Origin of the sequence: Maridesulfovibrio ferrireducens, assembly GCF_016342405.1 — a bacterium.
GTDB classification, from domain to species: domain Bacteria; phylum Desulfobacterota; class Desulfovibrionia; order Desulfovibrionales; family Desulfovibrionaceae; genus Maridesulfovibrio; species Maridesulfovibrio ferrireducens_A.
This window is the reverse complement of record NZ_JAEINN010000019.1, coordinates 1-54,782: the sequence shown is the minus strand read 5'-3', so window position 1 is coordinate 54,782 and position 54,782 is coordinate 1. Positions and strand designations below refer to the sequence as shown.

48 protein-coding genes and 1 tRNA gene are annotated in these 54,782 nt (G+C 43.7%); 18 read left to right on the top strand and 31 right to left on the bottom strand.

Annotated features, from left to right (window positions below; genetic code table 11):
• Positions 1–79 precede the first annotated feature (79 nt).
• On the bottom strand, positions 80–850 hold the full coding sequence (locus tag JEY82_RS17270; RefSeq protein WP_304087904.1) for an RNA methyltransferase: 771 nt from the start codon (positions 848–850) through the stop codon (positions 80–82).
• Positions 851–1,108: 258 nt separating this feature from the next.
• Between JEY82_RS17270 and JEY82_RS17265 the strand changes: the two genes are divergently transcribed.
• The gene (locus tag JEY82_RS17265; protein ID WP_304087902.1) at positions 1,109–2,428 is read left to right on the top strand and encodes a malic enzyme-like NAD(P)-binding protein; all 1,320 of its coding nucleotides are present in this window, start codon (positions 1,109–1,111) and stop codon (positions 2,426–2,428) included.
• A 171-nt stretch (positions 2,429–2,599) separates the two neighbouring features.
• Complete coding sequence (locus JEY82_RS17260; protein ID WP_304087900.1) at positions 2,600–2,776, top strand: hypothetical protein; 177 nt, start codon at positions 2,600–2,602, stop codon at positions 2,774–2,776.
• Positions 2,777–2,802: 26 nt separating this feature from the next.
• Here the strand turns inward: JEY82_RS17260 and JEY82_RS17255 are convergent, their stop codons facing one another.
• From JEY82_RS17255 to JEY82_RS17230, 6 genes are all read right to left on the bottom strand, one after another.
• Positions 2,803–3,000 carry a hypothetical protein gene (locus tag JEY82_RS17255; RefSeq protein ID WP_304087898.1) on the bottom strand — a complete coding sequence of 66 codons (198 nt, stop codon included), beginning with the start codon at positions 2,998–3,000 and terminating at the stop codon, positions 2,803–2,805.
• Between the two features lie 48 nt (positions 3,001–3,048).
• Positions 3,049–3,216, bottom strand: coding sequence for a hypothetical protein (locus JEY82_RS17250; protein ID WP_304087897.1), 168 nt, complete (start codon positions 3,214–3,216; stop codon positions 3,049–3,051).
• A gap of 216 nt (positions 3,217–3,432) precedes the next feature.
• The gene (locus JEY82_RS17245) at positions 3,433–5,589 is read right to left on the bottom strand and encodes a methyl-accepting chemotaxis protein (protein WP_304087895.1); all 2,157 of its coding nucleotides are present in this window, start codon (positions 5,587–5,589) and stop codon (positions 3,433–3,435) included.
• 175 nt (positions 5,590–5,764) lie between these two features.
• On the bottom strand, positions 5,765–6,532 hold the full coding sequence (locus JEY82_RS17240; RefSeq protein ID WP_304087893.1) for an exodeoxyribonuclease III: 768 nt from the start codon (positions 6,530–6,532) through the stop codon (positions 5,765–5,767).
• 3 nt (positions 6,533–6,535) lie between these two features.
• Positions 6,536–7,957 carry an FkbM family methyltransferase gene (locus tag JEY82_RS17235; RefSeq protein WP_304087891.1) on the bottom strand — a complete coding sequence of 474 codons (1,422 nt, stop codon included), beginning with the start codon at positions 7,955–7,957 and terminating at the stop codon, positions 6,536–6,538.
• Between the two features lie 423 nt (positions 7,958–8,380).
• The gene (locus JEY82_RS17230) at positions 8,381–9,211 is read right to left on the bottom strand and encodes a hypothetical protein (protein WP_304087889.1); all 831 of its coding nucleotides are present in this window, start codon (positions 9,209–9,211) and stop codon (positions 8,381–8,383) included.
• A 127-nt stretch (positions 9,212–9,338) separates the two neighbouring features.
• On the opposite strand from JEY82_RS17230, the gene JEY82_RS17225 reads away from it, so the two are divergent.
• Positions 9,339–10,250 carry a hypothetical protein gene (locus JEY82_RS17225; protein WP_304087887.1) on the top strand — a complete coding sequence of 304 codons (912 nt, stop codon included), beginning with the start codon at positions 9,339–9,341 and terminating at the stop codon, positions 10,248–10,250.
• 108 nt (positions 10,251–10,358) lie between these two features.
• On the opposite strand, the gene JEY82_RS17220 is transcribed toward JEY82_RS17225, so the two are convergent.
• The gene (locus tag JEY82_RS17220; protein WP_304087886.1) at positions 10,359–10,652 is read right to left on the bottom strand and encodes a hypothetical protein; all 294 of its coding nucleotides are present in this window, start codon (positions 10,650–10,652) and stop codon (positions 10,359–10,361) included.
• 202 nt (positions 10,653–10,854) lie between these two features.
• On the opposite strand from JEY82_RS17220, the gene JEY82_RS17215 reads away from it, so the two are divergent.
• Positions 10,855–12,534 (top strand): SulP family inorganic anion transporter, encoded by a 1,680-nt coding sequence (locus tag JEY82_RS17215; RefSeq protein ID WP_304087884.1) that lies wholly within the window; start codon positions 10,855–10,857, stop codon positions 12,532–12,534.
• A gap of 70 nt (positions 12,535–12,604) precedes the next feature.
• Here the strand turns inward: JEY82_RS17215 and JEY82_RS17210 are convergent, their stop codons facing one another.
• From JEY82_RS17210 to modA (JEY82_RS17105), 22 genes are all read right to left on the bottom strand, one after another.
• Positions 12,605–13,774, bottom strand: coding sequence for an ATP-grasp domain-containing protein (locus JEY82_RS17210; protein WP_304087882.1), 1,170 nt, complete (start codon positions 13,772–13,774; stop codon positions 12,605–12,607).
• Positions 13,775–14,134: 360 nt separating this feature from the next.
• Positions 14,135–15,316, bottom strand: coding sequence for an iron-containing alcohol dehydrogenase (locus tag JEY82_RS17205; RefSeq protein ID WP_304087881.1), 1,182 nt, complete (start codon positions 15,314–15,316; stop codon positions 14,135–14,137).
• Between the two features lie 301 nt (positions 15,317–15,617).
• Entirely contained in the window at positions 15,618–16,958 is a 1,341-nt protein-coding gene (locus tag JEY82_RS17200) for a sigma-54 dependent transcriptional regulator (RefSeq protein WP_304087879.1), read from the bottom strand.
• 10 nt (positions 16,959–16,968) lie between these two features.
• A complete protein-coding gene (locus JEY82_RS17195) occupies positions 16,969–18,153 on the bottom strand; it encodes a nitrogen regulation protein NR(II) (RefSeq protein ID WP_304087877.1) in 1,185 nt (394 codons plus the stop codon).
• Complete coding sequence (locus JEY82_RS17190; protein WP_304087875.1) at positions 18,153–19,295, bottom strand: iron-containing alcohol dehydrogenase; 1,143 nt, start codon at positions 19,293–19,295, stop codon at positions 18,153–18,155. The genes JEY82_RS17195 and JEY82_RS17190 overlap by 1 nt, the downstream gene beginning before the upstream one ends.
• Before the next feature lie 80 nt (positions 19,296–19,375).
• A complete protein-coding gene (locus JEY82_RS17185; protein ID WP_304087874.1) occupies positions 19,376–19,978 on the bottom strand; it encodes a histidine phosphatase family protein in 603 nt (200 codons plus the stop codon).
• Positions 19,975–21,156, bottom strand: coding sequence for a DVU_1551 family NTP transferase (locus JEY82_RS17180; RefSeq protein ID WP_304087872.1), 1,182 nt, complete (start codon positions 21,154–21,156; stop codon positions 19,975–19,977). Before JEY82_RS17180 ends, JEY82_RS17185 begins: the two co-directional genes overlap by 4 nt.
• A gap of 2 nt (positions 21,157–21,158) precedes the next feature.
• Positions 21,159–22,205 carry an XdhC family aldehyde oxidoreductase maturation factor gene (locus tag JEY82_RS17175; RefSeq protein WP_304087871.1) on the bottom strand — a complete coding sequence of 349 codons (1,047 nt, stop codon included), beginning with the start codon at positions 22,203–22,205 and terminating at the stop codon, positions 21,159–21,161.
• A gap of 24 nt (positions 22,206–22,229) precedes the next feature.
• Entirely contained in the window at positions 22,230–23,543 is a 1,314-nt protein-coding gene (locus JEY82_RS17170) for a DVU_1553 family AMP-dependent CoA ligase (RefSeq protein ID WP_304087869.1), read from the bottom strand.
• Positions 23,536–24,900 (bottom strand): radical SAM (seleno)protein TrsS, encoded by a 1,365-nt coding sequence (gene trsS, locus JEY82_RS17165; RefSeq protein ID WP_304087867.1) that lies wholly within the window; start codon positions 24,898–24,900, stop codon positions 23,536–23,538. Before trsS ends, JEY82_RS17170 begins: the two co-directional genes overlap by 8 nt.
• Positions 24,890–25,354: a DVU_1555 family C-GCAxxG-C-C protein gene (locus JEY82_RS17160; RefSeq protein WP_304087865.1), complete on the bottom strand. Its 465-nt coding sequence runs from the start codon at positions 25,352–25,354 to the stop codon at positions 24,890–24,892. The genes trsS and JEY82_RS17160 overlap by 11 nt, the downstream gene beginning before the upstream one ends.
• Positions 25,355–25,372: 18 nt before the next feature.
• Positions 25,373–26,044, bottom strand: a complete 672-nt coding sequence (trsM, locus tag JEY82_RS17155; protein WP_304087863.1) for a DVU_1556 family methyltransferase — start codon at positions 26,042–26,044, stop codon at positions 25,373–25,375.
• Between the two features lie 2 nt (positions 26,045–26,046).
• Positions 26,047–26,262 (bottom strand): DVU_1557 family redox protein, encoded by a 216-nt coding sequence (locus JEY82_RS17150; RefSeq protein ID WP_092157446.1) that lies wholly within the window; start codon positions 26,260–26,262, stop codon positions 26,047–26,049.
• The gene (locus tag JEY82_RS17145; RefSeq protein WP_304087860.1) at positions 26,259–28,538 is read right to left on the bottom strand and encodes a pyridine nucleotide-disulfide oxidoreductase/dicluster-binding protein; all 2,280 of its coding nucleotides are present in this window, start codon (positions 28,536–28,538) and stop codon (positions 26,259–26,261) included. Before JEY82_RS17145 ends, JEY82_RS17150 begins: the two co-directional genes overlap by 4 nt.
• Before the next feature lie 73 nt (positions 28,539–28,611).
• The gene (locus JEY82_RS17140) at positions 28,612–31,335 is read right to left on the bottom strand and encodes a molybdopterin-dependent aldehyde oxidoreductase (protein ID WP_304087859.1); all 2,724 of its coding nucleotides are present in this window, start codon (positions 31,333–31,335) and stop codon (positions 28,612–28,614) included.
• Between the two features lie 68 nt (positions 31,336–31,403).
• Positions 31,404–32,423 carry a molybdopterin-binding protein gene (locus JEY82_RS17135; RefSeq protein WP_304087857.1) on the bottom strand — a complete coding sequence of 340 codons (1,020 nt, stop codon included), beginning with the start codon at positions 32,421–32,423 and terminating at the stop codon, positions 31,404–31,406.
• 488 nt (positions 32,424–32,911) lie between these two features.
• On the bottom strand, positions 32,912–33,643 hold the full coding sequence (locus JEY82_RS17130) for a DUF364 domain-containing protein (protein WP_304087855.1): 732 nt from the start codon (positions 33,641–33,643) through the stop codon (positions 32,912–32,914).
• 31 nt (positions 33,644–33,674) lie between these two features.
• On the bottom strand, positions 33,675–34,346 hold the full coding sequence (locus tag JEY82_RS17125) for a molybdenum ABC transporter permease (protein ID WP_304087853.1): 672 nt from the start codon (positions 34,344–34,346) through the stop codon (positions 33,675–33,677).
• 8 nt (positions 34,347–34,354) lie between these two features.
• The gene (gene modA / locus JEY82_RS17120; RefSeq protein WP_304087851.1) at positions 34,355–35,077 is read right to left on the bottom strand and encodes a molybdate ABC transporter substrate-binding protein; all 723 of its coding nucleotides are present in this window, start codon (positions 35,075–35,077) and stop codon (positions 34,355–34,357) included.
• On the bottom strand, positions 35,077–35,781 hold the full coding sequence (locus tag JEY82_RS17115) for an ATP-binding cassette domain-containing protein (RefSeq protein WP_304087849.1): 705 nt from the start codon (positions 35,779–35,781) through the stop codon (positions 35,077–35,079). Before JEY82_RS17115 ends, modA (JEY82_RS17120) begins: the two co-directional genes overlap by 1 nt.
• Entirely contained in the window at positions 35,781–36,434 is a 654-nt protein-coding gene (gene modB / locus JEY82_RS17110; RefSeq protein WP_304087847.1) for a molybdate ABC transporter permease subunit, read from the bottom strand. The genes JEY82_RS17115 and modB overlap by 1 nt, the downstream gene beginning before the upstream one ends.
• Position 36,435: 1 nt before the next feature.
• Positions 36,436–37,170 carry a molybdate ABC transporter substrate-binding protein gene (gene modA, locus JEY82_RS17105; protein ID WP_304087846.1) on the bottom strand — a complete coding sequence of 245 codons (735 nt, stop codon included), beginning with the start codon at positions 37,168–37,170 and terminating at the stop codon, positions 36,436–36,438.
• A gap of 134 nt (positions 37,171–37,304) precedes the next feature.
• Here modA (JEY82_RS17105) and JEY82_RS17100 point away from each other — a divergent pair, with 134 nt between their 5' ends.
• The 8 genes from JEY82_RS17100 (at position 37,305) to JEY82_RS17065 (ending at position 46,330) form a co-directional block, all read left to right on the top strand.
• Complete coding sequence (locus JEY82_RS17100) at positions 37,305–38,351, top strand: TOBE domain-containing protein (protein WP_304087844.1); 1,047 nt, start codon at positions 37,305–37,307, stop codon at positions 38,349–38,351.
• 83 nt (positions 38,352–38,434) lie between these two features.
• Complete coding sequence (gene tpx / locus JEY82_RS17095; RefSeq protein ID WP_304087843.1) at positions 38,435–38,950, top strand: thiol peroxidase; 516 nt, start codon at positions 38,435–38,437, stop codon at positions 38,948–38,950.
• Positions 38,951–39,140: 190 nt separating this feature from the next.
• On the top strand, positions 39,141–40,829 hold the full coding sequence (locus tag JEY82_RS17090; protein ID WP_304087842.1) for an FmdE family protein: 1,689 nt from the start codon (positions 39,141–39,143) through the stop codon (positions 40,827–40,829).
• Between the two features lie 10 nt (positions 40,830–40,839).
• Positions 40,840–41,259, top strand: a complete 420-nt coding sequence (locus JEY82_RS17085) for a winged helix-turn-helix domain-containing protein (protein ID WP_170830280.1) — start codon at positions 40,840–40,842, stop codon at positions 41,257–41,259.
• A 141-nt stretch (positions 41,260–41,400) separates the two neighbouring features.
• A complete protein-coding gene (fdnG, locus tag JEY82_RS17080; RefSeq protein WP_304087841.1) occupies positions 41,401–44,439 on the top strand; it encodes a formate dehydrogenase-N subunit alpha in 3,039 nt (1,012 codons plus the stop codon).
• 47 nt (positions 44,440–44,486) lie between these two features.
• Positions 44,487–45,221, top strand: coding sequence for a 4Fe-4S dicluster domain-containing protein (locus JEY82_RS17075; protein ID WP_304087840.1), 735 nt, complete (start codon positions 44,487–44,489; stop codon positions 45,219–45,221).
• 63 nt (positions 45,222–45,284) lie between these two features.
• Entirely contained in the window at positions 45,285–46,208 is a 924-nt protein-coding gene (locus tag JEY82_RS17070; protein WP_304087838.1) for a formate dehydrogenase accessory protein FdhE, read from the top strand.
• 46 nt (positions 46,209–46,254) lie between these two features.
• Positions 46,255–46,330 (top strand) — tRNA-Thr (locus JEY82_RS17065).
• Between the two features lie 146 nt (positions 46,331–46,476).
• Here JEY82_RS17065 and JEY82_RS17060 read toward each other — a convergent pair.
• Positions 46,477–47,670, bottom strand: coding sequence for a hypothetical protein (locus tag JEY82_RS17060; protein WP_304087836.1), 1,194 nt, complete (start codon positions 47,668–47,670; stop codon positions 46,477–46,479).
• Positions 47,671–47,910: 240 nt separating this feature from the next.
• On the opposite strand from JEY82_RS17060, the gene JEY82_RS17055 reads away from it, so the two are divergent.
• The 6 genes from JEY82_RS17055 to JEY82_RS17030 all read left to right on the top strand — a co-directional run bounded on the left by JEY82_RS17055 (position 47,911) and on the right by JEY82_RS17030 (position 54,768).
• Positions 47,911–49,104, top strand: coding sequence for a hypothetical protein (locus JEY82_RS17055; protein ID WP_304087835.1), 1,194 nt, complete (start codon positions 47,911–47,913; stop codon positions 49,102–49,104).
• Positions 49,105–49,173: 69 nt separating this feature from the next.
• Positions 49,174–49,413, top strand: coding sequence for an AlpA family transcriptional regulator (locus JEY82_RS17050; RefSeq protein ID WP_304087833.1), 240 nt, complete (start codon positions 49,174–49,176; stop codon positions 49,411–49,413).
• 12 nt (positions 49,414–49,425) lie between these two features.
• Positions 49,426–51,537 carry a bifunctional DNA primase/polymerase gene (locus JEY82_RS17045; protein WP_304087831.1) on the top strand — a complete coding sequence of 704 codons (2,112 nt, stop codon included), beginning with the start codon at positions 49,426–49,428 and terminating at the stop codon, positions 51,535–51,537.
• Positions 51,538–51,797: 260 nt separating this feature from the next.
• Positions 51,798–52,094, top strand: a complete 297-nt coding sequence (gene mobC, locus JEY82_RS17040; RefSeq protein ID WP_304087829.1) for a MobC family plasmid mobilization relaxosome protein — start codon at positions 51,798–51,800, stop codon at positions 52,092–52,094.
• On the top strand, positions 52,091–53,548 hold the full coding sequence (locus JEY82_RS17035; RefSeq protein ID WP_304087827.1) for a relaxase/mobilization nuclease domain-containing protein: 1,458 nt from the start codon (positions 52,091–52,093) through the stop codon (positions 53,546–53,548). Before mobC ends, JEY82_RS17035 begins: the two co-directional genes overlap by 4 nt.
• 218 nt (positions 53,549–53,766) lie before the next feature.
• On the top strand, positions 53,767–54,768 hold the full coding sequence (locus JEY82_RS17030) for a hypothetical protein (RefSeq protein WP_304087825.1): 1,002 nt from the start codon (positions 53,767–53,769) through the stop codon (positions 54,766–54,768).
• Positions 54,769–54,782: the final 14 nt, after the last annotated feature.

The window sequence follows — 54,782 nt, the reverse complement described above, 5'->3', positions numbered from 1 at the left end:
GGGAGAAGCTGTAAAGTTAACGCAGCTTATCCTTTATGCAAAGTTCATTAGAGTTGCACTTGCGAGTTGAATTCAGGGGTTATTGAGAAGGGCGTTCTGGTTTATTATCAATTATTTTTTTTGATTTTTCAATAATCCATTTGATTTGTCTGCAAATTCCCATCAGTAAGTTAAACTCATTTCGCTTAATATCAATTCTGGCCATAAATCTTTTGACCGGAAGCATCCAGTAGTCAGAATTGTCTTCTTTTAAAAAATCAATCGCTAACAGAGTCTCTTGCAAATTTGCAGCCAAAATTTCTTGTTCTTCAAATGTTGTCGGGCGTTCTTCCGGCGGACCTGAAGGAGTAAACGGCGCGTCAAGGGCTTCTTTGAAACATTCGTAGAGAAGTATAAGAACGGCCTGTGAAAGGTTTAGAGAACTGCTTTCATCGCTTGTAGGGATATTTATAAGCCTTGAGCAAAGCTGCGTTTCTTTATTTGTCAGTCCCTTGTCTTCGGGCCCGAAAACAAGCGCAACCTTTTCCCCGTTCTTAAGTTGCTGAATAATTAAAGGGGCTGCGGTGGCAGGTGTTAAGACTCCTTTTCGCCTGCCGCCTGTTCTTGCGGTGGTTCCATAAACTTTAGTCTGTCCGGCAAGGGCTGTTTTTAAATCCGGGAATATCTGGGCTTTTTCAACTATGACATGAGCTTTAGCTGTGGCTAGAGGCATGGCTCTATCCATGCTCCAGAGTGGCGGAGTAACTAATATAAGGTTAGAGCAATCCATGTTTTTCATGGCGCGGGCTGTTGATCCTACATTTTCGGGATATTTTGTTCTGAAAAGTACGACACTGATATTTTTTAACATAAGATTTCCGAATGGGGCTCACTAAATTATTAATTGTGTATATCGCATTCGTGAGAAGCGAAGCGAGTGGTGGCTTAGTAAATTTATCTTCTCTTCGTGTCTACTGTATAACAATCATATGCGTGGACTTTATGGGCAGAATAGAAAGTATTACAATATTATCAAGAATGCTTGACCATTTTGAATCTCATCAATAGAAAAAGGATAGCTGTAATTGATCAGTCAATCATCAAAAACACTTTCAATGGAGGTTCAGGCATGGCTCTTTTCACAAAAGAGGAAGCTCTAAAGTATCATAGTGATGGCAGAAAAGGTAAGCTGGAAGTAATTTCCATCAAACCTTGTAGTACACAGAAAGACCTTTCAATGGCATATTCTCCCGGCGTAGCTGAAGCTTGCCGTGCGATCCACGCTGATGAAGAGTTATCTTACAAGTATACAGGCAGAGGAAACCTTGTTGCGGTTGTTTCTAACGGAACAGCAGTTCTCGGACTCGGGAACATCGGTCCTGCAGCGGGTAAGCCTGTTATGGAAGGTAAAGGCGTACTCTTTAAAATTTTCGCTGATGTTGATGTTTATGATCTGAACATTGATGCTTCCGATCCTGAAAAAATTATTGAATTTTGTAAAATGATTGAGCCTACCTTCGGTGGTATCAACCTCGAAGATATCAAAGCTCCAGAGTGTTTTGAGATTGAAAGAAGACTTATTGAAGAAATGAATATTCCTGTTTTTCATGATGATCAGCATGGAACTGCGATTATTTCTTCTGCTGGTATTATTAATGCTCTTGAAATTACCGGCAAAAAAATTGACGAAATTAAAATTATTGTTTCCGGTGCCGGAGCTGCGGCAATTGCTTGTTCGACATTATATGTGACTATGGGAGCTCGTCCTGAAAACATTTATATGTTTGATTCTCGCGGACTTCTATATGAAGGCCGCGCTGGCGTAACCGGTTTTAAAGCTGATTTTGCTCAGAAAGAAAACGCAGGTTCACTTGCTGAGTGTATGGTCGGTGCAGATATGTTCCTTGGACTTTCTGTTAAAGACGCAATCAATCAAGATATGGTTAAGACCATGGCTGAAGGTGCAATTATTTTTGCCTGTGCTAATCCTGATCCTGAAATCCCTTATCCTGATGTTAAAGAAGTTCGTCCTGATATCCTCATGGGAACCGGTCGTTCCGACTACCCCAATCAGGTAAATAACGTTCTTTGCTTCCCTTTCATTTTCCGCGGAGCATTGGACTGCCGTGCTACCACTATCAATAAAGAAATGAAGTTCGCAGCAGCGCATGCTCTTGCAGCTCTTGCAAAAGAGCCAGTCGGACAGGAAATTTGTGACGCATTCGGTGTCGATAAACTTGAATTCGGTATGGATTACATCATTCCGAAACCAACCGATCCTCGCGTTCTGACACGTGTTGCTCCTGCTGTCGTCAAGGCCGCAATGGAAACAGGCGTCGCCCGTATCCAGATTGATCTTGACCAGTACAAAATTGAACTTGAAGAACGCCTTAAAGCTTCTCAGGCTCGCGGCAACATGGTTGTCGAATCCTTCAATTACGACTTTTAATTAAAAAGGTTTTAATTGAAACATCAGCCCGTTTGTTTGTAAAAACACAGGCCGGTTGATTTTGATTTAAGTTTATAAAACGGCCCGACCCTCTTTTAAGAGGATCGGGCCGTTTTTTTTGGGCAATCTAATGCTTTGCAAATCAGAGAGTATGAAAGTAATCTAAACATTATGAACCAGATTAAATTAACAGAAAAACAACTTGCCATTGCGAATTCTTCCGGTCTTACAGAAGAAGAACTTATTGAATTGTTGACAGGTAAAAGTCTGATTCCTGCAGAACTTCTGGATATCGTTCAGAAAGTTGCCGAACAGACGGCTCAGGTTTTTGAGAAAGAAGAGTCCTGACAATTCGTACAGTTCAATCTTTTTAGTTAACTACCGAATATAGACTTTTTACGTTTATCAGCCGGAAAAACTGATCCTTCCTCGTTTACTTCACCTATTATCTCAAAGTTAGGGAAAAGAGTCGGGTCAAAAGTATAAGAGTAGTAGTTTCTGAATTTTATCAAATACGTATTCCAGCCATATTCGCGGCGCACTCGTGCGGCTTCTTTTATAGCATCTGCCATTGTCTGCTCCGATATTAAATCAAGTATTAGTTTAGAAATTCGGACTTATTAGTAACCGTTTTTTTGTTCGGTGGTACTATTAAGCTTATTTGATACGGGTAGGTTTGAACTGAGTTCCGATTTTTGGTTGGTTGTATTATCTGACGATAAACCTTTAAAGGCTTTTTTCAAAAAAGATTTTTTATTCATGGATGAAATGCTGGTAGTCTGAGTCATAGTGTTGCTCCTTTCGTTTTTGTTTCCCGCTAGAAACAAGCTTTACTGAATATGAGAATCAATTTCAAGTAAAAAATAGTACTTTTTGATTAAATTATTAAAAAAGGCTTCTTCTGATATTCAGAAGAAGCCTTTTTAAATGTCTTAAGTTTCCAAAATATAAGTGTTATATTTTTGTGAGAGCGGGAAGAGTCCCGCTCTCTTTTTTAATATGAATTAAACGTTTTTAAGGTCTTCAATCAGAGCTTGCAGGTCAGAGGATAAACGAGCCAGATCCGCAACTGCCTGGCTAGACTGATTCATAGCTTCAGCTGTGTCGGCGGCGATACGGTTTACTTCTTCTGTTCCTCTACTGATTTGCTCACTGGCAGCGGACTGTTCTTCACTGGCTGTGGCTATTGCTCGAACCTGATCAGCGGTTGAATCTACAATTTCCACAATGCTGTTTAGGCTGTCTCCGGCCTTACCCGCGAGATCGGTGCTTTTGGTTACCATAGTTGCAGCACTATTCATTTCTTCAATGCTTTTACGGGTTCCAGCTTGAATGGCGTGTACGGCCTGTCCTACTTCATGAGTGGCCTGCATTGTTTTTTCTGCAAGTTTGCGAACTTCGTCGGCAACGACTGCAAATCCGCGACCGGCTTCACCTGCGCGGGCAGCTTCAATTGCAGCATTCAGAGCCAGCAGGTTTGTCTGGTCTGCAATATCGGTGATGACTGTGATGACCTGACTGATTCCTTCTGCCTGAGTACCAAGGTCATTCAGTCCCGCAGCCATGATTTCCGTTGCGGAGTTTACTGCATTAATAGAGGAAACAACGTCCGCGACGATTCTTCCGCCTTCTTCTGCATTTCCTTTAGCATCCATGGCGCTTTCTGCTGCTTGCGAAGCATTTTGAGCAACTTCTAGAACTGAGGCGTTCATTTGCTCCATAGCTGTTGCTGATTCAGAAGTCCGTTCGCGCTGAATTTCTGTTCCTCTGCTGGATTCTTCGATTTGTGATGCAAGCTCTTCGGATGCGGAGGTAACTTGGTCCACAATTCCTTCAAGTTGGTTTGCAGCTTGTAGCATTCCTTCTGCTTTAGCTCTTTCGGCTGCTTCTTTTGCTTCGCTTGCTTCTTTAAGCGCCACTTGCGCGGCTTGTGTCTGGCGTTCCGCTTCTTGTGTCTTTTCTTCAGCAGTGCCTATCAGTTCAACAAGGCTTTTCACCATGCTGGACAATGCGTCGTATAAGGTAAGAAGTTCACCTCCGAAATGACGGCTGTCAGGCTTGGAGTCAAAGTTTCCGTCAGCAATGTCCTGCGCGAATTTGACCATGCTGTTGATAGGTTTTGCTACACTGTTGGCGATGAGAAGTACCACTATTAATACTAAACAGATGGCTACAGCGGATAAGATTAGACTTATATTAAGGAACTGTTGAGCTTCAGCATAAATTTTTTGTGTTGGAATGGCGAGTCCGATTGCCCAGGGAGTGCTTGTTCCTTGAACCATAATAGGTTCAAAAAGGAAAAAATATTCTTTTCCGTCAAGCGGAGAAACAATGTCTTTATGAAATGGCTTTCCGTTAGCAATCGTGGAGGATATTTCGTCACGGATATCTTGTGGAAATGCGTTAGTTATGTTTTTACCGATCAGACTTTTGTCGGGGTGGGCAACACAGTATCCTTTGTTGGAAGCTAGAAAAGCATAACCTGTTTCCATTGGGCGAATAGTGTCGACCATTTTTTGGAAAGCATTAAGGACGAAGTCGATTCCTACTATACCGATAAATCGACCGTTTTTGATCATAGGAACACTGATAGTGGCCATACTAGTTTTAGCTACTTCTGTGTAGTATGGTTCCGTCAGGATCGGGCCACCGGCGTCTCTTGGACCCATGTACCATGCCCGGGTTGTGCCGGGTTTGTATTGAATTAGATCTTCGGCTTTTAATGCTCCGTTTTCGCGCCAGAAGTACGGTCCATATTCACCGTTTGGTCCGTACCATGCTTTTGTTCCTTTATATTCTGCATCGCGACCATCAAGTGCATTCGGTTCCATTACAACCTGAGTTCCGAAAAACATAGGATCAGAAAGAGTAAGCTGCTGTATGAAATGGTCAGCCATTTCGCGGTCAAGGTTATGTCCATAACTGGAAAAAGACATAAACGCGGCAGACCCGGCCAGTGCGGCATCCAAGGCTTTTTCAATATTGTTTTTTACTTGATTGCCATATCTGGCAGCCATTTCCTCAGCCATTTCAGTCGCTTGATCTCTGGAAATTTGTCGGGTTTTGGTTACCGTAATACTGGTGAAAGTTACGAAAATTAAAATCATGAGAACACTCATACTAATGGCAATTTTGGGTCCAATCCGCAAATTTTTCAGCATGTCCATCTCCTTGGAGAGCAATTGTTTCTAACTCAAGTAACCATTAAACAGTAAATTAGTTTAGTAAGTTAGTTTAGTTTTATTTATAATATATTCTCTGAATAGGCCACGTTTTTGTTAAAACAGATTGTATTTTTGAAAAATTAAAGTGAAATTTAGATTTTTGATCAGGTTTTTAAGGGAAAATTAATTCTATTCCAATAGGGCAGTGGTCGGATCCTAGGACATTTGGTTCTATCCAGGCTTTTTTTACATTGTTGTTTAATTCTTCAGATACGAAGAAGTAGTCTATCCGCCAACCCGCATTGTTCTTTCGAGCATTAAAGCGGTAACTCCACCACGAATAATTGCTGCCTTCAGATTCGAACAGTCTAAAGGTATCAATATATCCGTGCTCAATAAATTTATCCAACCATGCCCGCTCAATGGGCAGAAAACCTGATCTTTCAGAGTTGGCTTTAGGGTTTTTAAGATCGATTTCTTTGTGCGCGGTATTAAAATCACCTCCCACCACAATTGGCTTCTTTTTGCGCAGTTTTTCTGCATATTCGAGAAAACAGTCATAAAAACCCATTTTATATTCAAGCCGGCCGTCATTCATCTGGCCGTTAGGGTAATAAATGTTGAACAGGTAGAAGTGTTCATACTCCATGAGAATTACACGTCCTTCACCTTGGTAGAGTTCATCAGGAAGGCCCAAAGAGTAGGAGAGGAAAGGTGTTCGTGAAAAGCAGGCTGTGCCGGAATATCCTTTCTTGCCCTTTGACCAGTTCCAGATTGATTCATACCCTTCGTAGTCGCGATGAGTGTCCGGTATTTGATCCGGGTGGGCTTTAGTTTCCTGCAACATTACCACATCTGCATCGCTTTGCTGGAACCATTCTGTAAAATCTTTTTTAACTATAGCTCGATATCCATTAACATTCCAAGAGTAAATTTTCATTATTTAATCCTTTTTTTTGCAGTGGTAGCAAATTTGACCAGAGGATATACCTATGGCGGTTACAATTTCCCAACCTGATTTTTGAGTCATATTTTGAATATTTGTGTGGTTCAAATCGTTAAAAATACCCGCGATTCTTCGGTTTTTTTCAGAATTAGGCTGGGCCGTAAAGTATGTGAAAATGAGAGTTTCGCAAGATTCGTGTGCCCATTTCATAAATTCAGCGGGCGCGTGGAGAAATTCCAAGGTGAACAGAGCTGTCACAACATCAAATTCCCGGTCAGGGTATTGATGCTGATTCAGGTCTGCCACAATACAGTTTCTGCTTCGTGCGACAATATCAAGCGGGATGTAGATACATTTTTCGGGTATGTAATCCCGTAAAAGCATAAGACCGGCTCCGGCATCAAGAACAGTAGAGTGCTCAGGTACAAACTGTCCGGCTATTCCCGCGCGCAGATCAGGTTCATTATATAAGGAGTTCCAGCGGGACCAGCGTCCGCAATCGGTAGATTTCGCTTTGATAAGCCGTTCAGTATAAGCCGTAAATATTTCAGCTGTAACTGAAGGGCGCATGGATGGAGACATGGTGCAGTGTGCAATCCACGGTTTATGGTAAACGGGTAAAGGAGTGATTGAACGGTCAAGGCTTACGATGTTGCATGATTCGTGGCTTACGACATAAGGGACCAGCGGACCTCCCATATCTTCGTGAGGGAATCTGAAGGAGTCATACCCTAAGTCTCGCAGAATGGTCATTATTTCAACAAAATCGTTCATTCCTTGCCGGGTCATATGGTAATGCCCTTTTTCCCATATAATAACTGCAACTCTCCCTGTCTTGAGCAGGTTTAAAGCTCCTTTAATCGTTTGCAGTTCATGTCCTTCAGTATCAATTTTCAGGAAAATTCTGTTGTCGCAGTCAGTGAATCCGGTTTTGGTTGCAATCTGGTCTATTGAATCAAGCGCAACTTTTATCGGGTCCAGTTTTTCAGTTAAGCCGGGACGATCCATCAGGCTATGTCCCATTGAGGAATTCTGTCGCAAAAGACTGTATCCGGCATGGTCTGAGGCCGCACATTCTGCTATGGTGACATCGGCCGAGCATTCGTTGAAGTCGACCCACAATCGCAACCGTTTAATGTTGGCGGGATGTGGTTCCACAGCAAGAACTTTAATTTTTCCGGGAAATTTAAGCGCCGCGGTCAGGGTATATAATCCGAAATGAGCACCTACATCGATAAAAATGTCATCGGGTTGTAAGTGGGCGTGAACGAAAGCTCGGGAAGCGTATTCAAAGCCTCCTGTTTTTGTTTCGCGGAAATGTAGGGAAGATACTCCGGCATCACCCATTTCCGATTCAGCCAGCAGCATTTTAAATTCAGGCTCACCTGATTCATTTTTGAATACACTTGGAATAGACATCCACGTCTCGGGATGAGATTTCAGTGCCTCTAATATGTCTTGTTGATTCATTATTTTACCAGCTTGTCTAAGAGTCTTAATAAACTACTACATTATAGATCGTCGCAGAAAAAGTATTTTTTAAATGAGGCCGATATTTATAAATGAGAAAGGCCCGCATAAAGCGGGCCTTTCTGGAAAAATAAAACGGGGTTACCCGTAAATGAGAACAAAGACTATTCGTCAGTAGTACTGCTAGCCTTGATGAAACCGATGACTGCAATAGTCATAGTGAGACCGAGAAAAAACCAGAAAAAACTCATCATATCCGTTTCCTCCATGTAATGCTTGTCAATATAGACTTAATCTCATAGCAAAAAAAAAGGAGCTTGAACAGTCTGTATTCAGGGGTGAGTGGGTTTTGTCGTTAAAGCTTTGTATAAATTAAACTGAAAGGTTCAGCACGGCCCCTTTTGCCTGAGGCGCGAGATTTCCTGTATTTTGGATTTTATCCAACAATTCACCCGCCGCAGCCGGGGCTGTTTGAGCGGTTATGCCGGGGTGTAGTTCTTCAGCTTTTTTGAGTGCCTTATCGAGTCCTTTTTTAAAGGAACTTAGAGAGTTGCCTTCTGTCTTTAGAACTTGATCAATCATACTTTTAATGGAATCGGCTGTTTCTTCACCGAATTGTCTGTTCAACTGGGCAAAGGTATTGCTGAGGTTTATCTTCGCGGCAGTTCCGGGCTGAGCAGCAAAAAAATGTTCCTGCAAGCCGTTTTCAAAATGATTGTTCATAGCATTGTTGAGGTTCGAGTTGAAATGTTCCATCACCTGATCTCCGGCAGAAAAACCGAAGTTGCGGTCAATGAACTGGATGGACTTCAACAATCCGTTACTAAGGGAATCCTCAGTAATCTGATCACCTGAATTAGCTATGACAATTCCTTTGAAAGCAGTGGCGGCGTCTTTGCCGAATTTGTTTTCGATAAAGTCGGAAGCGTCTGCAAGGGCTCCGGCAAGCTCAGAAGGGTCTTTGGAAGACGGTTCGTTCTCCAAAGCACCCTTTTGAATGTTATTGCTTGAAGTTTCCGTTGCAACGGTCTTTTGAGCGATCAGATCGGCGAATTGGTTAGCAGTATTTACAGGAGGGGCCGATACATTCAGGCGCGTCGCTCCCACGCCGGAAGATCGGCTCCCGCCTAAAAGCGAAGCCTGACTGTTTTGCCAGCTCGGTGCTCCGTATGTACTTTTTAATGCTGATGCGTCGATATGCATAACCGTATTCCTTCCTTGCTGGATATATCGGTCTATTGCTTAAATCAGTTTAGGTTGATTTGAAAAAAAAGCGTAAAAATTATTCCTTTTATTGACGGACTTAACTGCTGACCGTATCTTCCCGGGTATGAATATTCCCTCAATTAAAGAATTTATTAAGAGTAAAAAGGTAGTGCTTGCTGTAATTGCAGGTGTAATCGCGCTGATTGCAATAATTTTCTGTGTGATAACTGTGCAGAATAATTTTGCCGAGGAAAGAGCTCGTATTGCTGAGCAAAATCGTATTGAACAGGAGCGTATCCTTACAGAACAGCAGAATAAGGCTCGCGAAAAAGTTGTTTTCAGCATGAAACGGCTTATAGAAACGGGGCATGCTGAAACGGCTCTTACGGTCGCGGAAAAAAATAAGGATCTTATGAATGATGAGCTTCAAGCTCTTATTCATTTGGCTACAGAGAAAGATCTGCTATTTAGAATTGAGAATACATCTAAATGGAATTATTCAGAATTAGCCAAGTATTACTCACAACTGGCTTCTCTTGAACCGGAAAACTCAAGATATATCAAAGAGCTTAAAGGATATGACAGGAAGCTCCAGCGAAAGCTGGAAAAAAAGCTTTACGCTAGAGCGCAGACCCTTCCAATGCGTGACTATAAAGCCAATATGGATATTTATGCCGAATTGATGCGGTTGAATCCGGGTGAAGGGCTGTATCAAAGCAAATATGACCGTTATAAAAGTATGTATGACGCGTTCATGAAAGATCTGGAGAAGTTTGGAGAAAAGCCTGAAAGAACAGCCGGAGACGGATATTATGTTGAAGTTGAAAAATATCTGAAAGAAAACTCAGAGTTTCCCGAAACATTGCAGATGGAACGATGTACAGATTGTTATTTCACAGATAGCGGGTGGCTTGTGGGTTGTAACTACAGCGAACAAAATGAAGTAGGTTCACGGATCAGCGAATTTTTATGGTTCACCATTAGTAATTCTACAGTGCAGAAGGTTGAAGCCGGCGGAGCATATACCGTTAATTAATTGTTCCGCTAATTTTTACGCATAAAAAAGCCCCGCTCAGATAAAACTATCTGAGCGGGGCTTTTTCTGTGGACTATGAAAAGTCGTAAGAAATCTAGAAAGGCAAATCTAGTCTTCGACTTCTTTCAGCCATTCGCCCAAAGTATCAATGATTTTGCGGGCCTGAGCAGGACTGGAAATATTGAACTTGGATTGTGGGCGGTATTCGCCGTTCATTTTACGGAAGCGGCGGATTGTGTACATGTCCTTTCCGAACTCTTCAGTTTTGCGGTCAAGCTGCTGGTAGCGGAAAAGAATTGTGGTCCATGCACCCTTGGTTAGAACTTCTTTTGCCAGTTCTTTTACAACTATTTGGCCGTCTTCTTCATATTGTATGGTCAATTCTTCGATTGTGGAACTCATATGATCTCCTTGAAGGGTTGTTTTTATACTCTAGGATTTGCCGTAATTGTTCGGTCTTGTCAAAGGTGATCATTTGGAATTTCTTGACATACGTTACAAACGGATTAAGTTCCGTGTCTTCCCCGCGCGAGCCTCCAGCCTCTGGCCTTTTAGCCTGCCGACTGTGCCCCACGGAGACACCACCAAATCAGGAGGTTTCTCAATGGACTCATCTTTACGGTCCAGGTTTCGTTTTCTCATTCCAGCCAGTGTGAATTATTTTAAGTCTGGATATTCTCTTCAATCATTTCGATGCGATTTTGCAGCAGGAATAACTGTTGGCATCGTGGCTTTGCCATTGGCTATGGCGTTTGCAATTGCTTCAGGAGCTCCTCCAGAGAAAGGACTCATAACAGCTATTGTCGCCGGATTCGTTATTTCTGCATTAGGTGGCACTCGTTTTCAAATCGGTGGCCCTACTGGAGCCTTTGTTGTTATCATTGCGGGGGTTATAGCTCGTCAAGGTTACGAAGGAATGATTGTTGCGACATTAATGGCTGGCTTCTTACTGATATTAATGGGCGTATTCGGTTTAGGTAAATTATTACAATATATTCCATATCCCGTAACAACGGGATTTACCTCAGGGATAGGGCTGCTCATATTTACCTCTCAAATCAAAGATTTTTTGGGACTCAAAATTGAGCAGTTACCTTCGGATTTTATTGAACGTATTCAAGTGTGTGCCCAGAATATTTCAACAACAGACAGCACAACTCTCACCCTTGGGATAGTTACCCTCCTATTAATGCTACTTGTCCGGCGATACATTCCGAAAATTCCGGCACCTTTTGTCGGTATATTTGTAGCTACGGCTGTAACTTGGATTTTTGGACTTGAAATTGAAACAATCGGAACGCGATTTGGCGGAATTCCTTCAAAATTGCCTGCGTTTGTTCCTTTTTGGCATTTTAGTGGAAAGATTCAAAGCCTCCTTCCTGATGCTCTCACTATTGCGATACTTGCGGGTATTGAATCATTGCTCAGTGCGACTGTTGCTGACGGAATGAGTGGAGATCGTCACAATTCTTCCACAGAACTTGTAGCCCAAGGATTGGCGAATATAGGGTCTGCGCTCTTTGGGGGTATTCCTGCTACCGGTGCAATTGCCAGAACTGCTACGAACATTCGGGCCGGTGCTTATTCCCCTATGGCCGGGATTATCCATGCGTTAACATTAATTATATTTATTGCGGCCTGTGCGCCGCTGGCATCGCACATCCCGCTGGCTAGTCTTGCTGGGGTTCTCATGCTTGTAGCATGGGATATGAGTGATCCTCATCGTATGCGCCGTTTGTTCTTTGCTCCAAAGTCTGATTCTGTGGTTATGCTGATAGCCTTCGGACTGACAGTCTTTGTTGACCTGACAGTTGCAGTTGAGGTTGGGGTTGTGCTGGCAGCCTTATTGTTTATGAAGCGGATGAGTGAAATTTCAGACATACACAGTTTGGATACAGGATTGCCGAGAGAGGAGAGGTTTAGCAGGAAGGACGGTCGTGAGAAAGTTGTTGTCTATGAAATATCAGGGCCATTCTTTTTCGGGATGGCTCAACGTTTTATAGACGTTATGCGATTTACTCGAAAGAAACCTGAAGTTATCGTTCTTTGTATGCGCTTAGTTCCGGTTATAGATGCAACAGGCATTGAAGCTTTGGAAACAGTAATTCGTCAGACACAGGCGCAGGGGATTAAGATCTTACTGTCAGGGGTCCATTCCAACATACGTAAAATTATGGAGCGGCTCGGCACTGATAAGCTCGTTGGTCCAGAAAATATCTTCCCTGATTTCCCAACAGCTATAGCTCAGGAAGTATTACATACACCTCCTCCTAAAAAAGCTTAATATACCCTTTTTGTTAATTCATATAAGGCCAAAGCTCGCGCTTTGGCCTTTTTTGTTTTTAATATCTCGCCTACTCAAAAATCAAATATTCACTTAAATCAGCATGGAGTATTTTCTTAAGCTCAGCCATGTTGTCTTTTTTAACTTCTGCGAACATGAACGCGAAAACCGGGAACTCTTTATAATCAATCTTGCGTAATTCAAGTGGTTTAGTGAAGTATGAATTGAATGATTCGTAGTTGATATCTTTGATTTTTGAACGGTCAACATTTGAATCTATTTCGCCTATTGTCATGGCGCAGACTTTGTCTTTATTCTTAGCAAAAATCTCATCCCAATCCGGGGTGAGTCCTTCCATGAAATATTTATACGGGTTGATTCCGTATGCGAAGTAGGCAAGATCCGTTACGCACCAGCCTGCAAAGCGCATGGGGTTAACTTCAATTACGCCTAGATTACCTTTTTCATAGCCTCTGATTTCAATATGGAGCGGGAAATTTTTGAGTCCGGCGCGTTTTCCTATTTCAGTCAGCAGTCCTTCAAATTTGTCATGCCATTTTTTGATGATATCAGTGGAGGTTATATAGACCCGGTCACTTACATCATCACTTGATGCGAAAAGATGTCCCAGAATGTCGAGAATTACTGGTTTTCCTTCCTTGTCGAAATACGCATCAACAGCAAATTCTTCGCCTTCTATACACTGTTCAATGATAAACATATCCAGTTCAAGAACTTTGGCGGGATACATTGTCTTGATGTGTTCAATTTCTTCTTTGATTGCGGTAACTGCGTCATGCCAGCCTTGAATTGATTCTACTATGTGCACACCAAGACTGAAAAAGCCAACGCTCGGTTTGATTACACAGGGGATAGGCAGGTCTTCAGGATTTATTGAATCAAGTTCTTCGAACGGAACTGTTTTATAAAAAAAGTCGGGATATAAATCTTTTACGAGATCGCGAAAGGCGGCCTTGTCTTTGAATAAACGAATCTTTTGTGACAGATCACCGGAAGTTAAATTGTTGTCAATCCAGTTGATAGCGTTTTCAGAATTAGAATAGACAGGCTGGTCAGGGTTTGCCTTATAAAAATTGATAAAATCCTGTTCGTTCACAAGCGAAAGAGGAGAATCCTGCATTGCCGTGCGAGCTGTTTCATTGTCCAGAACATTTGCTTTCAGTTCGGTCAGGGTGTTTTTAAGTAAATCGGAGACATATGGTTTTTCTAAAATAAACATCTGTAATCCTATAGGTTGTGAATAGGGTTTCAACATAAATCATGAAGTGATTTTGGTTTGTCAGATGTCAATAATAAGTGCGGGCGAAATTGTACAGCGGTAGATTATAAAAGCTTTGGGGGAATCGAAGTAGATAGATATTTTTGATCAGAGGGGGGAAGTGAGCCCCCCTCGGAAATATGTAGTCTGTCGGCAGTGTGGTGAGTATTCGGCTCCACCCGAACTCTACTGTCGGACTTTTCGAACAGTCAGGTTTGCCTCAGTCAATCCATTCTCTGTGTATACCCGGCTGTTCGTTGACTGAATATTATGAGCGGTCGATTCCGGGTTGCCCGCCGGAACCGACCGAAGCTCGTTTAATTAAAGTGCTGCTTTATAAATGGCTGCAACTGCTGCGTCTGACATGCAACGTGGGTTAGTAAGACCACAAGCATCTTTCTGAGCATTCGCTGTCATGGTTGGGATGTCTTTTTCAGATACCTTCTTGCCGTAACGTTCGCCGAGAGCAATCAAGCCGGCAGGAATGCCTACATCGCTTGAGAGTTTACGGATTGCTGCAAGACAAGCATCTGCTGCATCACGCTTGGACAGTCCTGTGATATCTGCTCCGAGCCATTCTGCCATGTCGCAGAAACGGTCAATATTGGAGATCAGGTTGTACTCTTCAACATAAGGAAGAAGGATAGCATTACATTCGCCATGAGGCAGGTCGTAGAATCCGCCAAGCTGATGAGCCATAGCATGAACATGACCGAGGCTGGCGTTGTTGAATGCCATACCGCCCATGTACTGTGCGTAACACATGCCTTCGCGGGCTTCGATGTCTTGGCCGTTAGCTACTGCGCGGCGCAGGAATTTGGAAATGAGTCTGATAGATTTTTCAGCACAAGCATCTGTGATCGGGGTAGCAATAGTAGAAACATATGCTTCAATGGAATGAGTAAGAGCATCCATACCGGTAGCAGCGGTAAGGGCTGGTGGCATACCCATCATCAGTAATGGATCATCAAGAGCAATACCTGGAGTTACGCGCCAGTCAACGATGGCCATTTTTACTTTGCGGGATGTGTCGGTGATGATGCAAAAACGGGTCATTTCTGAAGCGGTACCAGCAGTTGTGTTAACTGCGATGTAAGGAGGCATTGCCTTTGTTGATTTGTCTACGCCTTCGTAGTCGTGAATTGTGCCGCCGTTCGCAACAACAAGGCCTACACCTTTACCACAGTCATGTGAGCTTCCGCCACCGAGGGTGATAAGTGAATCACACTTATTGTCTTTGTAGACCTTTACACCGTCAGCAACGTTTTTATCGGTTGGGTTTGGGATAGTTTCATCGTAAACAACGCATTCCATGCCTTCAGCTTTCAAGATGTCTGCAATCTGTTTGGTCATACCTATTGCAGTGATTCCTTTGTCGGTAACAAGTAGAGGCTTCTTGCCTCCAAGAGAACGAATGCGGGCTGGAATTTCCTTGTGTGCGCCGATACCGATGAGGGTTACACTAGGAATAAAGAAACCGTATACTTCTTCACGTACTGCCATTTGGGACCATCCTTGAGCTACATGTTTTTGAAGGTTGTACCTGCCAAGTGCTTATTAATAGTTCTCTATTAGCAATAAGAGTGCCAAAGTATAAACCCTTTTATTCTAGACAGTTATGTGGTTCGAGGGAGGTCGTGAATGGATCTGTATTCGCTTCGGACATCAGGGATGTGGTCCGTTTTTTTAGAAAAAATGAATGAAGTGAATCTCGCGAGGTATATAGAATATGCACTCGCGAGCTACTGTGTCGTTTTGCTACAGAATATGAGGGTAGTGTGTCACACGCGGAGGTCTTGTCAAACTAAAGATTATACTTATCAATTTTGCGGTACAGAGTTTTACGTCCGATTCCCAAAGCTTCGGCAGCCTTAAGTTTGTTACCGCTAAAGAAATCAATAGCTTTGATAATATGTTCCCGCTCCATGCGTTCTAATGAGAGTATTCCTGTTTCGCTATCCCTTTCCGGCTGATCTGCAATTTCGCGGGGAAGGCAGTTGCAGGTAATTACGTAATTATCGGATAGGATAATACTTCGCTCAAGAACGTTTCTGAGTTCACGGACATTACCCGGCCAATAGTAGGAAAGCATGCACTGCATGGCCCGTTCGCTCACAGTGTATTCACCTTGCCCCATTTGCTGACCAAGTTTTCTAAGGAAAAAATCTACGAGCAGTGGCACATCTTCCCGCCTGTCTTTAAGGGGCGGCAGATTAATATTGAATACATTGATGCGATGAAAGAGAGCTTCATGAAATCTTCCGGCTTCAACTTCCTGCGCAAGGTTACGGTTTGTGGCGAAAAGAAAGCGTATATCCACAGTGCGTTCGTCTTTTTCTCCGACTCTGCGGAAAGTATGTGATTCCAGCACGCGCAGTAGGGAAGCTTGGACTTCCATCGGCAGTTCACCTATTTCATCCAGAAAAAGAGTCCCGGTATGAGCAAACGTCATAAGCCCGTCACTGTTTTCCATGGCTCCGGTAAATGAACCGCGTGTATGTCCGAAAAGTTCACTGCGTGCGAGTTCTTTTTGCAGGGTTGCGCAGTTTTTTACTATGAGAGGTTTGCCGGAACGACCGCTTGCCGTATGAATACTGCGTGCAACAACATCTTTACCTGCCCCTGAATCTCCCGTGATAAGGACAGGAACTTCCGTTGGAGCTACTTTGCTGATCAGATGGTGAATATGTTTTATCGAACTGGCTTTTCCGATAAGCTGTGTGCTGGCTGTATCGTTTTGAGAATGTTTATAGCTGCGGTTTTCTCGTTGCAGGCAGACTCTTTGCCATGCCCGTTCGACTACCAGCTCCACTCTATCGAGCCTGAAAGGCTTGGTTATGTAGTCGTATGCGCCTATGCGGATTGCTTCCACTGCGTTATCAATGTTGCCATGCCCGGTGATGAGTATGACTTCACCATCCGGCTCGATGTCCTTGAATTCGGTAAGAAGTTCAAGCCCGTTTCCGTCAGGTAGTCTTATATCAGAAATGATTACGTCGTAGCGGTTTTTTCGTATCTGCTCTCTGGCGGCTTCAGCGCAGTTTGCAGTATGGAGAATCCGTTCAGGGCTTGCCAGTTCCTTACTAAGTAGTTTCAATATGGATTCTTCGTCATCTATAACAAGAATTTTATATGATTCCGGCATTATTATTATCTCACTGAATTGGAAGGAGTACTGTGAAGCAGGACCCTTTGCCTGGGCTGCTGTCCACGATGATTTCACCTTTGTGTTCACTTACGATATTGTAGCAGGTAGATAACCCTATGCCTATTCCGTGTCCGACGGATTTAGTCGTAAAAAACGGTTCGAAAAGCATATCTTTATTTTCCGGAGGAATGCCGCACCCTGAGTCGCTGACTTTCAGTCCTACTTGGTTATTCTCTGTAAAGGTTTTAACATGGATCTCGCCGGATTCTCCTACCGCATCGATAGCGTTGGTCATGAGATTCAGTATGACCTGCTTAAGTTGAGCTTCGTCTCCATATATATGAGATAAAGGGGAGGTCAATTCTATTATCAAGTGGATGTTTTTTCTTTTGCGAAATTGATGATCCAGCAATCTTAACGTGTCTTTTGCCACTTGATTAAAGTCAACGGGAAGAAAATCTGCGGCAATGGGACGGCTGAAGGAAAGCAGCGTTTTTACGATATCCTGACAGCGCAGGCATTCTTTTAAGATAGTGTTTGTGTAGTCGTTAAGATCTTCTGCCAACTCTTCCGGTACCGAGTCATCCAGTCTAGCCAGTCTACGCTGAATTCCTTCTGCAAATCCGGCTACAGCGGCCATAGGGTTATTTATTTCGTGAGCAACTCCTGCGGCCAGCACCCCGATAGTCGCCATTTTTTCTGCTTGATAAAATTTAGCTTGATACTCTTTTTCTAAAGTTACATCGCGTTTGAAAATGAGAATGCGGTTTTCAGTAAGATCAGGGTTTTTTAGCGGCGAGGCTACCATGTCAAACTGCATGTTTTTGTTGTCGATACGGAATATGGCTGTTTCTTTACACACAGAGTTGGTGGAAAGAGCCCGGAAAGCCGGACATTCAGAACACGGATGATCGACATTTCTAAACAGGCTGTAGCATGTTTTACCTATAGGATTGATGCCGGGAAAAAGCTGTTCAAAAACATGGTTGACCGAGATGATTTCCAATTTTTCAGAAAGAACCATCATTACGTCTGTTATGCCGTCAAGAATTGCTGCAATTTCACGCCGCTGGTCTTCTGATTGAAGATTCAGAGTCGTGAGTTCCTGAATATTATTTTGCAATTCCTGAAAGAAATTAAGCTTATTATGCTCGATTCCTATGAGGTCGAGAAGTGAAGTGTTGTTGCTCATTACCATGCCTCGATGCAGATGCCGAGCAGGTCGCGCCAGTCGGCTTTTCTGGGGTTGGGAACAGCACAGGCATCCTGAACAGCCATATGACATATTTCTTCCATATGAGAGTCATCAGGAAGGAGGTCGCGCAGTCGCATGGGGATGTCCAGTTCTTCAAACATTTGTTGCAATGTGTCGCATACCTGCTCAGCCTCTATCTCAGTAGAGTAGATATGTGCGTCGTTAATCGTACGGGCAATTACAGCCATTTTATTTCTACAGCTGGGGATGTTGAAGCGTATTACAGCCGGAAGCAGTATCGGCAGTGTCATGCCGTGCATAACATCATAGCGTCCGCCAAGTGAGTGTGCCAAAGCATGCCCTACGCCAAGTCCTGCATTACTGAAGGACATACCCGCCGCAGTGCTTGCAATAGCCAGATTTCTCAGAGCTTCAGGGTCTTTGTTATTTGCCGCAGGGTTGAGGTTTTCTGCAATCAGCTTAATAGCATTTAAGGCTTGGGATTCAGTAAAAGGGGAAGCAAGTCTCGAAACATATGACTCAATGGCGTGGGCAAGTGCGTCAATAGCTGAGGCTAGAATTAATTTACGTGATTTTGTAACGAGCAGATCCGGGTCGATGATTGAAATATTGGGTACCAGAGAACGGCTGATGATGGCCATTTTTACTTGTCGTTCTTTATCTGTGATAATTGCGTACTGTGAAACATCTGATCCGCTTCCGGCAGTGGTAGGGATAAAAATCATGGGCGGCAGAGGACGGCTTATGCGGTTAGCACCTTCATAATCGCTTATTTTACCGCCATTGCTGACTATGGTGGCAATACCTTTTGCTGCGTCGATGGGACTTCCACCCCCAAGTCCGATAATTACATCGGCCTTGTGCTCCAGATACATCTTTGCACCCTGATGGACCTGACAGTCCCGGGGGTTGGCGGTAAGGTCATTAAAATAGGCACATTCCATATTTGCTTCTTTGAGAATATTAAGGATTTTTTGAACCCAGCCCGAAGCTTCAAGCCCCTTATCACTGACTAGTAAAACCCTTTTTGCGCCAAGGCGCTGCGCACATGAAGCAAGGTACTTGATACTGCCGTTGCCGAATATTATCTCCGGTATGGCGAATTTAGTTATCTGCACAAAGACTCCTTGTTGCTCAGTATTGCTGGACTATTTTTGAAATAATGTTTTTTTTATTGTCCCCGCTGGAGGGTGTAAAGTCAAGCTGGACGCTGAGTTCTGTCCGGGGGGATATTGAAGTTTTCAAGAGTTAATCCTGCGGGATTTTTTTTCAAAACAGTGGTGTAACAATGGAGGGGAGATATCTTAAAAATATTGTTTAGAGGAAATTCTAATGCGATATGAAGCATGGTCCGAATCACTCCGGCATGAGTAACGATAACGACCGGACTGTCAAGGTCGATGATTTTTTTTAGGCCGCTTTGAACTCGTTTTTTTAGATCAGCAAAACTTTCCCCGTTAGGAGGGCGGTAGTTTGCAAGATCCTGTCCGCGTTTAATATACTCATTTGGAAATTCATTTTTAATCTGTTTAAAACTGAGTCCGTCCCAGTCTCCGAGATTTATTTCAGCAAATTCAGGACAGAGGACAACTTTTGGAGTGCAGGTTTTTTCAATTTCAGCCGCAGTTTCGCGTGTTCGCAGAAGGGGACTTGTATAGAGATGTTCAAACGGCACATCGCTTAGATATTCAGCTAGATGATTCGCTTGATTGCGTCCATTTTCTGAAAGCGGAAGATCCGTTTGTCCGATGGCTCGTCCCCCGGCTTTTTCAGCTTCACCATGACGGACGAGTATAATCATAATTGCGCCTTGATGTTATTTTCTTGCATAAAGGTCGCAGAGTTTAAAGGGCTGTGAGCGGAACTTGCCAGAAGTTCAGATGTTTTAATTCCTGCTTCATTTTCATATCGAGTCAATAAATTTTCTGCTCGTTTAAGGCGGCCATGGATAGCTTTGAGCGCATCGGGATCATTTGTCCATTTGCTGATTCTTTTTCCATACCGTTCCTTAATAGTTACCAATGTGCTTCCTTCGAAAAGCTTGTCCGCCAGAAATACTATTTCTTTTTCCGTTAACGGAGAGGTCGGATCTATTTTTGTATCACGATGCGAGGCTACGATATCGGAGATGCCTGTAAAACCGTATCCGGCTAGAAGAGTGCCTCCCCTCGCTTCATGATTCTTGCGAATTTTGGCAACATCATGCATCAGCGCAGCACTTTGCACTATATTCATATCTAATAACGGACCTTCTTTACGGGCAGAATTAAGAGCTTTCGCCATAGTGCAGGCTGCTTTAGCAACAGCTTTACAGTGCTCCTGTGTGGTTCGCGGTGTTTCGGCCAGTTCCCAGAGAGATTCACACTCTTCGGGGAGGGGGAACCGCTTGTTGCGGGAAAACTTGAGAGCAGTAGTGTAATCTTCCGGTGTATCCAGATCATGCAGAATACCGAGATCAGGCATGTTTTTGTTTCTGGCTCTTGAATCATGTTTTTCAAGGACTTTGCGAAGACCTCCAGTTCCGTCATGTAGGAGAATTTCAGGGATAAGTTTTGCATTTATGAGCGGAGGGTGTCCTCTTTCCTCTTTAAATACAGGATAAATAATATCAGATGGAGAATCTTTAAATTCGAAGGTCAAAGCGCGTACTGTTGAGGACCGTATAAGCGGGATGTCTACCGGCAGCACCAAAAAGGCTGAAACATCATCGGGTAGAGCTTTTACCCCTGCAATGACAGAAGAAAACATACCGTTTTCATAATCCGGATTATATACTGCGTGCATTCCGAGTTTATGAACTTCGGGTTCAATTTCCTCTGTTTTGTGTCCTGTAACTACAAAAACATCAGCAACTCCTCCGTCAAGCAAGGAACGGATGCAGTTTGAGAGTACAGTTCCTTCTTCCAGAGGTAGCGTGGCCTTGAGCTTTCCCATACGCGAGGAAAGCCCGGCAGCAAGAACCAGCCCATAAATTTTCATTTTCAATCCCCGGCCCGTTTTTTGATCAGTTCTGCAACAATGCTGACAGCTATTTCTTCAGGAGTCTGCGCCCCGATACCAAGGCCGATTGGGCAATGGCAGCGATCTATGCTCGTTTGTGTGACTCCTTCCTCAAGCAATGCGTCGTAAATGGCATTGCGTTTTTTGGAACTGCCGATCATTCCTACGTAGCAGGCGGGAGTTTTCAGAGCCTGTGCCAGCACTGTTTTATCGTGTAGATGTCCGCGTGTAACAATAATAATATATGAATCTTCGGTTACTTCCAGATTTGCAAATGCGTTGTTAAAGTTAGGAAGCACCTCAATTTCGTCCGCTTCTGGAAAGCGTTCAATATTAGCAAAGTCGATGCGGTCATCAAGGACGACGGTTCTGAAATTTACAGAAGTTGCCAGTGCTGCGGTTGGGCGGGAAACATGCCCGGCTCCGAAAATAAAAAGACTGGGCTGTGGAGTAAAACTTTCTGCAATAAGGCGTTGATTGTGATTGTCTTGAATGATGGGGGTGTCTTTTTTCAGGGATGCAGCTTGCAGTTCAGAAATACTTTTTTCGGAGAATCCTTGTACTGCGGGGGTTGCCTGATTTTGGGTTAGTAGCATTCTACTTGAAGTGGCGGAGTTTTCTTCGTTGTCCATGAGTGAGAGAATGGTAACCTTTTGTCCGAGCTTAAGGCTGTTATCAAATTTAATGAATATGTCAGTTGTCTCTTTATCCGCATAGAGATGTTCCATCATAACTGTTACATGTCCTCCGCAAATCATGTCAGCGTTTGCGGCAAGAGTATTTGAGAGGTCAAATTCTTTAAAAGAGACAGCTATGTTCTGGGTATCAAAAAGTTTTGCTGCTGCACGTTGAACAAGAGCTTCAACCAGTCCCCCGCCTATTGTTCCGTCAATTTTGCCGTCACGGCGAACAGCCATTTTACTGCCGGATGAACGGGGCGTGGAGCCTGTACTTTCAACAATGCTTGCAAGAATGAGATCATTGCCGGATTCCAACTGTAAACGGATATTATGAACGAGTTTTTTCATTAGAGGCTGACCTTTATGGCTTATTTAAGCCGATGTTATTAATCTTTTTCCAAACCCTGAACTGATACACCCATTATGGTTATCAATTTCAATATTGATTTTCAAATCATTTTCGACAATTGCCCGGTTGAGCTTTGGATAAGAAATTATGGATTTAGAAAGATCTGATGGAATCTTAGCTTCAGGAGAAATGTCCAGAGCAATGTTGAGACTAGGCGGGTGTTGTTGAAAGCTGACTTTAAAATCCAGCACACCGACAAATTGCAGGATTATTTCGTTAAGTTCTGAAAGCGATAATTGTTCGGAGGTAGGTAAGCGGATATCTCCGTTTAACCTGCCTGTTACACCGGTCAGTCTGCGCATGGAAAGACCGCATGAGCATGGCCCCGAAACTATTTGTCCGATATCACCTGTTTTATATCTTATAAGAGGCATCGCCCGTCTTGAGAGAGTTGTAAACAGAATCTCTCCGCTGGTTCCGTCGGGCACAGGTTGTCCGGTGGCAGGGTCAACTATCTCGACATAAAAATCCGGTTCACGCAGGTGCATGCCGGAATCTTGAAAACATTCAACTGCGCCGCCGAGACATGTTTCAGTCATGCCCCAGTGAGAAAAAATTTCACAACCGAATGTGTTTGAGATGGTTTGAATTGTAACACTTGGCAAAACATCCCAGCACAGCAGGGCCGAGCGGACTTGATTTTTAGGGAGTCGCTTACTTTTCCAAAGGCGGGACAGTGCGTGAATATGTATTGCCGGGCCTAAAATACAAGTCGCACGTGAATTCAAGAGTAAATTCAGAAGAGCAGGTATATCAGAAGGGTCTTCTGGATAAACAGTCTTTGCTCCGAGTCTTGAGATACTTTCAGAGAAAAGATTTCCAACTCCGCCGGGCCGCGAATCCGGGAGCAGAGCAAGAACTGTTTCTCCCTTCCCTACTAATGGTCCCATGCCGTAATGAAAGAATTCAATAGTGCGTTCTAAATCTCCGGTTGTAAAAAAAAGCCGCTTAGGATCACCGCTTGATCCTGAACTTGAAATAGTTATGGCGCGTGCAATCTCGTCTTGAGATACACATAAAAAACTGTTTGGACTGTTTCTCAGGTCACTGGGCATAGTGAAAGGCAATGCGCTTAAATCCGCAGGAGTACGAATTTCATCGGGGACTATGTTGCTTAAATGTTTTGAATAAAACTGTGAAGATGTTGCGGCATGTTTTATGGTTTTGCGTAAAAGTTCAAATTGCCACTCGCGTAATTCCTCGGGGGAAACTCCTCCGGAATCAAGTCGCCGTCCCATGCGCAGATTAAGCCAGCACTCAAGGGGATTGTTAATCATTTTGTCCTCGGTAAAGAGATGATCCATCCATTGAAGTCAGGTTATATGCGCAAAATGGAATTAATTTTCCATTCGCCGATGCTACATGAATGCAACAGCCTCTGAGTCTTTCGAGGTCAAGTGTCCACGCATCTTGAAAAGCCATGCCTGAAACAGCCAGAATATGTGTTTTTGCCCGCTGAATAAAGCGGTCTAAGTCATCAAGCGGTTTTTTACATCCACATTCTTCTACTGCCGGAGCGGCCCATTGTCTGCGAACAAAAGTTCTCGATTTTTCTGCGCCTTCCGAAGCAGGACGCGGAGCGCAGCAAGCTTCATTTTTGCCTGAAAGTTTTTTGAGTTTTCCATTTTCCATCACCATATAATTGCTATGAAAAGAACATAAGGAGTGTTCACAGGCTGGAGGTAAAAAGTCCGCTTTATGAACCAATTCGGAAGTTTGTTCTTCGAGCTTACTCATGATTTCAGGTAGCGTGATACGGGATTTATCTGACGGAGATTCAGGATAGCGTCCGAAATAACTGACGGGTTGAAAATGTACACCGCGTATTCCGGGAGAATGGGATATCGCTAACTTTAGAATTTCGCCGATGTTGTCATCATTCACACCCGGAACAATTGTCGGAACCAGAACCACTCCTATTCCCGCGTCGGTCAGATTCTTAATGGCTTCCTTTTTTTCTTTTATTAATGCGCGTCCACGAATTGATTCATAAATATCATCGCGGGTGCCATCAAATTGTAAAAAAGCGGAATCAACGCCACTATCCGCCCAGAGTTTAGCTAATCCTTCCTGACGGGCTACGCGCAGTCCGTTTGTATTGATCTGTACAAAAGGGAAACCTAGTTCCTTCGCAATTGTTGCAATTTGCGGAAGATCGTCACGAACAGCGGGTTCTCCGCCTGAAAGTTGTAGATTACAAGGTCCGGCTGTTTCGCGAACTTTTTTCAGTAAATCTTTAAGCTCATCAATAGTCGGGTCCGGTCTAACCAATGTTTGGGATTTAGAATTCCCCGCCGACGCGAAACATATTTTACAGTTAAGATCGCAACGCCACGTGATTTCAATCAGAGTGGTACATGTATGCTGATTGTGCTCAGGACATAAGCCGCAATCAAAAGGACAGCCTTTTGATGCAGCTGTATCTGTTACCGGAGGTGCGGATGGAATTTTAGGCCGTGCCCAGTTTTGAATATGAGGTTCCCCGCGCCAGACAGGCGTGCTGAACTCACCATGTTCGATGCATTTTTTTACAATGCGGGTTTCACCGTTTTCAGTAATTCTTTGGGCTGAAATTCTTTTTAAACAGACGGGACAGACGCTTGCTGTTTCATAAATATTAAAATCAGTATCCATCGTTTGTTTCCCTGCCTGAATACGGATCAAACCCTTCGTCAACGAGGATTTGTATCAGTTGAGCATAGGCATCAACGAGCAGCTTGCCGCAACGGTCCGGTTTTGGTGCTCCGCATTCGTCGCCGATGATATCACCGCAGGATATTCCGCCATATTGTTTGATTGATGTGCTTTTGAACCACTCTCTAAAATTTTCTATAACTAACGGAAGGCGGTCATCTTTTTCCTCGTTATCAAGCCCTTTGCCTCCGTAGAGTGCAAGAGCGCATATTCCGCCGGTTAGAATCCCGCATGTTCCTGAACAATCCCCCGTGCCGAGGCAGAGGCCTTGCATGGAACGCACAAGATCAGGATTTTCGCGTTGTAAATTTTCAAGACAAAGAAGTGTTATTATCTGGGCGCAGCAATATCCTGAACCGTTTAATTGAAGGATGCGCAGATCTGTATCATTCATATGAAAAAATCTCCGTAATTAGAGTTCGTTCAATTTGGCAATGAGCAGCATATAGCCGGGCTTCTCGCAACAACTCTCTTTAGGAATAATGGACTTTTCTCCTGTGAAAATGAGTCGCGCCGCAAGCTCTACAAGCATTTTGGAATGATCTTCTTGAACTGTTGTATGAAACCCAAGTTCATTAAGAGTATTGTTTAACTGTCGCACATTAATGGGGTTAGTTGCACATGAATCTGAGATGCAACTTGAACTGGTTTGTCCTCGCTGATAAATATCAGTTATAATAAGTGTTCCGGATGGAGTAAGGACTCGCTTAAATTCAGCTAATGCTAGGTAAATATCTGGTAAAAGTGAAAGTACACATTCACAAATTAAAGTATCAAAGGATCTGTTTGCATAAGGGAGGTTCGTAGCATCCGCTTGTGAAAGAGCTAGCCCTGAGGGTGCTTTTTCCAGCTGTCTGGTTGAACAGTCTATGCCATATGCTTCAAAAGAATGAGATTCATTCAGATGTTGAACTGTTGCACCAAGACCACAGCCAACATCAAGCACTCTACTGTACCGCGGAATATTCGCCAGAGATAAAGCCCGATCTGTGAGGGCTAACCCTCCGGGGCGTAATGTGTTTCCCGCTGCATTTTTAAGAGTAGATTTCTCCCATAAAGGAATTGATCGCTCATGTTGAGTCATTTTTATTTGTCCTCCAGAAGACTCTCCACTTCCGCCATTTTCCCCAGAGCAAGGTCTTCGGGAATAAGAACCAGTCCGCACGCAGGGCAGGACGGAAGCTCAACAGTGAACCTGCTTTCAAGGTATTCAAGTTCAACAGGTGCAGGCTCAAGATTTTTTCCACATGCTGAGCATTTCCATGAAGAAAAATCATCATCAAGGACTTTTAAGGTGCTCATTTACGACCTCCGAGTATGCGCATGCGGTGACTCCATACTTTGTGGATTAAGTAACTGTTTTCACCTGTTTTTTCGTGTTCAACCCAGTAAGTGACTGTGACTGGTCTGTAATATACCAGTTTGTGTCCTGTCTCGGTATTTTCGAGTTCTTGCCCTGATTTTTGCACAGCATTAATAGTCTTTTGAATGTCAGAAATAAGGATGCGGCGTTCTTCCATAAGCTTTTTAGCTTCTTCAGTGAAAGATAAAGCAATAGATTCAAAGTCAGGGCGAGGAGCAGACGGTTTCTTCCAGATTACATCCAGCATCTGCTCCTTAAGCCTGACTCGATTTTCGCGGCGCTCAGAGTATTGGGGTACGGTGCGTGCCGCAGGATCGAGGTTTTCTGGCGGGAAAATTACATCTAATATGTGAAGACAGCGTTTTCCGCTTTTTGCAAGTAGATCACGACACATGGCGCAATACGTAATGCCGTCTCCGTTCAACTTTGAAGCCCGGCGTTCCGCTACTGTTTTCGATAAAGGTTCGTTGGCATTGCTGAGTAATCCTCCGAAACCGCAACATTCTGTATGAAGGCCTGAAAGTTCCGGTTCAGTGAATTCAATGCCTAAATCTGAAAGCAGGACGCGCACATCCGTCAGGAGTTTATCGTTGTGCCGCGCTGTGCAAGGATCTTGCAATGCCGGAATTGTGTCCGGTATAACTGGGTTTAATTTTTTACGATGCTGGAAGAGCACAGACCATAATGATGTTATTTCAGCTTCTGGAATGGCTTTGTGCAGGGTTTCCTGACACGAAGGGCAGGCCGCGATTAGTTTAGGTTTTCCTAATGATTCCCAGTCCGTTTGCAACTCAGTTGCTTTTTTATTGAAAAGTTCAATGCGTCCGGACCAGTCCGCAGGAGCAGCACAACAGCGGAGCATAAGCCCTGTTCCTCCCGTTAAGGAGTTGCAGAGAAATTCATAAACCTTTTTGACTGCATTCGGATCTGACGCAGGCAACTGACAACCGGGGAAAAAAGCCCATTCGCTTTGTTCAAATCCGGCTTGATGTCTGTTGATAGTGCAAGTTTCACTGTCGGCAAATTCCATATCCCGCAGGGCAAATTCATGAGCAGAAGGCGGCATATGCCCCTTTTCAACCAAATCCTGCCGGGCTTCTATACAAAGATTCTTCATGGAGAAATTTTCGGGGCATATTTCTGTACACAAATCGCAGAGCATGCATGAATTAATGAGATTGTTAGCTCTGCGTGTACCCATTACAATGGAAGCATTGTTATATATCTGGCGGGCAAAAACTTTAGGATAGCCCTTGAAATTTTCGAGATAGGCGCAGTTTTTTACACATTCCATACATTCGCAAAGCAGACAGCGGGAAGCTTCCTCGTGTGCTGATTCGGGGGTGTAACCTGCTTCTGAAATAGTAACGGGGGCAAGCGGTTCTACTTTGCTGATATTCGTATAGAGTCTGGTTTCAAAAGGTTCTTCGCGTTCACGTCCGGCTGAGAGAGACGCATTCTGCATGAACCGTTCAATGGATAAAGCTCCTTTGCGACCGATGGCTATGAGTGCGACTGGCGAGGTTTCGTTCTCAGGCATTGAAGCCGCAAATAGTCCATTTTTTTCAGTCTCAAGAGTTGTAGCGGAAGGTGCTTTTATTTTTAGCTTTTCAGCGCAACAAGATAGCGGGTCTGAAAATACCGCATCGAAATTTTGGAGACATTCTTCGGCGATTTTTTCGTCTGGCGTACTGTTTTCAATAAAAGTTACGCCCATTTTTTTGATGACTTCGATTTCCTGTTTGAAAATTTCTATGCTCAACGATTTATGAGGCAGTGTTTCGAATGCTTCATAAATATTGTTCAAAAAAACTGTGACAGTGAATCCTTTTTTGGCAAGATCCCAAGCCGCGGCAAGGCCGGGTAGAAATCCTCCGAGAACAGCAACTGTTTTTCCACGGGAGGGCAGAGGTCTGAAAGGGGGAGTACGTTTTGCGTTTTCTGCGCAAAATCTTTCCAGACTATCCATTTCTATACCGCCGCCGACTTCTTCACGGAGGCAGGCTTTTTTACAGGGGGCATCACAGATGCGCGCAGTTATAGCAGGAAACGGAAGAGTGCGGCAGAGGACCGCCCACGCTTTGTCCGTTTGTCCGGCTGCGAGAAGTTTACAGAATTCCCGTCCGTCCACGTGAAGCGGACAGGCTGCTTTGCAACGGGGAGGTTCTTCCTGAATACATTTGGCTTCCCATTCGTGAAGTGAGCCTTGTTCCATAATACTCCCATAGCTGTAAAAAAGATGGTCGCGGCCGTACGCGTTTAAACGTTCGGCCGCGACCTGTTATATATTAAGCTTTAGCTTTCAGTGCTGCGAGAATCTTTTCAGGCAGAGCTGGAAGTTTGGTAATGCGTGCGCCTGATGCGTTGTAGATCGCATTGATGATAGCACCATGAGGACAAGTCAGAGGGAGTTCGCCGGTTCCTGATGCTCCATGTGAGCCTTCAGGGCGTGGTGTTTCAATATAGATAAGTTCCATATCGTCCGGGATCTGCTTGATGTAAGGGAAACCTGCGCCGACCATGGTAGAATGCTTTTTGATATCTTCATAGTCTTCGCTGAGAGCAAGTCCGATACCCTGAGCAATCCCGCCGTACATCTGACCGTCAACAACGAGTTTGTTGTTGATTTTACCGATATCGGCCACGAAAGTTGCTTTCTCAACGGTAGTTTTACCCGTTGCGAGTTCAACAGCTACTTCCATGATAAATAATCCGTACATGTAACATGCGAATGGGTTACCCTGACCGTTTGCATCACATTCAGTACAAGGGGCAGTCCATACACCGCTGTAGCGGAGAGCTTTGTTTTCTTTGCGCATGTCGTCGTAAGAACGGAAGCTTCCGTCAGCCTTACGCATGCTGTCCATTAACGCTCTACATGCAGCGATAATGGAGTTACCGACAACAACCTGTGAACGGCTACCACCGGCTGGGCCGCCGTTAGGGCAGGTGCGGGTGTCGTTCATGACCAGTTTGATTTCTTCAGGAGCAAGTTTCAGTGGACGAAGAGCTTCATGTGCTGTTCCGAGCACACCCATGTCAGCACCCTGACCATGATCGTGCCAGCAGGCATACATGGTTACAGTGCCGTCTTCGTTAAGTTCAATTTCAGATTCTGCGGAGTCCGGTCCATCAAGACCTGATCCGTAAACGCCGAGTGCGATACCTACGCCGTGCTTGATTGCGTCAGTCGATTTAGCTGCAACACGTTTTTTGGCTGCTTCGTAATGAGGACGAGCTGTGTCGAATATTTTTTCCAGACTCAGAACGTCAGGAGTCTGTCCTGTCGGAGTTGTAGAACCTTCGCGGTAAATGTTTTTGTAGCGAAGATCGAATGGGTCCATATTTAATTTTTCAGCCAGTTCATCCATCAGAACTTCGGATGCAAACTCAACTTCTGTTGAACCGTATCCACGGAAAGCAGAACCCCATGCATGGTTGGTGCAAACTGTGCGACCTTCACCGCGAATGGAATCAATGTTGTAACCTGCACCGATGAACTGAGCGCCACGAAGGGTCAGTAAATCACCGAATTCTGAGTAAGGACCGTGGTCACATATCCAGTCGGTTTCCATGGAAAGAAGTTTACCGCCTTTATCGGCAGCCAGACGTACGGTTGTGAAGAATGGTGAACGTTTGCCTGTGTAAGTCTGCTGCTGGAACCATGTGTAGTTCAAGAAGACAGGTTTACCGGTAGCAAGACATGCAACACCTACAAGTGCTTCCATAGTCGGGCTGAATTTGTAACCGAAGGTACCACCTGCAAAGTTCTGAACCATGATGAGGTTTTCAACTTCGATTCCCATACCCGGAGCAATCATGGCAGCATGCAGATGCAGGCCGATTGATTTGGAATGAATGCAAAGTTTACCGTCGTCATCAAGGTAAGCGAAACCTACATCAGGTTCGATAGGCATATGCGGCTGACGTGAGACGTAGAAACTATCTTCAATAACAGCATCTGCTTTATCGAAAATAGGTGCAGATTCTTCACCTTTGGCAACTTTCTGCTCAAAGTAAATATTAGGAGTGCCGGGGTGAATTTCGATAGCATCATCAGCCATAGCCGCAGGAGCACTCATGTATTCAGGCAGCTGTTCCAGTTTTACTACAACTTTTTCAGCAGCGGCTTTTGCGTGCTTTTCGGTATCTGCACAAACAATTGCAATTGCATCACCGAACTGGAAGATTTTCTTTTCAGCGAGAATAGGTCTGTCCCATCCGTCACCTTTGTTGGTGGGGAAAGTGATCAGGCCGGTAATGAGGTTTTTACCCTTAACATCTTTATGAGTAACAACTTTTACCACGCCTTCCATCTTTTCAGCTTCGCTGGTGTCGATGGAAATTATATTTGCATGAGAAACTTCTGCTTGTACCAGAGCACATTTGAGAGTGCCTTCAGGCATTTTAAGGCCGAGGTCTGCGCCGTAATCAAGTGTTCCGGTAACTTTTGCGATTGCTGTTGGGCGTGGATATTTGGAACCCCAGATGCGACCGTCTTCAGGCATCTTGAATAGTAATTCGTCAATCTTCATGTCGCCGCGCATAACTGCTGCTGCGTCCATGGTTGCATCAACAAGCTGTTTGTAACCTGTACAACGGCAGGCGTTGCGATGTTTCTGGAACCAGTCACGAATATCTTCACGGCTTGGAGAAGGGTTGGACAGAATCAAAGCATAAGTTGAGACGATAAAGCCCGGTGTACAAAATCCGCACTGAGCCCCACCGTGTGCCATCCATGCAATCTGGATTGGATGCAGATGCTGTGGAGTACCGATTCCTTCGAGAGTGATTATTTCGGTGTAATCTTCAACCCTAGTCATTTTAAGGGTACATGTGCGTTTCAGTTTTCCGCCTACGATGACAGAGCAACTACCGCATTGTCCGGTTCCGCAACCGATTTTAACACTGGTAAGACCTAAGCTTTCGCGCAAAACAGTAGCAAGCGCAGTATCTTTTTCTACGATAACTACGCGTTCTACGCCGTTAACTTTGAGAGTTCTTTTGATCATACGAAGTAGCCTCCTTAAAATTATTGCTGTTTTAATATAATTAGGCGTCTGAAACAGACGTCAATTTGCTATTTACCAAAGGAGCAAAGCGGGTAGTGGCAAGTGTCACATCCGGCGCAGAATCCGCCGTGCCCGAGAGCTGCAATTTCCTTTCGTGTAGGACGTTCGCCAGCGACAATTCGCGGCACGACAAGATCGAAAATGCTGGCCCGGTAGTACATCACGCAACCGGGCAGCCCGACAATAGGGACACCGTTCAGGTATGCCAGCATGAACATGACACCGGGAAAAGTTGGAGAACCGTATGTGATTATTTCAGCTCCGGTTGAGCGGATACTTGAAGGAGTTTGATCGTCGGGGTCGACGCTCATTCCGCCTGTCAGCACGACCATTTGTGCGCCGTCATCAATGGATTTCAGGATGGCTTCACGGGTCATTTCCGGATCGTCACTGACAAAAGTCTGAGAAAGTATTTCAGAATTAAGAGCATCAAATTTTTTGCGGATAACAGGGCCGAATTTATCTTTTATGCGTCCGCTGTATACTTCGCTGCCGGTGGTGATAATGCCGACTTTGAGGTGTCTAAAAGGTTTAACACTGATAATGGGTCCGCATTCTCTACAGATTTTTTCCACTTCGATAATTTTACTTTCATCGATGATCAACGGAACAACGCGTGTCCCGGCAACGTCGCGCGGTGTGGAAACTTGAAGCCCGTTATGCATGGTTGCAATCACGACTTCTTCAATAGAGTTAATGCGTTCAAGAGCTTCAACATTAACAGAAAGCAAGCCCGGTGAAGCCTTCATATTAATGCGGCCTTCGCTTATATCGGAAAGAGTGATACCCGGTCCTGCTGCAGCTTTTGCAATGCGTCTTGCTGCATCATTTTCATGCAGCTGACCTTCTTCAAGTGTAAGAATATAGACATGTTCTTTGCCTATTTCGAGCAATACGGGAATGTCTTCCTGCCGGATTATATGCCCTTTTTTGAACGCGGGTCCTTTGAATTCTCCCGGAACAATGCGGGTCATATCATGGCAAAGTACGTTTCCTATGGAATCTTCAACAGGCACTGTTTTCATCATGAGTAGTGGCTCCAGAGTCTTATTTTATACTTATTATATGCACCGTTTGTATGAGCACAAAATCTCAAAATAGTGATCTTTCAGGTGAATTGTGTTGTTATAACTAGAATTTATATGTCTATATGGACATAATAAGTCAAGCTGTTAGTTCTAGCAGATATGAAAGAAATGCAGTTCAGTGCTCTATCTTTTATATCCGTAAATCTAGTAACAGTTCACCTTGGCACTTCTTTTATGTGCTCATTAAGAGATTCTCTAAGCAAAAAAAGGTCCAAAAAAATATTGGTTATATTTTAATATGTTATATGATGGGGTGGGTGGGAATGTGGATCGTTTTATGAATAGAAATGAAGTTGTAAGTCGGTAATATTTGTTATTATAATGAAGTTAATATGTGAAAGCACACATAAATACTGATGTTAAGGAGGTGTGTGTCGTTTTGTCTCACAATAGTAGGTGTGTGTGTCACAAGTTGCCATGGGATTATGTTATTTACTTTCTGCGCAAAAACGAGTCCAACCCATAAGGTCGGCCGCAGCGGCTACAGTGGTTCCAAAGAAAATTGTCGGTTTGTTATCCACTAAAAAGTCAGTGAGAGTTTCGTTTACTATGGTTGAGCCTGTCACTATCAGCAGTTCTGCAGATTCGATAGCCGCAGCTGTTTCATCCGGCCCTTCAATTGTTATTCCGCATTTTTTACTGCCTATGTTGTCCGGATCCAGATCAATCACTCTCAGCTCGAATTTGTCGGCAAAGGATTTAATCATGGCAGGCTGGAATCCTATTTGTGTGATACGTATTTTACCATATTTATCCATAACATGATCAGCAAATTTGGGAGCGCAAAGCGCCGGGCCTTCGTCTTTACAGTGGATGGCGTGATCTGTCAGCCCTAGATTGGATTGGACTGCATTAAGGGATGCTACGAAAATTGCGCGGCGAAAATTGTTTTCGAGATTCATTTCGGAAACTTCGCGAAGTGAAGAATTGAAATCGCCGAAACGATCGGTAAATGCCTGACCTTTTGATCCTCGAAATTCAGCTTCCATCAGTTTTTCTTTTCCGCGCAGCAAAGGAAAGTCATCACCTTCGGGGTTACCGATAGCTTCTTCTGTACTGAGAGTTCTGGCTGTTATGGTGATGTGTTCATCTAGAATTCCTTCTTTTTCCCATATTTCGCGAGCTTTTTCCTGTACGGTTTTCAGAATAGATTCATTCATTTTATTACCTGTGTTTTTTGGGTGTTTGAGTTTATGTATCGGATACTTTTTTCAGCACGACAAACATTGCAATTGAAGCAGTTCCTATCATCAGTGAAAGCATTATGGCTCTTTCAAATTCTCCGTTAAAAACTGCGTTGTATATTTCGAGTGAAAGAGTATTTGTTCTACCTATAATATTTCCGCCAAGCATTAAAGTCATCCCGACTTCACCGAGAGATCTTCCTAAGGCCAGCAACATCCCTGCGGCAATACTGCGCTTTGCATAAGGTAAAAGCACGCATAAAAAGATCGTTGTTTCAGATTTTCCCAATACAGCCGCCACTTCGCTAAGCCTTGCGGCTTCTGCAGATTTAAGTGCCGCTTGAATCGGTTTGACCGCCAGCGGTAGTCCGGCAACGAAAGCCGCGACTACTAGACCGGGAAAGCTGAAAATAATACTTTCACCAAGCAGGGCGCCCATCGGTCCTTCTCTGCCAAGCAAAAGAAGAAGCCCGAATCCCATGGCTACTGGAGGAAATACAAGGGGCAGCGTAACGACTGTATCCATTATATTACTGAGAGTGCTTCGCGAACGGGCAAGCCAGCACGCCAGTGGAATTCCCAGCAATAATTGAAGGAACCCTGAGGCAGCTAGAACTTTACCCGAAAGAATGAGCGGGTTTAAAGTTGCGCTGTCAGAAATGATTGCCGTGAAATCCATTAAATACCCTACATGCCATGGCTGGCAGTAATTTTCTGTGCTTTATCAGTCTTTAGAAATTTCAAGAAGGTGTCACATTCTTTCTTGTTTGTAGAGCTTTTCAGTTGGCCGATGACAATACTGATAGGAGAGTAAGTGTTTTCATCAATGAGGGAGAATCCACCTATTGATTTCGAAATCTTGCGGGCATGGGTAAGATTTATCAGGGCGTAATCAACTTCTCCGGCAATAACGTATGATGCGGCCTGAGGAACGGTGGCAACGATAAGGAGTTTGGATTCAATTTTGTCATATATTCCTTTGCTGCGCATATATTGCAAAGCTGCTTTTCCGTATATTGCCCGTTTTGTATCAGGAAGAGCTATGCGGGTGACTTTAGATGCAAGCAGATCTGCTTCACCATTAAAAGCTGAACCTTTAGGGAAGATTACGACAAGTTTGCCGTTTCCAATTTTATCTGTGGTTTTGAAATCCAGTTGGGCTTTTTCAAGAAAACCTAAATCACCTATAACCATATCGACAGCGCCGCTGACACTGGCTTGAGCTGTGACGCGGGACATATTGCCGTAGATGCGCTCCACTTGATTGCCGGTGTCTTTTGTATAGGAGGCGGTAAGATCGTCAACGAGCGAACGGTAGCCCGCACCGGATGCTATCACTATTTTTGCCTGCGCTGCCGCAGGAACGCATAGGACTAATAAAAGGATCAGAAATAATTGATTGATACGCATTACATGTTCTCCACGAGTTCATATTGATTAGGAACGATAAAGTTCATATTCCGGCGTGAATTTTGCCGCTCCAGCCATTGAGGGGAGGCAACTCCGTTTTCCATTACAAATATCTTGTCTGCGAGGTAGTAAGCTTCTTCCAGATCATGAGTGACGTGAATCATTGGAATATTCAGATCTTTTTTCAGATCTCTCAGTTCACGCCGCAAAGATTCGCGGGTTGCAATATCAAGAGCCGAGAAAGGCTCATCAAGTAGCAGTAAAACAGGTTCACGCGCCAGAGCCTGACAAAAGGCCGCACGTTGTCTTTCCCCTCCGGAAATCCCGGATGGTTTGCGATCGGCAATGTGGGCAATACCGAATTTATTCAACAGATCTTGAACACAGTTTTTGTCCACTGCCGCAAAGGCTACATTTTTGCGAACCGTCAGATGGGGAAACAATGTGTATTCTTGAAAAACCAGTCCTAAACCTCTCTTTTGAGGTGTGGCATGGAATTTTTTTGAAGTATCGTTCCAGCAAGTTCCTCCGAGCGACACGGTTCCTTCATCAGGAAGATCTAAACCTGAAATGATTCTGATCAAAGTGCTTTTGCCTGCTCCGGACGGGCCGACAATGGCGGTAAGAGTTCCCGCCGGACAGGAAAGTGAGACGTCCAGAGTAAAGTTTGCAAGTTTTTTGCGAATATCTAAATGGAGAGTCATCAGCGCCTTCCGTTGATGCGGTTAATGGCAAGCAGAGCCAGAAAACTAACTGGAATTATTGCCAGCGACATGAATAATGCGTCCTGATATCGCATGGCCTCCACCGCCTCATAAATTGCAATGGATGCCACTTTTGTAGTGCCGGGAATACTTCCGCCTACCATGAGGATTACCCCGAATTCTCCAAGACTGTGTGCGAAGACAAGCATTGCCGCCGCCGCAAGTCCCGGTAAACTGTTCGGCAGAACCACCCGGAAGAAGGTAGCTGTGGAGGAAAGTCCCAGCACTGCCGAGTTTTCCAGCAACCTGATATCCAGTTTTTCAAAGGCGGCGCGCATTGGCTGAACCGCAAAGGGCAGATTATAAACAAGTGAGGCGAGTAAAATTCCTGAAAAACTAAAAACCATACGTTCGTCCGTGGCATCTTTCCAAAGTTTCCCCAGCGGTCCATGCGGGCCCATCAAAATGAGGAGCCCGAAGCCCAGAACCGTTGGAGGGAGAACCATGGGGAGAGAGACAATCGCATCAATCAAACTTTTTCCACGAAATCGGCAGAACGCCAGTATGTATGCCGTTGGCGCTGCAACAATCGGAATTAACAGAGTTGTTGCAAGAGCCAGTTTGACAGACAGAACGAGCGGAGAAAAATCCATGTTATTCGTATCCGTATTTGTTTTTGATAGTTTTAACTTCGGGACTTGCAAGGAATTTGACGAATTTCTGAGCGATGTCTTTATGCTCGGAAGAGTTAAGAATACAGGCTGCTTGAATTACTGGAGGAGCTTCGTTTACAACCGTGAAGGTTCCTTTGCGTCCTTCTGTTGTGAAGACTGATGAGTAGGCACAAAATCCGGCATCCGCAGCGCCTGTTGCCGCATATTGAAAGGCTTGGGCAATTGATTGCGCGTATACGAGTTCTGGTTTTACTTTTTCCCAGAGCTTTACTTTTTGGAGCGCTTTCATAGCAGCGGTTCCGTAAGGAGCTGTTTCAATGTTTGCGATGGCAATCTTATGCAGATCGGGATTTATCACTGCTTTATGCCAAGGTGTTGAACCTATTTCTTTTTTAAGCGACCAGAAAACTACTTTACCTTTTGCGTAGACAAATGGTTTTTCGGAGAGGCCGGCAGCATAAAGTTTTTTCGGGCGTTTTTCATCTGCTGCAAGGAAAACATCGAAAGGAGCGCCGTTAGTAATCTGTGCATAAAGTTTTCCTGTTGATGTATAAGTTGCCTGAACTTCAAATCCTGTAGCCTTTTTAAAGGCGGGGATAATTTCCTGCATTGCAGGGGTAAAGTTGGCAGCCTGTGCGATCAGCAAGTCTGCTGCATTCGCTGCGACAGGCAGTGCCAGAAGTACTGTAAGAACCAGAGTAAGAATGCGTTTCATTGTAAAATCTCCAATTTTATTGTGATTATATCAGATTACTATTATTGATCGATCTCATACTTATTCAGATCAACAGCAAGAAACAATGCAGTCACGTTAATTATAAAAAACGTGATTCTACGAAGGAATATTCCGTGAAATCAGGCAAACTGGCTCCGTTTAAATTCTTTGATGTGCCCGAAAATATAAAACATCTTGATACCCGGATGCTTGATTATTTAGAATCCGGTTATCGTTTATGGCGGGATGAGGCCGGTAGGGCTGATCGGTTACGGTCACGGACACGAGTCTTTTGTCTGTTTTTGACTTTGCGTCATACCGGAGCAAAACTTGGTGAAATCCTGAAAATGGATGAAAGCAAAAGTTTTAATTTCGGGCGTGCGACTGTCTTACTGGGAGTGGGGAAAAACAAACGCGAGGTTCCTCTTCCGCAGAACGTCTGCCGCGAGCTCAAAGCTCTCATAGAAGGACCCATGGGTATGGGGCTTGAGGGGCATATTTTTCACCTTGATCCGGGTTATGTGCGGCGTATTTTTTATGACAGGGCCGAGGCTTGTAATATTCCCCGTGAACTGGGTTCTCCAAGCGTGCTTCGCCGCTCGCGTGCTGTGGAATTGCTCAGAAACGGGGTGCCGCTCGGGGTGATGCGTAAAGTACTGGGGCAGTCTTCTGCAGATCTGTCAGCGGTTTATCAGGATTGGCCTGAAGGGGATGTGCAAAATATTGTCCGGCGTATGGCACTTGAAGAGTCTTCATTAAAAACTAGCGCGCGTAATACCTTTATAGGCCATGTCACGCAGATCCGGCGTGATGGAATTCTTGCTGATGTGGAGTTTGAGACAGCCGAAGGTAGCTGTATCAGTTCTGTTATTACTCTTGAGAGTTTGTATAAACTTGATCTTGAAGTGGGTGTTCCTGTTTCCGCAACAATTAAAGCACCGCTTGTGGCGGTACGTCCGCTATCGGAAGGTCAAAACTCAAGCGCTAGAAACTGCATTAGTGCGACAGTTACAGAAATAAAAAAGACTGAAATACTTGCCGAAGTTTCCGGTGAAACAGAATCCGGTACAAGATTATGTGCGCTTGTCGAGTCATGGAGCATTGAAGAAGAGGGAATAAAGAAGGGGAATAAGGTGGAATTTAGTTTTAAAGCTTTGTCCATTGTTTTACATGTAGTTTAGCTTAAATTATAATTGCCCGTTGCCGCAGTTTATGAGCTATGGTATTTTGAGTAGAAATTAAAACAAACAATGGAGAATACATCATGAGTGAAAGAACCGGAGTAATAACTTTTCAAGGCAATCCTCTCACCCTTATCGGGGCTGAAGTTAAAGTTGGAGACAAGGCGTCTGATTTCAGCGTGACTGATAACGGTTTGGCTCCCAAAACTCTTGCTGATTATAAAGGCAAAGTGCTGATACTCAGCGCTGTTCCATCGCTTGATACTCCTGTGTGCGATATGGAAACCCGCAGATTCAATAATGAAGCTGCAAAGCTGAGTGATGATATTGCAATCCTGACTCTCAGCATGGACCTGCCATTTGCACAGGCGCGCTGGTGCGGAGCCGCCGGAGTTGAGGCTGTTAAAACTCTCTCCGATCATAAAGACGCATCTTTCGGTGAAGGGTATGGCGTGTTGATTAAAGAATTGCGTCTGCTCAGCAGGGCTGTGTTTGTTGTTGGTAAAAACGGTGTGGTTGAATATGTTCAGTACTTGAAAGAAATCACAGAAGAACCTGATTACGACGCAGCCCTCGCTGCCGCTACGAAACTCGTTTAGATAAAATCAGAATCAATTCAAAATGCCCCTTGCAGATATTCTGTAAGGGGCATTTTTTTGCTTATAAATAATATATTATCCGGTTATTAGTTCCAAACTAAGAGCAATAGGCACCTTCATTGACGATTTGTCATAGATAAACTTTATTATGTCCATCTTGACATAATAAAGTTTATCTATGGAGAACAGCATGAACCTTGAAGCCGCCGTAACATTAAAAACAGACATCCCCTCACATGATGATTCTATTGGGTCTTATACCTACGAAGAGTTCTTTGAAGCCGCTCGGAGGTTTCATGGATATCCCGCCCCGGGACTGATGCTTGGTGGGTATATGATGGAAGAAGCTCGTAAGCATCTTCCTGAGGGAACTATATTTGATGCCGTTAGCGAAACGTCATGGTGTTTGCCGGATGCCGTGCAGATGCTTACTTTTTGCAGTGTCGGTAACGGCTGGCTCAAGATCAAAAATCTCGGCGTTTATGCTCTTTCACTCTACGACAAATATACTGGCAAAGGCATCCGTATTCGGGTTGACCCCACTAAACTTGATGCTTGGCCTGAAGTTAAATCATGGTTCTATAAGTTAAAGCCTAAAAAAGAGCAGGATACTGAAAGACTGCAATCTGAAATTCGTCAGGCGGGAGCTTCCTTATGTTCGCTGGAAACAATTCAGATGAAGCCCGAAGTTATGGGTCATCGCAGTAAGGGCGGCATAACTACTTGTCCTCTTTGTGGAGATGCTTATCCCGGATCCTTCGGTGCTATCTGCCGGACCTGTCAGGGAGAAGGGCCATATCTTGAACGGAAGTCCAGTCGTAATTTAATAGTTGATAACCTGCCTCATGGCCTTAAATCTGTTCCTCTCAGTGAAGCTGTGGGTAAAACAGCCGTTCATGACATGACGCGTATTGTCCCTGGTAAAAGCAAAGGGCCTGAGTTCTTTAAAGATCATAATTTCAGTGCCGGAGATGTCTGTCGGTTACAGCTTATCGGCAAAAATCATATTTATGTAGATGAAGGTGATATTCCCGATGGTGAGTGGGTTCATGAAAATGAAGTTGCTGAAACCTTTGGACGTATCATGGCGGGAGAAGGAGTCATTCAGGCTGGTCTTCCGCGAGAAGGTAAGGTCACTTTGGTGGCGGAGCAAGATGGTCTTCTCGTTACTGATCTTGAAATGATGAATCGATTTAATTTAGTACCTGATGTCATGGTCGCGGCTCGAAAAAGTGGGTCTCTTGTAAAAAAAGGTACTCGTTTTGCGGGAACCAGAGCTATTCCTCTTTATTTATCCCGAAATAATTTTTCCAAAGCTGTTTCTTCATTGAATGGCGATCCCTTATTTAAAATTGCTCCACTGCGTAAAGCTAAAGTCGGATTGCTTATTACCGGAGATGAAGTTTTTAGCGGGCTGATTGAGGATAAATTCGAAGCAATTATTACTGCCAAAGTTCAGGCTCTGGGCAGTGAAGTAGTTCGCACCGTGATTGGACCGGACAGCCGGGACTGTATTCGCGACGCAGCCAAGTCTCTTATGGACGAGGGCTGTGATTTGATTATCACCACAGCCGGAATGTCAGTAGATCCCGATGATGTGACACGACATGGACTGGTGGACGCCGGCGTAACAGATCTTCTTTATGGAGCCCCGGTTCTGCCGGGAACTATGTTGTTGCTTGCCCGCGCAGGTGATGTTCAGATTATAGGTGTTCCTGCTTGTGCATTGTTCTTTAAGAGCACCAGTCTTGATCTTGTTCTTCCTCGCGTGTTGGCCGGACAGACCTTAACCCGCAAAGATCTCGCCGCATTTGCTGATGGCGGATATTGTATGGAATGCAAGACCTGTACGTTTCCTAAATGTCCATTTGGGAAATAAGGAGAATGAAATGCAAGAAGTCACCTCCAACCCACAATTTGATTATTTAAATGATCAACCGGCAATAGACTCTCATAGTCCCACAATCCGCCTCCATCTTTGGCTTGAAGGTGGGGAAGGAGTTTTTTTTGGCTATGGGCGCTTACTTCTTCTCGATCAGATCGAGAAATGCGGTTCTTTGAAAAAAGCTTCCGAGGCTATGGGAATGTCGTATAGAGCCGCGTGGGGGAAAATTAAGCAGACCGAGCAGGTTCTTGGTTTTCAGCTTATTGAGCGGGTCGGCAGCAAGCGCAGCGGTTATCGTTTAACGGATGCAGGGCGGCTTGTACGTGACAAATATTTTGAATGGTTCAGGAAGGTAGAATGCGATGCCCGTTTACGGGCCGATGAAATTTTTCCATGGCGCTCAAAAAGTTTCGGAGAATCTTGACGTCTTGATATGTGTTTATTTTAACACATTGGAATCATTGACTTTTTTCTTGATATCTTCTTTAGTGTGAGAATAAACACAAATATCGGGCTAAAAGCAGTCTAGGCCGCTCTCTGTCCGGTAAAAACTAGGAGGTACTCCATGAATATTTCACGGCGCGGCTTTATGAAGCTTGCCGGAATAGGCGTGGCAAGCATCGGTTTGGGTCAGATGGGACTCGATCTTTCTCCGGTTCAGGCCTATGCCGCCGGACTCAAGATTGAGGGGGCTCAGGAAGTCATCTCCATCTGTCCATTCTGTGCAGTCAGTTGTCATTTTATCGCTCATGTAAAAGACGGTAAAATTGTCAGCACCGAAGGCGATCCTGATTATCCGGTCAGTGAAGGCGCACTCTGTGCAAAAGGGGCAGCAATGCTCTCCATGCACAATAGTACCCACAGATTACAGAAACCTAAATATCGCGCTCCTTACAGTGATAAATGGGTAGAAAAAGAGTGGGATTGGGTTATTGATCGTATTGCGAAGAATGTTAAAAAAACTCGCGATGCTGATTTTAAAACTCATAATGCTAAAGGACAGGAAGTTAATCGCGTTGAATCCATTTTTCATCTCGGTTCCTCGCAGATGGATAACGAAGAATGTGCATTAGTCCATCAGGGCGTGCGCGGACTGGGCCTGGTGCATTTCGATCATCAGGCAAGGATCTGACACAGCGCAACAGTTGCGGCTCTGGCAGAGTCGTTCGGGCGCGGTGCGATGACAAACCATTGGTGTGATATTGAAAATGCAGATTCTATCATGATTATTGGTAGTAATGCTGCTGAACATCATCCAATTTCCTTTAAATGGGTTTTACGGGCCAAAGATAAAGGCGCCACTGTTATGCATGTGGACCCCAAATTCTCCCGTACATCCGCTAGAAGTGATTTTCATGTCCCTCTCCGTTCAGGAACGGATATTCCGTTCATGGGTGGTATGATTAATTACGTTCTTTCCAACAAACTCTATTTTAAAGAGTATGTTGCGAACTATACCAATGCTGCTTTTATCGTAGGTAAAGATTACAAGTTCAAAGATGGACTGTTTTCTGGATACGATGCCAAAACTCGCACATATGATAAGTCCAAGTGGGCTTTCGAGCTTGACGATAAGGGTGTACCTAAACGTGATCCTTCTTTGAAAGATCCTCGTTGTGTATTCCAGATGCTTAAGAAGCATTACTCCCGCTATTCACTTGATAACGTTTCCAAGACAACAGGCGTAAGCAAAGAGAACCTTCTTAAGGTTTATAAGACTTTTGCCGCTACAGGTCAGAAAGATAAAGCCGGAACCATAATGTATGCTTTGGGCTGGACTCATCATACTGTTGGTGTACAGAACATTCGTACCAGCGCGATGCTCCAGCTTCTTCTTGGTAATATAGGTGTTGCCGGTGGTGGTATTAATGCTTTGCGCGGTGAACCTAATGTTCAGGGTTCCACCGACCACTGTATTCTGTGGCACATTCTGCCTGGATACCTGCCTGTGCCTAAAGCTAGTATGCCTAGCTTTGATGCATATACCAAGGCAACCACACCTGTAAGTCATGATCCTGAAAGTGCGAACTGGTGGCAGCATAAACCTAAATATATGGCTAGCTTGCTTAAGTCTTGGCGTGGCGACAATGCTACGGCTAAAAATGGCTTTGGCTATAAGATGCTGCCTAAAGCTGATGACGGCGTAGATTATTCATATATCTTCCTATTTGACCGTATGTATAAAGGTGAAATTCGCGGTGGTTTTGTTTTCGGAACTAATCCTGCTCAGAGTACTCCTAATGCCAATAAATCACGCAAAGGTCTTGATAATCTGGACTGGCTGGTTGTTGGTGAACTGCATCACACTGAGACCTCCGATAACTGGCATCGTCCGGGAGTCGACCCTCTTAAGAATAAGACCGAAGTCTTCCTTCTGCCTTCCGCTCAGCGCGCAGAAAAAGCAGGTTCCATCAGTAACAGCGGCCGCTGGCTGCTGTGGCATTATGAAGCTTGCAAACCTATGGGGCAGAGCAGAAGCATGGGTAACATGTACGTGGATATTATTAACCGCGTCCGTGAATTATACAGCACTAAAAATGGTGCATATCCAGAACCTATTCTGACTCTCGACTGGCCTTCTTTCTATGACGCTGAAGATGTAGCTCAGAGAATTAACGGTAGATTCACTAAGGATGTAAACTTCAAAGGCAAGAAATACAAAAAGGGGCAGCAGGTTCCTTCATTTGTTGCTCTTGGTGATGATGGATCAACATCCAGCATGAACTGGCTGTATGCCGGAAGTTATACTGAAGAAGATGGTAACAAGGCGAAACGCCGCAGTTTGGCACAGACTCCAATGCAGGCCAAGATTGGTCTTTTCCCGAACTTCGCATGGTGCTGGCCTGTTAACCGTCGTATTCTCTATAACCGTGCATCTGTGGATGCAAACGGTAAGCCTTGGGCGCCTCAGAAAGCTGTTATTGAATGGAACGGCAAAGGCTGGGAAGGGGATGTCCCTGATGGTGGATGGCCACCGAATGCAACAGGCAAAGGACGTTATCCGTTTATCATGCGCAAAGAAGGGCATGGTCAGCTTTATGGTCCCGGTCTCCAAGACGGTCCTTTCCCTGATCATTATGAGCCGGTGGAAACTCCGATTACGAGTCATCCATTCTCCAAGCAGCTAAGCAGTCCATGCTACAAGAGCGTTAAGAGTGACCTAGATAAGCTTGCAGAACCCGGTGATAAACGATTCCCGATTGTTCTCACCACTTACAGTATGACCGAGCATTGGTGTGGTGGCGGTGAAACCCGTAACATCCCTGCGCTTTTGGAAGCAGAACCTCAGCTTTATGTTGAAATGAGCCTCGAACTTGCCAAGGAAAAAGGTATTGCCAACGGTGATGCTGTTATCGTTGAAAGTATTCGTGGCAAAGTTGAAGCAATTGCGATGGTTACCGTTCGTATGACTCCATTCAAAATTAAGGGCAAAATTATCCACGAAGTGGGTATGCCGTTTTGCTTTGGTTGGACAACTAAAGGAGTCGGTGACGCAACCAACCGTCTGACTCCGGCAGTAGGTGATCCAAATACGACTATTCCTGAGTATAAGGCCAGTCTTGTGAACGTCCGCAAAGCGGATAAAGTCACAGAACTTGAGTAATTCGCAACTAAGCCGGGTCAGTAGACCCGTCCGATAGGGAGTAAAAAATGCCTAAAGCATTCTTTGTCGATACATCGAGATGTACGGCTTGTCGCGGTTGCCAGATAGCCTGTAAGGAATGGCACGATCTACCTGCGACAGAAACAAAACAACGTGGTTCACATCAGAATCCACCTGATTTGAATCCTTTTACTTATAAAGTGGTGCGTTTCAGTGAACACCGCATAGATGGCAAGATCGAGTGGTTTTTCTTCCCCGATCAGTGCCGCCACTGTCTTGATGCCCCTTGTAAAGAGGTTGCTGACAGTTATGTGGAAGGTGCGGTAATTCAGGACAAAAAAACTGGAGCTATTCTCTACACTGATCTTTGCAAGAAATTGAAATCAGATGAGTGTGAAGAAATTGCCGAAGCTTGTCCTTACAATGTTCCGCGCCATAACACAGGCACCGGAATGCTGGTTAAATGTGATATGTGCATTGACCGTCAGCAAGCAGGTCTTGTTCCTGTTTGTGTCAAAACTTGTCCAACCGGAACTATGAACTTCGGTGAACGTTCTGAGATGGTTGCTTTGGCTGAAAAAACTCTTGCTAAAGTAAAAAAAGAATATCCCAGAGCTGAAGTGGTTGATGCAGATGAGGTGAACGTAATCTATCTGGTTATGGACAAACCTGAACTGTATTATGAATACGTGACCGCCGACAATTCAGGCGTAGGGCAGCCAATGTCACGCAAGAATTTTCTTGCTGGCATTACTAAACCCGCAAAACGTATCTTCGGATAGTTGCACTTATAACCCGAGGCCCGGATTTATCCGGGCCTCGTTTTAAAGCAGGAGCAGATCTCCATGAATAATATACAATCCCCTTCTTCCAGTCAGCGCGATGTTCGAACTGGACTCCTTGCTTTACGTGAGCAGACTCCCGCTTTGGAAAATATTTTTGACGCATTCGGTCCGATTGCAACGGCGCATGAAGATGGATGCAATCTTTTAGTAAAATGGAATAATTTTATTCTCCCGGAAGCTGATGCCTTGCGTTTTGAGCAGGGGGTGTCGCTTTTGGCCGATATGGATATGCCTGATTTTGAACAATATTATTCAGAAATTTTTTGGTTGTTCAGCAAGGCTGTTGCAGAAGGAATGCCTGCTCTTTCAGATAAAATAAGCGCAATAACAGATGTTTTGCAGGGAACAGAAGAAGTTAATGAATTGGCAAGATCTGTGTGGAATGACGATGACGGGCTCTTCGAAATTTTGGCTAAAAAATTAAGCCTTGATGGTTCTGTATTATTGATGCTGGCGTCACTCGCAATGAAACCTTTCATGAATCGTATGAAGGATGAAGCCGCATTAAAGATTGAAAAAATGCAGTGGGATAAGGGCTATTGTCCGATCTGCGGTTCTTTTCCGGATATGTCATTGCTTAAGAAAAAGCTGACGGAAAATGCAGAATATATGGCAGGACATGGCGGACAGCGTTGGATGCATTGTTCCTGTTGTGATCATCAGTGGCGCATTAAACGCAATATTTGCCCGTGGTGTGAAAGTGAAGACTATAAGAAACTTAAATATTTCCAGTCCGAAGAGCGCAAGACTGAGCGAATTGACGTTTGCGATAGTTGTAAACGCTATTTCGTGACTATTGATACGCGCGAGCTTGCCGAAATGCCGGATGCCCGCATCGCTCCACTCGGATTAGTTTATCTGGATATTAAAGCACAGGAAGAAGAGTATCAACCCATGGCAGAAACTCTGTGGAATGTATTGTAAAGCTTGACGATAAATAACAGTCGATATACTAAGAATCCCGGTGGTCGCCAACGTAGCTCAGTTGGTAGAGCAACTGATTCGTAATCAGTAGGTCGTCAGTTCAATTCTGATCGTTGGCTCCAGTAAAATCAAAGGTTTACATCTTTTTAGGTGTAAACCTTTTTTTGTGGTCTTTGTCTCAGGTACCAGTTTGGTACCAGTTTTGAGAGCTATTTATTTATGGGGGAGAATTATAGCAACTCTATTCTCAGTTGGGGAACTGATATTTTTAGGCTCGGTGATTACTTTTTTTTATTTTTTTTATTAGTTCTCCGCAGTACTCTTTGAAATTTATAGCAGTGGCTTTAATAGTACATAATTTATCTTTTTGGTTCTCAGCGAGAAAAATTTTACCTAACCGTTGAAGATGTGCGATTTCGTGAGGTTCAACCGGAGTTGTTAAAAGATTGCCTTTGAATGAATTCTTAACATGCCAATGATTGAAATATATAAATGAATAAAATTCATTAATATTGTTCTCATCAAGCCATTCGTCTGTTGGTGTATCTTTATATTTTTCAAGAAGTGATAGGTATTTTTCTTCGCTGGAGCTCAAATTATCATAACAATGTGCGTGGACTTGATCAAAATGTTTAATGGAATTTCCAAATAGGGAATTGCTTCTTACACCAAAGTTCAGTGGTTCAATTTTTTGATCCCACCATTCACAGAAGAGTGATGGGTAAATATCTAGCTCTAATAATGTGTTGACGTGGTTGTACTCTTTAACAGGGTAATGGAATGATGATTCAAATTTAATTTTTTTATATTCCGCGTATGAGTGACAAACTGCATCAAGGAGTGAAGATGAAAAATTGCTTGTTAATTCATATACATCGATAGTTTCTCTAAATATATTATTTTCATATTTGTATTTGAGATCATAAAGCCATCTCCTCGTAACTCCTAAACATTCCCATAATGCGCTATGTTCCAAGTCCATAAATACCATACTGTGAAACACTAATAAGTCATGAAATATTTCATCGGTATTTTTCATGGCAAGGTCCCAAGAGTAGTCCATCGGTTTATTAAGATCACCTAGCCCAATCTTTGGCGTATAATCACGTTCTGAACGGATACGAAATAAACCTGTAACAATTGATTCTTTAGGAAAAATGAGAGCTTGATGGGCGCTTACGTTTCTTAATTTTTTTAGCTTTTCAAAATCTTGGTGGTTGTCTTGTTGAAAGGAACGAATACAATCATGTAACCATTTAGGTGTGTTTTGTAATGATGTCTCTACAAAGAAGAGCAATGATCTTAGCAGATTGTTTAGGTTTAGAATGAAATTTTTAGGGGAGTGATACGAACTTCCAAGAAGAGTCTTGTTCTCATGTACTATTTCTATGTTCTGAACCAAAGTGGGGTTTTTCGATGCCATTGTTTCAAAAAATAGAGAGGCTTTCTCTAGTTCAAACAAAGTGTTCTCCTGATAAAATTTTATGTTTATCAATACTAAATTATGTTGGATTGTGTGCTTGCTTAACTTGTTAAATAACAATGATATTGAATTAGAAAGTAGCGGTCAACTCGGGCTTATCCCGTAATTAAAATATTACTTATGCCCCACTAAAAAATCATGAAATATCATATTGGCTCATGTTAGCGTTATGCGGTAAACTGTCTTGAAATTAATAAATTAAGATTTGGTGCTAAAAATATGTTTAAAAAAATATATCAGTCAGTTCGCTCTTCCCAACTAAAAAATATGCTCTGTCCCGAGAAGCCATTTAATATTTTGTTGAAAACAAATTTGATAATGGCACTTTTGCCGGGAAGACGGGAAGATCGAGTGAAAATACTTGAAGCCGAAGATAACTTGTACCGAGATATTCTAAATGCATTTTCACTAGTTGGGTCTGCTGAGACATTAATCAGTGAAAATATGTTTGATGAGAGTTTTATAAATATTTGCGAAGGTCATGTTCATTGGGCATTCGCTATTCTAGATAGCCACTATAGAATGGATTTAATTGCAGGGCACCCTGTCCAACATTTTATTTCAGAATTGATGGCTAGGAATGAGAGTCGTGTTGAGCCTGCAAATATTCTAGATTTTTTTGATAGATTCATTTTTGACGAAGATTTACCAAGTATTTCTGGAAGTAGCTTGCAAAGAGCAATGGGGCAGAGGAGCAAGCTTGCAGTTATCCAATTTGCTTCATTGTGGAGACTTTTTAAAACATCCAATCATCTTATCAAATATGGCTTTGTTTATGGTGAGTTCCCCATAAAGGAAAGTCGTTTTCTATTTGATGAGCTAGAGTTGCTCGCAGAATTGTTGTTAAGGCAGAATTCTCCAGAGCATAGGTTTCAGCTCGAATCAGAACGAAATAGATGTATGCGTGATTTGGCTTTGGAAAATCCAAATCCAATAATAGTAACCAGTCTGGAATTGAGGGATAAACTACATGAGCAACAAGAGACTGGATTTTCAGAAAAGAAAGTTTCAATTGTTAATGCTATAGAGGGCAATATAGATGGTCATGACGAAAAATCAAAAGTATCAGATGACGTCTCGATTAATAAGTCTGCGGATTATGTGACGGTTGGTGGTTTTGATGCATATACGGTTACACTCGCGTTTATGGCAGCTCCTTTTCTGAGTGATAATCCAGAAATATCTTGTCCTGATCTGTGGGAAGCAATGCGGAAAAATCATACTGGTTCTGAAAATGCTTTTGGCAGAAATGAGTCTGAAAAGGTCCGTAGGACAGTCTTTTTTGACGGCAAATGGCTGTGTAATCACGTAAATGACAAAAAGAAAAGCGCGATGGAGGAAGAATCCTTTTTGAGAAATTACAACGCAAAGGTTAAAAAAGTAATTAATGAAATAATAGTAGGTAATAGCTAAGTCATAGTACTTTAAATACCTGAATTTACGTCTACCTTCAGATTAACAAATAAATCTGGAGGTAACCCAATGGCTCGACAAAAATTAAAAGATTATTCTCACCAGACAGTATTCGAGAACCTTCTCGAAACCCTTCCTCTCCTTGTTCCAAGGAAAGACCTTACTAAGTACTTAGGCTCTCTTATCAGTGTTGGCCATATGGCTAATTTAGATTCAGCCGGACTCGGTCCTGCTTCAATTAAGATTGGTGGCCGAATTGTATACACGCGTGAAAGCCTTGTTAAGTGGCTTGAAGCTCGCAGTCAGTAAGGTTGGTATTATATGAATCTTACTGATATAAACGAGCTTGATACATTTAAGGCCGCCTTGGAATATGCCTCGTCAGGCATTCCGGTATTCCCTTGTCGGGAAAAGAGGCCTTTGACCTCTCATGGCTTTAAAGACGCTTCTACAAATCTGGATCAGGTGAAAGCTTGGTGGCAGCAATTTCCGGATGCAAATATTGGAAGCCCTACCGGACTCAATAGTTTTGTTCTTGATGTTGATTTGCCGGACGGGCCTGCCTCACTTGCAGATCTGGAAAAAGCCAATGGCAGTCTCCCTGAAACATTGGAGCAGATTACCGGGAGCGGCGGCAAACATCTATTCTTCAAACTTCCTCAAGACATAAAAATCAAAAACACGGCTGGTAAGATTGGCAAGGGCTTGGATATTCGAGGTTCTGGAGGGTATGTGATCCTGCCTCCTTCGCTGCACCCATCTCAGCAAAAGTATCAGTGGCAAGGGAATGCAACTCTTCAAGAGGCTCCTGCTTGGTTAGTTGAAAAGATTATTGGCAAGGGTAGCAAATACTTGCCGGACAGTTTTGACAATGCACCGGCTTCAGCACGAAGCCATCTTAAAACAATTGCTTCAGCTAAAGAAGGGCAGCGCAATGACACTTTGAATGCGTCTTGCTTTTCTCTCGGTCAGCTGATTGCTCAGGGTGATTTTACTAAGAAAGAGATCATTAAGTATATCTATGCTGCTGCTGAAGCAACGGGGCTGCCTACTGCGGAGTATTTCAAGACTATTCAAAATGGAATTGAAGCTGGGAAAGATAGTCCTAAAAGCGGAGTTGCGGCTTTAAAACGTTCACTCAAGGAACTGAATGTGTTCCCTTGGCCGATAGTTGATAGGGCTATGTTTTATGGTTTTGCTGGTGAATTTGTGGAGTTTGCCACGGAATATTCAGAAGCTGATCCGATCGCAGTTTTAGCAACGTTTTTGTCACGCTTTGGCGTTGAAGCTGGACGTAGTCCATTTGTTTTGGCCGGAGAGCAGCAGCATGCCCGCGTTAATGCTGTTCTTGTCGGGCAGAGTTCGAAGGCACGAAAAGGAACTTCGTTTATGCCTATTCGAGAACTATTCAAGTTCTCTGAAGATGAATGGAAGCTTTCGCATGTCAGCCACGGACCTTTATCAAGCGGAGAAGGCCTGATCTTTGCGGTCAGGGATGAACGTACTGAATATATTGTCGATAGACAGAAAGGTTCAGGGAAAGATGTTACGGTTGATTTGGGCATTAAAGATAAAAGGCTTTTTGTGCTTGATCAGGAATTTGCCGGGGCATTGTCCTGTTCAAAGCGGGACGGTAATACGCTGTCTTCCATTATTCGTGCTCTTTTTGACGGGCATAAAGTGGAGCCGCTGACCAAGACTAGCAAGATTACGGCTACAGATCCGCATGTTGCCATCGTCACTCACATCACAACACACGAGCTTAGTAGCAAAATGGATACGGTCGAAGCTTTCAATGGCTTTGCAAATCGTTTCCTTTGGCTCTGTGTACGCCGCCCGAAGCTTGTCGCGTTTCCAACTGCTCTGGACGAAAAAAAGCTTCAGAGCTTCAGGATGCGTCTCTTGGATATTCTCAAAAGCAGTGTTGAATATAACGAGATTTGTTTTGACCCTGAAGCAAGAACTTTTTGGGCTGATATCTATCCTTCACTTTCTCAAGATCGTCCCGGCTTGCCGGGAGCCATTATGAACAGGGCTGAGACAAATACAATTCGGCTTGCCTTGCTTTATGCTCTCCTTGACTCTTCCTCGGAAATAACAATCACACACTTAAAGTCTGCTTTGGCTTTTTGGGATTATTGCGAACAGTCCACTCATTTTATTTTTGGAGAAGTTGAGTTTGATTCAACAGAGCGGCGAATTATTGAAGCTTTACGTGAAGTTGATGAGATGGATACGCGGGCTTTGTACGATGTTTTTTCAAGGAATATTACGAAGCGGCGTCTTGAAAATGCTCTTTCATCTTTGATCGCTAGTTCCAGAATTGTTGTTGAAAAGAGGAAAACTGGAATTCGTGGACGTCCTAAAAATATATTCTCTCTCTACGAAAAAAACGAATTAAACGAAAATAAAAGCGATGTCCCAGATGAATAAAATCGTTTTGTTCGTTTAATTCGTACATAAAGCAATAAATCATAAAAGTAAGTGAGATACACAAATATGGAGCCATCAATTAATAAGTGGTGCTCTCGACGCACGACAGAAAAAGGACTTGAGCGGCGAATATTATCGAATCTTAGCCAGCCTACCCAACGTGACACAGCCCGCTGCGCGATCAGTGTCTTTGTTGGGGCTGGCGAGGGAGGCAAGCCTCCCTTCGATCCCACCGATTACGCCAGAGAAATGGAGGGAGTATGAGCGCGAAACGAAGTGAGTGGATTAATCTCAGAGTCACGCCGGAAGAAAAAAAGAAAGTATCAGCTAAAGCCGAAGCAAGAGGAATGAGTACTTGCGATTTTGTTCGCCAGAAATTGGGAAAGCCGCGAGTTCGGAAAACCAGACGTGAAAGAGAGAAGCTGCTTCATATTGCTCGTATCGGAAACAATCTTAACCAGCTTGCTCGCTGGGCAAATACTTATAAAAGCAATGCAGATTCAATTTTGATTCTCGCTGAACTTGCAGCAGTCGAAGAGGAGTTGAAATGTATATGAAGGTTTTCCCACATGGAAAAGGGAACGGAACCGAGGCCATAAATTATGTCCTTGATCCGAAACGGGATGGACGCGAAGAATCCCCGCCCGAAGTTGTGAGGGGAGATCCAGAAATTGTACAACGAGTGATCGGTTCAACTGACCGTGTCTGGAAATACACTTCCGGTGTTCTTTCATGGGCTCCAGAAGATGACGTTTTACCACGGACTGAAAAAGAGGTCATGGACGATTTTGAAAGAGTGGCCTTCGCAGGCATGGAACCGGATCAGTATTCCATCCTTTGGGTTCGGCACAGTCATGCCGGACATCCTGAGTTGCACTTTATTATTCCTCGAACGGAACTCAGGCAGGATAAAGCCATGAATCCATGTCCTCCCAACTGGCAGAAACAATACGACGTTTGGCGCGACCTTTGGAATGAACGTAAGGAGTGGGCAAAGCCTGATGATTTGAAACGGTCTCGGCTTACACAGCCGGGAAAAGATATGCATTCTCCAAAGGGTAAGCAACTGAACGACTTCCGAAAAACCGTAACTGACTATTTGGTTCAAGGGATAGCTGACGGTTTGCTTAAGGACAGGAAGGACTTGGTCACGGCTCTTCAAGAGTTAGGTTATGCAGTGCCTAGGCAGGGTAAGAATTACATCACTTTGGAGTTGCCAAAAGATAAAAAGCGCGTCCGGCTTAAAGGAGGGATATATGAATCATCTTGGAGAGCTGACCGAGAAATTAAAAGAGAAGATGGACTCACGTTCTCAGGAGGTCGAGCAAGTCGTCAAGAGCGCATTGGAAGACTTGAGCGAGAACTTGCTGAAATATGCCGAAAGCGAACTGAATACCATCATCAGCGATATGGACACCCATCTTCAGAAGCTAAGGAAAAAGCAATCCAAAATCTCAGCGTATCACTGGAAGCAAAACATTTTGGCAAACATTATATCCGCTCTGCTTCTAGTCATCATATCAGTCTGCATAACCGGATACTTCGGTTGGCGAATTCAAGCTCAAAGCGAGGATTTAACGCAAATCAAAACACAAATAGCAAGCCAGAAGAAGAGTATAAGCAAGTTTACAGCATGGAAGATCAACGCATATCAGACCGAGAATCAAAAATACTTGGTCTTTCCCAAAGGAATGAAGCTGGAAATAACCCAGACAAACAACGGCCAGCCAGCCGTTTTATTAAAGAGGTAGATTATGAACGAGTTGAGTCGGAACTTATCGGAGAGTCTGGAAGAAATGGAGAAAGCGCAGAAAGAAAGATTGGAACAGCAAGACCAGCGGATAGCCGAGCAGGGGCAAAGGATCTCCGAGCTGGAAAAGGAGGTGCAGGGTTGCCTAGACTTGCAGAGCGGATTGGATGGTGCGTTGCGGGAGTTGGGGCGGTTGTCAGAGAATTTGCGCGGCGGGCGATAAAGAAAACGCACAATAAAGGTTTTAATATGAACAATTAAGAGTACAGCGTATATTAATAGTTTATTATTCAGTGGCGCATGTTCCTTTGTTTATTCAAAGTGATGTAGTTTGAATTTGAAAGGTTATGTAAATATACATCTGCCTATAGACTTGAGTCGAGCAGTTCGGTAAGTGTTGGTGTTATTTTTATTTAGATAGGTGTATTGTTTGTTTAGAGATAATTTGAATTAGAAAGTTGTTACGGCAGGAGCAAAAAATGGGGAAGCATAGGCGAAGCAAAAAGAATATAAAGCGGAGAATTAAAAGTATTCGTAAACAAAAAATGAAGAGTTCTCCAGAGTTTAAGACTAGTGATATGCTGCCAAAACTTTTTAAGCAATATCGTCCAGAAGACGTAGTCGTTGCTTTGTCTGTGATACAATTATGGATTCCGAATATTTCATCAATTTATAAACATCACATGGCAGTTGCAGTTTTCAGATCTATTCCTGAATCTAAATTCTTAGAAGAAAAGCCAATCAGAACGTATAATGAATTTAGCTCTTTTTGCTTAGAATTATACAAGTTGTTGCTATCCAATCCAATGCTTGAGGACTTTGTACCGGAACCAGATTGGGGAGAAATTAAACTGGTTTCTGATGATGGGATAATGAAGATTTTTTATGGCGGAAGTATAGAAAGAATTTCTGATTTTATTGAGGCTTTCAGGATAGTTCATTCTGAGAATAGAAAAGCATTGAATGATATTAATTTTGTTTTGCGAGTACAAAACCGTATTTTATCGTTGATTCCTAATTCGGAAATGTATGTCCCTGAGAATATAGATAGCGGGCATTTAGAAATACCTTCGGATTCATTTTGGGACGTTTGTAGTGCTGCTCTGAAAGAACTTACTGATTCTATTTCTACAGGGGAATTGGGAACAGTAAGCAAGGAGTTAGTGTTAGAATTAGGTCAATGTTCCAAGTTTGAGACAATTAGTGACTTCGGCGATAAGCTCATGGCCGGGCTAGCTAATCCAGTTGTTGCTCTAAAGATTAATAATAAATTGTATCCAACTTTGCTGAGAGACTCTACGGACGCTGTGCTCAGTTATTGGGCTAGAGCTAGCTCATCTTCTAAAAGCAACGTGAACACTATTCGATCCCTTTCGCAATATCTAGCATCCATATTTCCTCAGGTGTTATCTGGGCCATTGATCCTGCCACACTTTTCTGGACAGTTAGTTAAGCCACAAAAATATTTTCCTGACAGTTGATTTCAAATTCATCA

What these genes read in the sequence shown, in the direction of transcription:
- JEY82_RS17270 (WP_304087904.1), bottom strand. Translation starts at nt 850, where the DNA reads ATGTTAAAAAATATCAGTGTCGTACTTTTCAGAACAAAATATCCCGAA.
- JEY82_RS17265 (WP_304087902.1), top strand. Translation starts at nt 1,109, where the DNA reads ATGGCTCTTTTCACAAAAGAGGAAGCTCTAAAGTATCATAGTGATGGC.
- JEY82_RS17260 (WP_304087900.1), top strand. Translation starts at nt 2,600, where the DNA reads ATGAACCAGATTAAATTAACAGAAAAACAACTTGCCATTGCGAATTCT.
- JEY82_RS17255 (WP_304087898.1), bottom strand. Translation starts at nt 3,000, where the DNA reads ATGGCAGATGCTATAAAAGAAGCCGCACGAGTGCGCCGCGAATATGGC.
- JEY82_RS17250 (WP_304087897.1), bottom strand. Translation starts at nt 3,216, where the DNA reads ATGACTCAGACTACCAGCATTTCATCCATGAATAAAAAATCTTTTTTG.
- JEY82_RS17245 (WP_304087895.1), bottom strand. Translation starts at nt 5,589, where the DNA reads ATGCTGAAAAATTTGCGGATTGGACCCAAAATTGCCATTAGTATGAGT.
- JEY82_RS17240 (WP_304087893.1), bottom strand. Translation starts at nt 6,532, where the DNA reads ATGAAAATTTACTCTTGGAATGTTAATGGATATCGAGCTATAGTTAAA.
- JEY82_RS17235 (WP_304087891.1), bottom strand. Translation starts at nt 7,957, where the DNA reads ATGTCTATTCCAAGTGTATTCAAAAATGAATCAGGTGAGCCTGAATTT.
- JEY82_RS17230 (WP_304087889.1), bottom strand. Translation starts at nt 9,211, where the DNA reads ATGCATATCGACGCATCAGCATTAAAAAGTACATACGGAGCACCGAGC.
- JEY82_RS17225 (WP_304087887.1), top strand. Translation starts at nt 9,339, where the DNA reads ATGAATATTCCCTCAATTAAAGAATTTATTAAGAGTAAAAAGGTAGTG.
- JEY82_RS17220 (WP_304087886.1), bottom strand. Translation starts at nt 10,652, where the DNA reads ATGAGTTCCACAATCGAAGAATTGACCATACAATATGAAGAAGACGGC.
- JEY82_RS17215 (WP_304087884.1), top strand. Translation starts at nt 10,855, where the DNA reads ATGGACTCATCTTTACGGTCCAGGTTTCGTTTTCTCATTCCAGCCAGT.
- JEY82_RS17210 (WP_304087882.1), bottom strand. Translation starts at nt 13,774, where the DNA reads ATGTTTATTTTAGAAAAACCATATGTCTCCGATTTACTTAAAAACACC.
- JEY82_RS17205 (WP_304087881.1), bottom strand. Translation starts at nt 15,316, where the DNA reads ATGGCAGTACGTGAAGAAGTATACGGTTTCTTTATTCCTAGTGTAACC.
- JEY82_RS17200 (WP_304087879.1), bottom strand. Translation starts at nt 16,958, where the DNA reads ATGCCGGAATCATATAAAATTCTTGTTATAGATGACGAAGAATCCATA.
- JEY82_RS17195 (WP_304087877.1), bottom strand. Translation starts at nt 18,153, where the DNA reads ATGAGCAACAACACTTCACTTCTCGACCTCATAGGAATCGAGCATAAT.
- JEY82_RS17185 (WP_304087874.1), bottom strand. Translation starts at nt 19,978, where the DNA reads ATGATTATACTCGTCCGTCATGGTGAAGCTGAAAAAGCCGGGGGACGA.
- JEY82_RS17180 (WP_304087872.1), bottom strand. Translation starts at nt 21,156, where the DNA reads ATGAAAATTTATGGGCTGGTTCTTGCTGCCGGGCTTTCCTCGCGTATG.
- JEY82_RS17175 (WP_304087871.1), bottom strand. Translation starts at nt 22,205, where the DNA reads ATGAAAAAACTCGTTCATAATATCCGTTTACAGTTGGAATCCGGCAAT.
- JEY82_RS17170 (WP_304087869.1), bottom strand. Translation starts at nt 23,543, where the DNA reads ATGATTAACAATCCCCTTGAGTGCTGGCTTAATCTGCGCATGGGACGG.
- trsS (WP_304087867.1), bottom strand. Translation starts at nt 24,900, where the DNA reads ATGGATACTGATTTTAATATTTATGAAACAGCAAGCGTCTGTCCCGTC.
- JEY82_RS17160 (WP_304087865.1), bottom strand. Translation starts at nt 25,354, where the DNA reads ATGAATGATACAGATCTGCGCATCCTTCAATTAAACGGTTCAGGATAT.
- trsM (WP_304087863.1), bottom strand. Translation starts at nt 26,044, where the DNA reads ATGACTCAACATGAGCGATCAATTCCTTTATGGGAGAAATCTACTCTT.
- JEY82_RS17150 (WP_092157446.1), bottom strand. Translation starts at nt 26,262, where the DNA reads ATGAGCACCTTAAAAGTCCTTGATGATGATTTTTCTTCATGGAAATGC.
- JEY82_RS17145 (WP_304087860.1), bottom strand. Translation starts at nt 28,538, where the DNA reads ATGGAACAAGGCTCACTTCACGAATGGGAAGCCAAATGTATTCAGGAA.
- JEY82_RS17140 (WP_304087859.1), bottom strand. Translation starts at nt 31,335, where the DNA reads ATGATCAAAAGAACTCTCAAAGTTAACGGCGTAGAACGCGTAGTTATC.
- JEY82_RS17135 (WP_304087857.1), bottom strand. Translation starts at nt 32,423, where the DNA reads ATGATGAAAACAGTGCCTGTTGAAGATTCCATAGGAAACGTACTTTGC.
- JEY82_RS17130 (WP_304087855.1), bottom strand. Translation starts at nt 33,643, where the DNA reads ATGAATGAATCTATTCTGAAAACCGTACAGGAAAAAGCTCGCGAAATA.
- JEY82_RS17125 (WP_304087853.1), bottom strand. Translation starts at nt 34,346, where the DNA reads ATGGATTTCACGGCAATCATTTCTGACAGCGCAACTTTAAACCCGCTC.
- modA (WP_304087851.1), bottom strand. Translation starts at nt 35,077, where the DNA reads ATGCGTATCAATCAATTATTTCTGATCCTTTTATTAGTCCTATGCGTT.
- JEY82_RS17115 (WP_304087849.1), bottom strand. Translation starts at nt 35,781, where the DNA reads ATGACTCTCCATTTAGATATTCGCAAAAAACTTGCAAACTTTACTCTG.
- modB (WP_304087847.1), bottom strand. Translation starts at nt 36,434, where the DNA reads ATGGATTTTTCTCCGCTCGTTCTGTCTGTCAAACTGGCTCTTGCAACA.
- modA (WP_304087846.1), bottom strand. Translation starts at nt 37,170, where the DNA reads ATGAAACGCATTCTTACTCTGGTTCTTACAGTACTTCTGGCACTGCCT.
- tpx (WP_304087843.1), top strand. Translation starts at nt 38,435, where the DNA reads ATGAGTGAAAGAACCGGAGTAATAACTTTTCAAGGCAATCCTCTCACC.
- JEY82_RS17090 (WP_304087842.1), top strand. Translation starts at nt 39,141, where the DNA reads ATGAACCTTGAAGCCGCCGTAACATTAAAAACAGACATCCCCTCACAT.
- JEY82_RS17085 (WP_170830280.1), top strand. Translation starts at nt 40,840, where the DNA reads ATGCAAGAAGTCACCTCCAACCCACAATTTGATTATTTAAATGATCAA.
- JEY82_RS17075 (WP_304087840.1), top strand. Translation starts at nt 44,487, where the DNA reads ATGCCTAAAGCATTCTTTGTCGATACATCGAGATGTACGGCTTGTCGC.
- JEY82_RS17070 (WP_304087838.1), top strand. Translation starts at nt 45,285, where the DNA reads ATGAATAATATACAATCCCCTTCTTCCAGTCAGCGCGATGTTCGAACT.
- JEY82_RS17055 (WP_304087835.1), top strand. Translation starts at nt 47,911, where the DNA reads ATGTTTAAAAAAATATATCAGTCAGTTCGCTCTTCCCAACTAAAAAAT.
- JEY82_RS17050 (WP_304087833.1), top strand. Translation starts at nt 49,174, where the DNA reads ATGGCTCGACAAAAATTAAAAGATTATTCTCACCAGACAGTATTCGAG.
- JEY82_RS17045 (WP_304087831.1), top strand. Translation starts at nt 49,426, where the DNA reads ATGAATCTTACTGATATAAACGAGCTTGATACATTTAAGGCCGCCTTG.
- mobC (WP_304087829.1), top strand. Translation starts at nt 51,798, where the DNA reads ATGAGCGCGAAACGAAGTGAGTGGATTAATCTCAGAGTCACGCCGGAA.
- JEY82_RS17035 (WP_304087827.1), top strand. Translation starts at nt 52,091, where the DNA reads ATGAAGGTTTTCCCACATGGAAAAGGGAACGGAACCGAGGCCATAAAT.
- JEY82_RS17030 (WP_304087825.1), top strand. Translation starts at nt 53,767, where the DNA reads ATGGGGAAGCATAGGCGAAGCAAAAAGAATATAAAGCGGAGAATTAAA.